Here is a 44,497-nt window from a genome sequence, read left to right on the forward strand (position 1 = left end):
GATGCCGGCGTGCACCTTCGGGTGCAGGGTCTTGACCCGGCCGTCCAGGCACTCGGGGAAGCCGGTCAGCTCCTCGACCTTGGTGACGGGGACGCCGGCGGCGGCGATGCGGCCGGCCGTGGAGCCGGTGGAGACCAGCTCGACACCGGCCTCGTGCAGTCCGCGCGCCAGCTCCTCCAGCCCGGTCTTGTCGTAGACGCTGACGAGCGCCCGGCGAATCGGCCGCTTGTTGCTCTCGGCGGTCACTGGATAACTACCTTTCGTCCCTCGATGCGATAGCCGTTGCGGGCGAGCCGCCCCACGACCTCGACGAGCAGCCTTCGCTCGACTTCCTTGATGCGCTCGTGCAGCGCGCTCTCGTCGTCCTCGTCCCGGACCTCCACCACGCCCTGCGCGATGATCGGGCCGGTGTCGACGCCGTCGTCGACGAAGTGGACGGTGCAGCCGGTGACCCGGGCGCCGTACGCGAGCGCGTCGCGGACGCCGTGGGCACCGGGAAAACTCGGGAGCAGGGCGGGATGCGTGTTGACGAACCGCCCGCCGAAGCGGGCCAGGAACTCCTTGCCCACGATCTTCATGAACCCGGCGGAGACGACGAGATCGGGCTCGTGGGCGGCGACGGCCTCGGCGAGCGCGGTGTCCCACTCCTCGCGGCTGCCGTGGTCCTTGACCCGGCACACGAAGGTGGGCAGTCCGGCGCGCTCGGCCCGCGCGAGCCCCTCGATGCCGTCGCGGTCGGCGCCGACGGCCACCACCTCGGCGCCGTAGGCCTGCGCACCGGCCTCGCCGATGTGGTCCAGCAGCGCCTGAAGGTTGGTGCCGGATCCGGAGACCAGCACGACGAGGCGCTTGACGCGCTTGACCTCGGGCTTGGCGGCCACGGTGGGGGCCCTTTCTCGAGGGGGAGCGTCGGTACGGCCGGCCCAGCACGACGCCGGGTCTGTACGTTCGCACGAATGCTTCGGGTCCCCGGATACGGGGAAGCCTACGAAGCAGCCGACCGCCAGCAACGATACCGGCACACCGGACGGGCCCCGTGGGACGGGTGCGTGGCCGGAAGGTAGCGTCTGGGAGAAGCGGGATCGGGAACGCCGCCCGGGGGCGACGCGTTCTCCTCACGACAGCTCTGCACGACAGCCGTATCCATCAACACGACAGCCGTATCCATCAAGGGGAAGACGCTCATCTGATGCCGGACCGCAGCCTGCGACTCCTCACGCTCCCCCCGTACACGGCGCGGGGAGAAACGCGCGGCGCCCTGCTGCTGCGGGAGCGGCCCTCATCCCCGCCCGACACCCCCTCCGGCCCGCCGCAGGGCGGCGACGGCCAGGACGACAACCCCTTCGCCCCGCCCCCCGAGGGCACGCCGGACCGCCCGTGGCAGCCGCGCCCCGCGGCGGGCGGGCACGGCCGTTCCGGCGGGCAGCGAGGGCACGGAGAGCCGGGAGGAGAGGACGGCAGCGGCGGAAGCCAGGGCGACCACGGCGGCCGGAAGGGCAACCCGTGGGGCCCGGGGTGGAGCGACCGGCAGCCGGGCAGCCAGCCCGGCGGTTTCGGCGACCGGCCCGGCAGCCGCCCCGAGGGCCCCTCCGGCGACGGCCCGGGCCCGGGCCCCGGCCCCGGCATGCGCTGGGACCCCACGGACCCGGTGCAGCGCCGCGCCCGGTACGCGCTGATCGGCGGCATGTGGGCCTTCATGCTCGCGCTCTTCGGGTGGTCCTACGTGTCCCTGCTGCTCGGTGCGCTGGCCCTGTACTGGGGCATCAGCGCGCTGCGCGGCAAGCCCCGCACCGATCCCGGCCGCCAGTCCGCCGGCGCGGGCGCGCGCCCCCAGACGACCGCCGCGGTCAGCGGCCTGGTCACCGCCTCCCTCGCCCTCGCCCTGGTGGGTGCCGGGTTCACGGCCCAGCTCGTCTACCGCGACTACTACACCTGCACCAAGGACGCCCTGACCGACGAGGCCAAGCAGTCCTGCACGGATCTGCTGCCCAAGGAGCTGCGCGGGCTGCTGGGTACCGCCGAGTAACCGGCGGCCGCTCCTCCCGCGCCCTGCCGGGGTGTCCGACGCGGGACTGCGCGCCGACCGCTCCACGGCCGGGAGCGGGTCGGTGCGCGCGACCGACGGGTCGCACCGCGCGTCCGGTGGATCCCCGTGCGGGTCCGGACGATCTCAGTGGGCTTCCGGAGGGTCCAGGGGCAGGAAGTCGTAGGGCTCGACGTCCTCGTCGAACGCCTCGGGCAGCACGGCCTGCCGGGGCAACGCGTCCTTGTGGGTCGCCGTGTCCCCTCGGGGTGCCCCGTCCTGCTGCGGCAACGCCGCCTCCGGCGCGGCCGCCTCCCCGGCGGGGGCCCCGGCATCCCGCCGCCGCCAGGCCCGGGCCCCCAGGGCCACCGGTACCGCAACGCCCGCCGTCCAGGCCGCGGCCGCCCCGCCGACCTGCCACCACACCGGACCGAACCGGGCCAGCGCGGCCACCCCGAGCGGTCCGCCCGCCAGCGCCGCACACCCCGCCAGCACGAGCGCGCAGGCCACGGCCGCCAGCACGGTGACGCCGGCGGTGTGCCGCCACGTCCCCGGCCGTGCCCCGCCCCGGCCCTCCTCCTCCTCCGCCCGTGCCGCCTCCCGCGCCTCCGCGCGCGCCACGAACCAGCCCACGGTCGCCCCGGCCACCAGCGGCACCGCTCCCGCCGCCCAGTTCCACGGCGTCCCCGGGCCGGCGTCCGGCACCGCCGCCAGCAGCGGGAACGGCGGGAGCAGGGGCGCGGGGTCGGAGGCGAGGGGCCCGGCCGTGTGCCCCGCGGCGAGGGCGAAGCCGGGGCCGAGGGCATAGGCGGCACCCCACACCGCCGCGTTCGGCACCAGCGCGAGGCAGAGCAGGAGCACGGCGAACCGCCCCGACCAGCCCTCCGTCAGCCGGAGGAAGGACCCGCTCGCCGCCCCGCCGTGCCACAGCATCGAGACCGCCACCAGCAAGGCCCCGCCCCCGATCAGGACCGCCGCCCCGGCCGCCGCGGCCCGCCCGGCGGTCTCGATCCGCTCGCCCGCCCGCGGGCCGAGAACCAGGCGCCGCAGCGGGCCCGGCAGCACCACCAGCAGGCTGTCGAGGGGCTCGCGCGGGCGGCCGTACGCCGTCCAGACCCCCGCGCCGGCGGCCGCGACGGCGACGAAGGGCAGCCCGGCCGCGCCGGCTCCGTGCCAGGCGGGACGCAGAGTGCCACTGGAGGAGTACAGCGCGACGGCGGCGCCGACGGCGAGGTAGCCGAGGGCGGCGCCCGTCCACGCCGTGCGGGCGGAGGCGCGCTGCTCGCCGTCGTCGCCGTGGACCGCGTCCCGGGAGGCCCGGTGCAGCAGCCAGGCGGGCACCGCGAGCAGCAGCAGCGGGGTGAGGCCGACGGGAGCCGGGGTGCCGGAGAGGGTGTCGGTGCGGACCAGTTCCACGCCGTGCGCGAGCAGCCACAGCGCCGCGGCGACGTGCAGGGCGCCACCCGGCCCGCCGTCGGGGTACGGCGAGCTGATCCACAGCACCGTCACGAGCACGGCGAACGCGCCGAGCCCGAGGCCCGCGGCGACCGCGCCACCCAGGAGGCTGGCGGCCAGTCCGGGGGATCGGTCGCGCATCCGGGTGAGCAGAGGCGACAACGTCGGTCGGCGGTCGGTCTTCAGGATCACGCCCGCCATGCTCCCAACGACACGCGCTTTCCCGTCGTAACGGGCGAACTTCCGCTGTGTCGCTCAATATACGTTTATGTACTTTTTCGTACGAAGGGGCGCCCTGTGACGCAGAGCCCTGCCACTCCCCTCCCTCCCCCCAAGGAGCGCCGACGCCTGCGCGAGGCCGCCTCACTGACGCAGGATCAGCTCGCGGCGCGCGTGGGGGTCACCCGGAAGACGGTGCGCTCGTGGGAGTCCGGCCGTACGACGCCGCGGGGCGGCAAGCGGGAGGCGTACGCGGAACTGCTCGCCTCGCTCGGACGGCCGACCGGGGTGACGGTTCCTCAGACCTCCGCGGGGAAAACGACCGTGCCCCCCGACGCGGAGCGGACCGGACGTTCGGAGCGGACCGCACGGGCCGCGGAGCCCGGCGCAGGGGCCGCGCCCCTCCCACCGGAGCCGGAGCTGACCGCAGGAACCGAAACCCTCGTCCGTGCGGCGGGCCGCGACGGCGGAGCCGAGCCTCTCGCGCCGGCGGCGGGGCGGACCGGCGGCACCGGAATCCCCGCACCCGAGGAGACGGAAGGCTCCAGCCTGACGCCCGCTCAGGCGTTCGACGCCCTCTACGGCTTCTGCTCCCCCGCCCTGGTCCGGCAGGCCTACCTGCTGACCGGGCGGCGCGAGCTGGCCCGGGAGTCCGTGGAGCGCGCCTTCCAGCTCGCCTGGCAGCGCTGGCCGGAGGTGGCCCGCGACCGCGACCCGGCCGGCTGGGTGCGGGCGGCGGCGTACGAGTACGCGCTCTCCCCCTGGCACCGGTTCCGCCCCCGCTACCGGCACCCCGAGCCGCCGCCGGCCGCCCCCGCCGACCGCACACTGCTGGCGGCCCTCCTCGCCCTGCCGCCGTCGTACCGGCGCACGCTGCTGCTGCACGACGGTGTCGGCCTCGGCCTGCCCGACACGGCGGCGGAGACGGAGGCCAGCAGCCGGGCGGCGGCCCACCGCCTCCTGCACGCCCGCGAGGCCGTCGCCGCGTGCCTGCCGGAGCTGGCCGACCCCGCCGAGATCCACCGGCGGCTCACGGCGCTGGCCTCCGCGGAGCGGCTGCGCGCGGCCGAACCGCCGGCCGTCCGCACCGACGGCGAACGCCGGGCCCGCTTCTGGACCCGGACGGCGATCGCCTTCACCGTCACGGTCATCAGCGCCACCGCTCTGACCCTGCACACGGCCCCCACCCGTTACGTGCCGCCGGTGCCGCCCGGGGAAGCCGTCCGGGGGGTGCCCCCCAGATCGGCGCCGGGACCGCTGTCGGCGGAGGAGCGGTCCCTGCGGTCCAAGCTCAGGGGGGAGCCGGCCAGCGGCCCCCAGCGCCTGGTCCCCGAGACGCGCTAGTGCCTGTTGCGGCACTGGTGTGCCGGGCGTCCTGCCAACCGCGTGCGGGGAGAGCAGCCACGGGACCGCGCCGCCGCCCGGCGAGCCGTCCCGCCGTGGTGTGCGGGGACCCTCTCCCGCCGCCTGCCGCCTGGGCCCCGCCGCCTGACGGCCCGCGCTCGCGAGAACGCCGGTGGGCCCGTTCCCACTGCGGGGAACGGGCCCACCGGCGGTTGCCGGGACGTCGTCAGCGACGTCAGCCGGCCAGGATCTCGCGCGCCAGCTTCGCCGTCTCGGTCGGGGTCTTGCCCACCTTGACGCCGGCGGCCTCCAGGGCCTCCTTCTTCGCCTGCGCGGTTCCGGACGAGCCGGACACGATCGCACCGGCGTGACCCATGGTCTTGCCCTCCGGCGCGGTGAAGCCCGCGACGTAGCCGACGACCGGCTTGGTCACGTTCTCCTTGACGAAGGCCGCGGCCCGCTCCTCGGCGTCGCCGCCGATCTCGCCGATCATGACGATCAGGTCGGTGTCGGGGTCGTCCTGGAACGCCTTCAGCGCGTCGATGTGGGTGGTGCCGATGATCGGGTCACCACCGATGCCGACGCAGGTGGAGAAGCCGATGTCACGCAGCTCGTACATCATCTGGTACGTCAGCGTGCCGGACTTCGAGACCAGGCCGATGCGGCCCGGCTTGGTGATGTCGGCCGGGATGATGCCGGCGTTCGACTGACCCGGGGTGATCAGGCCGGGGCAGTTCGGGCCGACGATGCGCGTCTTGTTGCCCTTCTTGCCGGCGTAGGCCCAGAAGTACGCCGTGTCGTGCACCGCGATGCCCTCGGTGATCACGACGGCCAGCGGGATCTCGGCGTCGATGGCCTCGACGACCGCGTCCTTGGTGAACTTCTCCGGGACGAAGATGACCGAGACGTCGGCGCCGGTCTTCTCGATGGCCTCGGCGACGGTGCCGAAGACCGGTACCTCGTTGCCGTCGAAGTCGACCGTCTGACCCGCCTTGCGCGGGTTCACGCCACCGACGATGTTGGTGCCGGACGCCAGCATGCGGCGGGTGTGCTTCTGACCCTCCGAGCCGGTCATGCCCTGGACGATGACCTTGGATCCCTTGGTGAGGAAGATAGCCATGGTTGTGTGTGACCTCGTCCCTTACTTCGCGGCAGCAGCCAGCTCGGCGGCCTTGTCGGCCGCGCCGTCCATGGTGTCCACACGCTGCACCAGCGGGTGGTTGCGGTCGTCGAGGATCTTGCGGCCCAGCTCGGCGTTGTTGCCGTCGAGACGGACGACCAGCGGCTTGGTGACCTCTTCGCCCTTGCTCTCCAGGAGCTCCAGGGCCTGCACGATGCCGTTGGCGACGGCGTCGCAGGCGGTGATGCCGCCGAAGACGTTGACGAAGACGGACTTGACGTCCGGGTCGCCCAGGATGATCTCCAGGCCGTTCGCCATGACCTCGGCGGAGGCACCGCCGCCGATGTCGAGGAAGTTGGCGGGCTTGACGCCCTTGTGGTTCTCACCGGCGTAGGCGACGACGTCCAGGGTCGACATGACCAGGCCGGCGCCGTTGCCGATGATGCCGACCTCGCCGTCGAGCTTCACGTAGTTCAGGCCCTTGGCCTTGGCGGCCGCCTCGAGCGGGTTGGCGGCGGCCTTGTCGTGCAGCTCCTCGAACTCCGGGTGGCGGAACTCGGCGTTGTCGTCGAGGGACACCTTGCCGTCGAGGGCGATGACGTCACCGGAGGCGACCTTGGCCAGCGGGTTCACCTCGACCAGGAGGGCGTCCTCCTTGATGAAGGTGTCCCACAGCCGGACCAGGACGTTGACGACCTTGTCGGCGACCTCGGCCGGGAACCGGGCGGCGGCGACGATCTCGCGGGCCTTGGCCTCGTCCACGCCGTCGATCGGGTCGATGGGGGTCTTGGCGACGGCCTCCGGACGGGTGGCGGCCACCTCCTCGATCTCCACGCCGCCCTCGACGGAGGCGATGGAGAGGAAGGTGCGGTTGGCGCGGTCGAGGAGGAAGGAGACGTAGTACTCCTCGACGATCTCCGGAGCGGTCTCGGCGATCATGACCTTGTGGACCGTGTGGCCCTTGATGTCCATGCCGAGGATGTCCGTCGCCCGCGCGACGGCCTCGTCCGGGGTGGCGGCCAGCTTCACGCCGCCCGCCTTGCCACGACCACCGACCTTCACCTGCGCCTTGACGACGGACTTGCCGCCCAGACGCTCCGTGATCTCGCGCGCCGCCTCAGGCGTGTCGATGACTTCACCGGCCAGCACCGGTACATCGTGCTTGGCGAAGAGGTCCCTCGCCTGGTACTCGAACAGGTCCACGCGCTTCCGTCCCTATCAGTGATCTCGCGGTTCGTTGGATGCGTGGGCGTGCCGCGAAGGGCAACGTGACGTCCGCTCTGTGTCACAAGGGAAGCGCACACGGTGTCCGAGCGCGCGGCATGTCCGTCCCGCAGGTTATCGCCGCCGGGCTGACGTCTCTAAATCGCAGCTCACACGTGAGCGGTGATACCTGTCACATGATGCCGTGAACGGCGCGTCGACGCGACACCACGTGCCGGCTGAGCAGGGCCTCACCGGGTTGAGGCGCACCCGGTGAGGCCTTCGCGCACGGCCCGGGACGGCCGTGTGCCGACGAGGACCCGGGCAGGGCGGGTCCCCACCCCGACGGGGACCGGGCGGCCCCGACGTCGCCGACGCCGGGGCCCCCGACGAACCGGTACGACGGGCCGCGGGTCCGGTCCCGGAGCCCCGGGGCGGCAGGGCGGCGGGTCTCCGGTCGTCACTCGTCGCCCACGGCTTGTCGCCGGTCGCTCGTCACTCGTGGGCCGTCGGCCGCCCGGTCGGCTCTCCTGTCACAGGCTGTCCGGGACCGGCAGCGGGCGCTTCTCGATCGCCGCCGCCATCACCTCCGGGAACAGGTCGGGTGTGCAGGCGAACGCCGGTACGCCCAGGGCTGCGAGCGCGGCGGCGTGCTCCCGGTCGTAGGCCGGTGCGCCCTCGTCCGACAGCGCGAGCAGCGCCACGAACTGCACTCCCGACGTCTTCATCGCCGCGACCCGCTTGAGCGTCTCGTCCCGGACACCTCCCTCGTAGAGGTCGCTGATCAGCACGACCACCGTCTCCGCGGGCCGGGTGATCTGCGCCTGGCAGTAGGCGAGGGCGCGGTTGATGTCGGTGCCGCCGCCGAGCCGGGTACCGAAGAGCACGTCCACCGGGTCGTCGAGCTGGTCGGTGAGATCGACGACGGCCGTGTCGAAGACGACGAGGCGCGTGCTGACCGACCGCATCGAGGCCAGCACCGCCCCGAAGACCGAGGCGTGGACGACGGACGCCGCCATCGAACCGGACTGGTCGACGCAGAGCACGATGTCCTTCTTCGCCGACCGGGCGGCCCGCCCGTACCCGATGAGCCGCTCCGGAACGACCGTGCGGTGCTCGGGCAGATAGTGCTTGAGATTGGCCGCGACGGTGCGGTTCCAGTCGATGTCGCGATGGCGCGGACGGCTGACGCGGGCGCTGCGGTCGAGGGCGCCGGTGAGGGTGGCCCGGGTGCCGGTGGCGAGCCGCTTCTCCAGATCCTCGACGACCCTGCGCACGACGGCCCGTGCGGTCTGCCTCGTCGTCTCCGGCATCGCCTTGTTCAGCGACAGCAAGGTGCCGACCAGGTGCACGTCCGCCTCCACCGCCTGGAGCATCTCCGGTTCCAGCAGCAGTGCCGACAGCCCGAGCCGGTCGATGGCGTCACGCTGCATGACCTGCACCACGGAGGAGGGGAAGTACGTGCGGATGTCCCCGAGCCAACGGGCCGCGGACGGTGCCGAGGCGCCGAGCCCGGCGGAACGGTCCCCGCCCGTCCGGGGGCCGTCCCCGTTGCCGTAGAGAGCGGCCAGTGTGCCGTCCAGAGCCCTGTCCCCGCCGGACAGGGCGTGTCCGGTGCCGTCCGCCGTGTCACCGCCGAGCACCAGCCGCCAGCGCCGCAGGCGCTCCTGCGCCGCGTCGGTCGTCCCGGTCGTCACGTCCCCACCCCCACCAGGCCGGTGTCTCGGCCGTCCCGGTCCCCGTGCACGGCACCGTCCAGTCCCAGCAGCAGCCGGGCCACCGGCACCACGGCATCCGCGCGCCCGTCGTCGAGGCCGGCCGCGAAGCCCGGCAGTCCGGCCCGGACGGCGCGCACCGTGCCGGGCCGTCGCTCCGGTCCGCGCCGGGCCAGTTCGCCGAGGGTGCGGCGCACACCCGGTGCGTACGCCGCGAACGTCCTCCGCAGCAGCGGCAGTACGTCGGTGAACGCCTGCGCCGGCACCCCGGTGAGCCAGCCGTCCACCAGGGCGAGCAGCCGCTCGTCGTGCACGAGGAGCATCCCGCTGCCCCCGCCGCCGACGAACCCCTCGATCCAGGCGGCGGCGTCCTGCGGTGGCGTCCCGGGCGACAGCGCGAGCCCCATCAGCCGCGCCGCCTCGTCCTGCTCCATGAGCCCGTCGTCCAGCAGCAGCCGCGCGGCGCGCCCCCGGACCTGGCCGGGCACCGCGTCCCGCGTGGACAGCACCCGCAGCACCGCCTGCCAGCGGGGCCGCAGACCGTCGCCGGGCCGTGCCGCCCGGCCGGCGGGGGCGTCCGTGGCGTCCGCGAGCAGCCCCACCGCCCCGTGCACCGCGTCCATCCGGCGCCGCATCCCGTCGGCGGCGTCCGGGGCGAGGGCGGCGCAGGCGGGGGGCAGGCCGACGAAGACCCGGTCGGCCAGGCCCACCGCGACCTCGGCGAGCGCTCCGGTGTCGGTGCCGCGCACGTCGCCGTAGCGCAGGGAACGGACCAGGGCGGGCAGGGCCTGGGTGAGGCGGCCGACGTCCGCCTCGAGCGCGGCCCGGTCGGCCAGTGCCCGCATCACCGCGGGCAGCGCGTCCGTCAGGCCGGCCAGCAGGCAGTGCTCGGCCAGCGCGGTGACCTCCGCCAGGACCTGGGCGGCCGTCGCGTCCGCCTCCGCCTTGCCGGTCGCGGCGGCGATCACGGTCGTCCCCCACACCCCCGCCTCGGCGACTCGGACCGACAGCTCCGGCTGCCAGCGCAGCCGCCAGGTCTCCCGGAACGTGCCGGTGCCGACGCGTGAGGCGGCCGGCTCGCCCCAGTCGACGCCCAGCAGCCGAAGCCGGTGCAGCAGCCTGCTGCGCTCGGCGTCGGTGTCCTTGCGCAGGTCGAGTTCCAGCTCCCGGTCCGCGGCCTCGGGTCTGAGCCGCAGCCGCCGTTGCAGCCGGTCGAGGTCCCGCTGGAGCGGCACGGCCGGGGCCGCCCGCGGCACCTCGCCCAGGTCCTCGCCGACCACGAGCCGGTCGTGCACCAGGGCGAGCGGGACGTCCGAGCCGTCGCACATCACCGCCCGCGCGGCGTCGGTCGTCTCGCGCAGCCCGGGCAGGGGCCGCCCGCGCAGCGCGGCGAGGGTGTCCGCCAGCCGCACCGCCTCGATCACGTGCGCGGGCGAGACGATCCGGTCCTCCTCCCGCAGCAGCCCCGCCACCCTGGTCAGCCATCGCTCGACCGGCCGGTCGGGGGCGGCGAAGAGGTGTCCGTACCAGCCGGGCGCGTCGACGCCCGCGCCGTACCCGCCGGTCCGGGCCAGTCTGCGGTGCGTCCACGGCACCCAGGTGAGGTCCGCCCTGACCTTGGGCAGCCCCTTGAGCAGCGCCCGGTCGGCGGCGACGGCCGACGGCCGCCGCAGGGCGGGGACGTGCCAGGCCCCGCAGACCACGGCCACGTCGTCGCCGGTCTCGCGCCGGGCGGCGCGCAGCCGGAGGCGCATGTGCGCCTCCCGCACGAGGTCCCGGTCGGGTCCGCCGCCGTACGCCTCCCGCAGCGTGGTCATGGCCTCCTCCAGGGCCGCGAACGGGGCGAAAGCGTCGTCCCCGTCCGCGCCCCGGTGCTCGACGGCGTCCTCCCACCAGCGCTCGGGGTCGTCGTACCCGGCCGTGTCGGCGAGGACGGCGAGCGGATCGACCCGCACGTCGGCGGAGGCAGGCTGCTCCTGCGTGTCCTGCCCCGCCGCTCTGCCGGCCGCCGCGTCACCGGCGTCGCCGCGCGGGCCGGTGGTGGCAGTGGTGGCGGTGGTGGCGCGCTCCCAGGCAAGGGTGTGCGCGGCCGGGAGGTCGATGAAGTGGACCGGGACCTCGTGCTCCAGGGCCCAGCGAAGGGCGACCCACTCCGGGGAGAACGCGGCCAGCGGCCAGAACGCCGGGCGGCCGGGCTCGTCCACGGCATGGGCGAGCAGGGCGACCGGCGGACGCATGTCCGCGTCCGCAGCCAGCGGGATAAGCGGGTCCGCCTCGGGCGGACCCTCGATCAGCACGACCCGCGGCCGGGCCGCCTCCAGCGCCGCGCGGACCGCGCGGGCCGACCCGGGCCCGTGGTGCCGCACCCCGAGCAGCCACGGCCCGCCCCCTCCCGCGGTCGCCGCGTCCCCCGTCATTCCGTCCCCCTCCGCTTCCGGGGCCAGGCGGTGTCGTCGTCGCCCGGCGTCGCCGTCGGCGCTTCGGGCCGCCCCGCCCCCACCCGGCTGCCCGCGGCCGCCCGGCCCGGTTTGCCCCCGGTCTGCAACGGCTCCCGGCCCCCGCGCCCGGCGGTCACGCGCCCACCTCCCGGCACGCGCGGTAGAAATCGCTCCAGCCGTCGCGCTCGCGGACAACTGACTCCAGATACTCCCGCCACACCACCCGGTCGGAGGCCGGATCGCGGACCACGGCGCCGAGGATGCCCGCGGCGACGTCCGACGGCCGCAGGACGCCGTCGCCGAAGTGCGCGGCCAGCGCGAGCCCACCGGTGACGACGGAGATCGCCTCCGCGGTGGACAGCGTGCCGCTGGGCGACTTCACCTTGGTCCGGCCGTCGGTGGTGATCCCGTCACGCAGCTCGCGGAAGACGGTGACGACACGGCGGATCTCGTCGATGCCGTCGGGCACGGACGGCAGGTCGAGCGACCGGCCGATCTGGTCGACGCGCCGCGAGACGATGTCGACCTCCGACTCGACGCTCGCCGGCAGCGGCAGCACCACCGTGTTGAAGCGGCGGCGCAGGGCGCTGGACAGGTCGTTGACGCCCCGGTCGCGGTCGTTGGCCGTGGCGATGAGGTTGAAGCCGCGCACGGCCTGGACCTCCTGCCCCAGCTCCGGGATCGGCAGGGTCTTCTCCGACAGGATCGTGATGAGGGTGTCCTGCACGTCGGCCGGGATGCGGGTCAGTTCCTCGACACGCGCGGTCGTGCCCTCGGCCATGGCCCGCATGACGGGGCTGGGCACGAGCGCGTCGCGGCTGGGGCCGTGGGCGAGCAACTGCGCGTAGTTCCAGCCGTAGCGGATCGCCTCCTCCGGCGTGCCGGCCGTGCCCTGCACGAGCAGCGTGGAGTCGCCGCTGACCGCGGCGGCCAGGTGCTCCGACACCCAGGTCTTCGCGGTGCCGGGCACGCCGAGCAGCAGGAGGGCGCGGTCGGTGGCGAGCGTCGTGACGGCGACCTCGACGACGCGGCGCGGGCCCACGTACTTCGGTGTGATCACCGTGCCGTCGGGCAGCGTTCCGCCGAGCAGGTAGGTCGCCACCGCCCACGGCGACAGCTGCCAGCGGGCCGGGCGCGGACGGTCGTCCTGCGCGGCCAGCGCGGCGAGTTCGTGGGCGAAGGCCGTCTCGGCGTGTGGCCGCAGGGCCTGCGCGGTCGGCGCGGGCCCTGTCCCGCCCGGCGCGGTGGCCGTCGTCTCCACGGACACAGACATGGCGAAGTCCCCCTCCGGCTCGTCCGGTTCGAATCTGCCTCCACCGTGCACCACACCACTGACAATCGGCTCCGACCTGTGGGAACGCCCTCCCGGTGAGGCTTGCGGACCGGCGCCGGGGGCCCGTTGGGCAGGGCCACGTCCGGTCTCGATGTCAGTGGGGGGACCTACCGTCGGGTTCATGACTGAGCAGGGGGTGCGCCGGAGCGTGGACCAGGTGCTGGCACTGGCATCTGACGCCGCGTCGAGGAGGGCCGGGAGCAGGCTCGGCGTGGCGGGACCGTGGTCCGGGGCAGGCTGTTCCGGCGAGGGCGCGGTGTGGGGGCTGTGCCAGGGCGGCGGCAGCACGCCGTACCGGACGGTCGCCGACCTCGGGGACGCGGCCGGACCCGCGTACAGGTGCAGTTGCCCGAGCCGCGCGTTCCCGTGCGAGCACGCGCTCGGCCTGCTGCTGCTCTGGGCGGAGGAGGACGGTGCGGTGCCACGGGGGGAACCGCCGCGGTGGGCCGCGCGGTGGTTGGGGGACAGCGCGGAGGGGAGAGGACGGCGGGCGGAACGAGGCGTCACGGCGGGCGCGGGCGGTTCGTCGTCCGCGCCCGCCGACCCGCAGGCGGCGCGGCGCCGGGCGGAGCGCCGGGCGGAGCGGATCACCGCGGGCGCCACGGAACTGGAGCAGCGCCTCGCGGACCTGCTGCGCGGCGGTCTCGCCGGGGCCGAGCAGGCGGACCCCGGGCTGTGGGAGGAGACGGCGGCGCGCATGGTGGACGCCCAGGCGCCGGGCCTGGCCGCCCGGGTCCGGGACCTGGCCGGGATCGCCTCCTCGGGCCCGGGCTGGCCGGTGCGCCTGCTGGAGGAGTGCGCCCTGCTCCATCTTCTGGACCAGGGCTGGCTGCACCGTGAGCGGCTGCCGCGGGAGCTGGCGGCGACGGTCCGGTCACGGGTCGGTCTGGCCCGGACGGCGGACGGCCCGCCGCTGCGCGACCGGTGGCTGGTCCTCGCCCGGTACGACGTGGCGGACGCGAGCCTGACGACACGTCGGACCTGGTTGTACGGCACCGCCACCCGGCACACGGCCCTGCTGCTGTCGTACGGCGCCGCCGGCCGCGCCCCGGAACCGGCGCTGCCGGTCGGGCTGGCGCTGGACGCCGAGGTGTCGGCCCATCCGGGCGGTCAGCGGCGGGTGGCCCTGCGCGAGCGGTACGGCGCCCCCGCCCCGACACGGGCCCGGCCCGACGGGGTGACGGCGGCTCGGGCGGCGGCCCACTACGGCGAGGCGCTGCGCGCCGATCCCTGGCTGGACTCCGTCCCGGTGACCCTGGAGCGGGCCGTACCGGTTCGGGACGGGGACAGGTGGCAGCTCGCGGACGCCGACGAGGACGCCGCGCTGCCGCTGACCGCCGCCTCCGCGAGCCGGCCGGGCCTGTGGCGGCTGGTCGCGCTCTCGGGCGGTGCCCCGGTCAAGGTCTTCGGCGAGTTCGGCCACCGCGGTCTCACCCCGCTCGCGGCCTGGCCGCGGGCGACGGGCGAGGTGGTGCCGCTGCACTGAGCCGCGGACCCCGTCCCACGGGACACCGGCGCGGACACCCCGCCGCTGCCGCAGGACCCGGTTTCGGTGCCCCCGGCCGTGGCGAGGGGGCCACGGACGCGAGGGAACGGACGGGAAGAGAAAGAGGAAGGCAGAGGAAGGAAGGGGAAGGACACGTATGAACCGCAGCACCGCTCCGGCGGCACCGTCCTCGGCGGACGCCTGGGAGGAACTGGTCACCGCAGCGCTGCTGGGCACGGACCGGCGCACACCGCCCGGTGTCGCCCCCGGCCGCCCGGCCCCCGTCGCGCTGCTGGACGCGGCAGCCGTGGCGACCGTACGGCGGCGGGCCGGGATACGGCCCGCGTCCGCGGCGCCCCGTCCGGCACCGGCTCCCGACGACCCGCGCCCCGCGCTGCCCGCGGCGGCGGCCCGCAGGCTCGGCACGCTCCTGGCGGACCGCACCGGCGGAGGCGCGGGACGCCGGGGCTCGGCACCGGACCTGATGGAGCTGCTCCCCCAGTGGCTGGCGGCGGCGAACGCCCACGGCTACGCCGCTCCCGCGCACACCCTGCCGGCGCTGCTGGACGCGGCGCGCGGGCGCACGGACCTCAGACCGGCGGCGCTGGAGTTCGCGGGGCCACGAGCACTGTGGCTGGCCCGGCTGAACCCGGACTGGCGGTTCGCGCTGCGGACGATGTCCGGCGGCGGGGCCGCGCCGCCCGGGGAGGACGATCCCGGGCGCGTCGACCGGCTGTGGCGGGAGGGGTTGTTCGCGGAGCGGGTCGCACTGCTGTCCGCGCTGCGCGCGCGTGATCCCGCCGCCGGCCGGGAACTGCTGGCGTCGACATGGACGGCGGAGCGGGCCGAGGACCGGCTGATGTTCCTCGACTCGCTGCGTGCGGGTCTGGGCCCGGACGACGAACCGTTCCTGGAGGCGGCACTGAGGGACCGGAGCCGCACGGTGCGATCGACCGCGGCCGAGCTGCTGTCGGCGCTGCCCGGCTCGGCGCTCGCGACGCGCATGGCGGTGCGGGCCGCGGCGTGCGTGGCGGTCGACCGCGCACCGGGCCCGCCGACGCTCGTGGTGGAGGCACCGCACGAGTGCGACGCCGGCATGGAGCGCGACGGCGTCGTGGCCAAGGCGCCGCCCGGCCGGGGCGAGCGGTCGTGGTGGCTGGGACAACTGGTGGAGGCGGCACCGCTCGGGACGTGGTCCGGACGTTTGGGCGGGCGGACGGCGCGGGAGATCGTGTCGCTGCCGGTCGCGGACGACTGGCAGGGCGAACTGCACGCCGCATGGTGCCGGGCCGCGGTGCGGCAGCGGGACCCGCGGTGGGCGCACGCGCTGCTGGGGGCGCCGTCCGCGCCCGAGGCCGGTGGGCCGGGCGCCCTCTCGCTGGCCGAGCGGGCCAGGCTGCTCGCGACCCTGGAGGCGGATGAGCGGGCTCAGTGGGTGGCCGGGTTCATCGCCGTACACGGACTGTCCGAGGCGTTCCAGCTGCTCGGGGTGTGCGCCGTGCCGTGGGCGGCGCCGCTCGGGCGGGCGGTCGTCGACGCGCTCAACATCGCACGGGACGCGGGAAGTTACCCATGGAGTTTCAGTGGGGTGATGGGACTGGCCGAGCGCTGTCTGGACCCGGCGCACACGGCCCGCCTGGACGGCCTGCTGGCCGTGCCGGACGAGGCGGAGGGCGCCTCCCCGGGAGCCGGCGGATACTGGGCGGAGGCCTTCCAGCGCCTGGTCACGACGCTGCGGCTGCGCGCGGCGATGGCGGAGGAACTCAGCCCTGCGTGCTGAGCGGCGGCACCGTCACCGGAGACCGCCGCACCGCCCCGGACCACCGGGGCGACGGCCCCCGGGACGGCCGCACCGCCCCCGGGGGCCGCAGCACCGCCCGGGGGAACGGCCGCGCCGTCCCCTTCGGTCGACCTGGCCGGGACTCAGGCGTCCGCGGGCTGACGCACGTTCGCCCGGACCCAGTCCACGATGGACTGCGTCGTCGCCCCCGGCGTGAAGATCTCCGCGACGCCCTTCTCCTTGAGCGGGGGGATGTCCGCCTCGGGGATGATGCCGCCGCCGAAGACCAGGATGTCCTCGGCGTCCCGCTCCTTCAGCAGCGCGATGACGGCCGCGAAGAGCGTGTTGTGCGCACCGGAGAGGATGGACAGCCCGATCGCGTCGGCGTCCTCCTGGATCGCGGTGTCGACGATCTGCTCGGGGGTCTGGTGGAGTCCGGTGTAGATGACCTCCATCCCCCCGTCGCGCAGCGCCCGCGCGATGACCTTGGCCCCGCGATCGTGGCCGTCGAGCCCCGGCTTGGCCACCACCACGCGGATCGGACCGGCTGCCACACCCATCACTGCCTCCATGAAGCGACTGCATTCGTCCCTGTCGGCGGGTGCCGCGGCACCCGCACCGGCCAGGGAAGTGAACGAACGTTATCGCCAGCATCCCGCACCCGGCCGTTTCGCGGTGGGGAGGGAGGGGGAAATCACACGCAGGGACACACCAGCAGCGCACCGTTCCAAGTCGCGCAACGGGAGCCGCAGCGAGGTCGTCGCACCGCCGCGCCGCAGGCCGCGCGCCGCGTCGGTGCGACACCTCGGCGATGGCACGCAGGGCACGTAGGGCAGACACGGCACGACAGCGGGGAACTCGCCGCCGCATCGGCGGCAGGTCTCTCCACGTCATCGGCGCACCACGGGCACCACGGGCCGCCGGCCGCGCTCACCCCACCGTCCCCGCTCCGGCATCGCCGACCACCTCCGCCACGGCTCCCCGGGAGTGCACACGGGGGACAAGGCCGTCCTCCAGCGTGCCGACAGGAGGCCGGCCATGAAGGTCACCAGAGTTCTGCAGCCCGCTCTCGCGCCCTTCTCAGCCTTGCCAGCCTTGCCGATCTTGTCGGCTTTGTCGGGTTTGTCGGCCTTCTCCCTCCTGTCGCCGTCCTCCTTGCCGCCGTCCTCCTTGCCGCCGTCCTCCCTGCCGTCTCTTCTACCGCTGTGCCGGCGGATGCTGCCGACGAGACTGGCGGGGCTGTCCGTGGCGCTGCTGAAGGCGACCGCCCTGGAGTGCGCGATCCTCGCGGGACACCTCCTGCTCTATCCCTCCGGCATCACCCAGGAACGGCGGACCCCCGCCGGTCGGCCGCTCGCGACCGACACCCCGGACCCCGCCCGGCTCCCGGCCCCAAAACAGCCTCCGGTGGTCCTGCTGCACGGCTTCATCGACAACCGCTCCGTGTTCGTCCTGCTGCGCCGCAGCCTTGCCCAACACGGCCGGCAGCGCATCGAGTCGCTCAACTACTCGCCGCTGACCTGCGACATCCGTACCGCGGCCGACCTGCTCGGCCGGCACATAGAGGAGATCTGCGAGCGCACCGGCAGTGAGCGGGTCGACGTCGTCGGACACAGCCTCGGCGGGCTGATCGCGCGCTACTACGTGCAGCGCCTGGGCGGGGACCACCGCGTGCGCACCCTGGTCACGCTGGGCACGCCGCACTCGGGCACGCGGGTCGCCCCGCTGGCCAACGCGCACCCGATCGTCCGCCAGATGCGCCCCGGCTCGCCGGTCCTGGAGGAGCTGTCCCGGCCTGCGCCCGGCTGCCGCACCCGCTTCGTCGGCTTCTGGAGCGATCTGGACCACCTGATGGACCCGCTGGACACCGCCTGCATCGACCACCCCGACCTGACCGTGCAGAACGTCCAGGTCAGCGGGGTCGGACATCTGGCGCTGCCGGTGCACCCGGCCGTTGCGGCGGGGATACGCCAGGCCCTCGACGCGGAGCTGCCGGGCGCGGAGACCGCCGAGCAGGCAGGGGGACTGACGGTGGCGTGACGCCTCCGGGCCACCCCGCCCCCCTCGGATCGAACAACCTTCGAACGCAACGCCAAGGGTGCGTCCGCAGTTCGACGAAACACGGCCGAATGCCCGTTTCCTGCGGGCGGGAAACCTGACGAAGATTGTCGCGCCCGCGTACCGCCGGGTACAGTCGCCGCACTGCTCTGGCAGCCCCTGTTGTCGAGGCGAAAGAGAAGTTGGTGAACGACCGTCACCCGTCGGGGACCGTGTCCACCCCGGCTCCGGCTTCCTCCGATGCCGCCTCGGCGCCCCACGCGCCCTACGGCACCCAGGAAGCCCCGTACGACGGCTTCACCACGTACGGCGGTTACGGCACGGGCGACGGTTCGCTCGGCGGCCACGGCACGACGGCCTACGCCACCGATCCCCTCTTCGGCAGCCTCCCGGCCGACGCCACCGGCACGTACGACGGCGGTCAGTGGTCCACCGGCGCCCAGCACGTCTTCCAGCAGCACCCGTACACGGCGCATCAGTACGCCGGCTACGACAGCGGCGCCTACCACACGACCGCCTGGACGGCGGACCAGCAGCAACTGCCGACGGTTCCCGCGCAGTACGCCGCCCCGGACGTCTCCGGCCAGTGGGACGCCTCGGCCTGGCTGCAGCCCGACCAGACGGTCACCGCCGACCCCACCCAGCAGTGGCAGTGGGGCACGCAGGTCCACGACACCGGTGCGTACGACGCCACGCGGTGGAACGGCGACGGCACCGCGCAGCACACCGGCCCGGAGTCGTACGAGCAGCACGCCGGTGCGGAACCGTACGAGCAGCACCCGGACGTCTTCGACCAGCAGGCCACCGCGACCTTCGAGACCGTCCCGGACGCGGGGGCGGGCCCCGCCCACGAGCAGTCCGGCCACGACGGCGCCCCGTCGGACGGCACCGGCGCGTCGCCCGCCGCGGACGAGGACGGCACGCCGCTCCTCGACGACCAGGAGGAGGTCACCGCCTCCCCCTCCCCACGCGCCGCCTCGCGCGGCGCACGCGGTCGCCGCCGTACGCCCACCAAGCGCTCCGCGTTGCTGACCGTCGCCGTGCCCTCGGTCTGTGTGCTGGGCGTCGCCGGGATCGCCGCCGCCTCCGTCGGCACCTTCACCGGCGGCAGCACGGACACCGCCGCCGCGCCGGAAGCGCAGGCGGTGAAACCATCCGCCGCCAACAACAAGCTGGACTCCCAGCTGCAGAGCCTGTCCGCGGACGCCGACGCCTTCGCCGCCCGGGCCAGCCGCACGCAGCAGCGCATCGACCTCAAGGAGCAGCGGGAGGCCGAGCGGAAGAAGGCGGCCGAGGAGGCCGCCCGCAAGGAGCGGCTACGGCCCAAGTTCGCTCTGCCCGTCGCCCGGCACGGGCTCAGCGCCTACTTCGGTCAGGCCGGCATCAACTGGATGTCCGTGCACACCGGCATCGACTTCCCCGTCGCCTACGGCACCACCGTGATGGCCGCGACGGACGGCGTCGTGTCGACCAAGTGGAACAGCGCCTACGGCAACATGATGATCGTGACGGCGAAGGACGGCACGCAGACCTGGTACTGCCACCTCTCCCACTACCGCGTCGCCCCGGGCACGACGGTGAAGGCCGGCGACCCGATCGCCTACTCCGGCAACTCCGGCAACTCCACCGGCCCGCACCTGCACTTCGAGGTCCGGCCCTACGGCGGATCGGCCGTCGACCCGCTGCCGTGGCTGCGCAGCCACGACCTCGACCCGACGTGAGCACCGGCCCCCACCGCCCGGTGGGGGCACACTTCCCATCCGGCCGCTACAACCTCTCCACCGGCGCGTAGCGCAGCAGGAGCCGCTTCGGTTTTCCGTCGCCGAAGTCGATCGTCGCCTCGGCCTTGTCGTCCACGCCCTTGACCGCGACGACGGTGCCGAGCCCGAACTGGTCGTGCGTGACCCGGTCCCCGACCGCCAGCGAGACCACCGGCTTGCCGCCGGCGCGCCGCGTGGCGAACCCGGAGGCGCCCGAGGCCGACGACCGCGAGCGGGACGAGGACAGGGAGGACGCGATGCCCGAGGACGGCCCGGAGGAGACCGGCGAGGAGGCCCCCGTGCGCTTCCAGTCCACGTGGTGCGGCGGGATCTCCTCCAGGAAACGCGAGGGCGGGTTGTACGACGGCTGCCCCCACGCGCTGCGCATCGCCGACCGCGTCAGGTACAGCCGCTCCCGGGCGCGCGTGATGCCGACGTAGGCCAGGCGGCGCTCCTCCTCCAGCTCCTTGGTCTGGCCGAGGGCGCGCATGTGCGGGAAGACGCCGTCCTCCATACCGGTGAGGAACACGACCGGGAACTCCAGGCCCTTGGCCGTGTGCAGCGTCATCAGCGTGATGACACCGTCGCCGTCCTCCTCGTCGGGGATCTGGTCGGAGTCGGCGACCAGGGCGACCTGCTCCAGGAAGTCGGCGAGCGTTCCGGCCTCGCCCTCGCCGCGCTCCTGCTCGAACTCCAGGGCGACGGCCGCGAGTTCCTGGAGGTTCTCGATGCGGGTCTCGTCCTGGGGATCGGTGGAGGCCTGCAACTCGGCGAGGTAGCCGGTGCGTTCGAGGACGGCCTCCACCACGGTCGCCGGGCCCGCACCGGACTCGACGATCGTGCGGAGGTCCTCCATCAGCGTGTTGAACCGCTTCACGGCGTTGGTCGACCGGGCGGCCATGCCGTACGCCTCGTCGACCCGCCTGAGGGCCTGAGCGAAGCTGATCCTCTCCCGCTGGGCGAGGGCGTCGACCATCGCCTCGGCACGCTCGCCGATGCCGCGCTTGGGCACGTTCAGGATGCGGCGCATCGGGACGGAGTCCTCCGGGTTGGCCAGCACCCGCAGGTAGGCCAGGACGTCCCGGACCTCCTTGCGCTCGTAGAACCGGACGCCGCCGACCACCTTGTAGGGCAGGCCGACGCGGATGAAGATCTCCTCGAAGACACGGGACTGGGCGTTGGTGCGGTAGAAGACGGCGACGTCGCCGGCCTTCGCCTCGCCCGCGTCGACCAGGCGGTCTATCTCGTCGGCGACGAACTGGGCCTCGTCGTGCTCGGTGTCGGCCACGTAGCCGGTGATGCGCGCGCCCGTGCCCGCGTTGGTCCACAGGTTCTTCGGACGGCGGGACTCGTTGCGTTCGATGACCGCGTTGGCAGCGGACAGGATGGTCTGGGTGGAGCGGTAGTTCTGCTCCAGCAGGATGGTCGTCGCGTCCGGGTAGTCCTCCTCGAACTGGAGGATGTTGCGGATGGTCGCGCCGCGGAAGGCGTAGATCGACTGGTCGGCGTCGCCCACGACGCACAGTTCGGCGGGCGGGAGGTCGTACTCGCCGGGCGGGACGTCGGCGTCCTCGGTGGCGTGCTTGCCGGTGCCGACCAGCTCGCGCACCAGTGCGTACTGCGCGTGGTTGGTGTCCTGGTACTCGTCCACGAGGACGTGCCGGAAGCGGCGGCGGTAGTGCTCGGCGACGTCCGGGAAGGCGCGCAGCAGGTTGACCGTCGTCATGATCAGGTCGTCGAAGTCGAGGGCGTTCGCCTCACGCAGCCGTGACTGGTAGAGGGCGTAGGCCTGGGCGAGGGTCTTCTCGAAGCCGTCGGTGGCCCGTGCCGCGAAGTCCTCCTCGTCGATCAACTCGTTCTTCAGGTTGCTGATCTTGGCGCTGAACGACTTGGGCGGGAAGCGCTTGGGGTCGAGGTCCAGGTCGCGGCAGACCAGGGCCATCAGGCGCTTGGAGTCGGCGGCGTCGTAGATCGAGAAGGACGAGGTGAAGCCGAGCTTCTTCGACTCGCGCCGCAGGATGCGCACGCACGCGCTGTGGAAGGTCATGACCCACATGGCGTTGGCACGCGGGCCGACGAGTTGCTCGACGCGCTCCTTCATCTCGCCCGCGGCCTTGTTGGTGAAGGTGATCGCGAGGATCTGGCCGGGATGCGCGCCCCGCTCGGCGAGCAGGTGGGCGATGCGGTGGGTGAGCACGCGGGTCTTGCCGGAGCCTGCGCCGGCCACGATGAGCAGCGGGGAACCGGCGTGGACGACGGCGGCGCGCTGGTTGTCGTTGAGGCCCTCCAGCAGGGCGGCGGGGTCCACCGGGGGCCGGTGGGCGCCGTCGCGGTAGTAGGCGTCCCGGTCCGGCGGCACGTCGAACTTCCCGCCGAACAGATCGTCCGGAACCGGCTCCGGAGCGTGATCGTCCTCGGGCGGTGGCGGAGGTTCCTCCCCATGGGCCCGGGGGGCCTGGAGATCCGCCAGGAAGCTGTCGTCAAAGAGGCTGCTCATCGCTCTCCGAGTCTAGGGCCTGCCCGACGGCCGGGTCCGGGGGTCGCGGGACCCCGTCCCGCCGGCCGGGCACCGGCCCGGAACACGCACCGGGGGCCGTGGAACGGAGCCTAGTGCCGCAACAGGTGACGTCCGCCCCGTCGCGGCGCCCGGCACGCACTCCCGCCGCACCGGCCGAAAGCCCGAGTACGCCCAGTACGAGGACTTCCGGCCGGCACGCCGGGAGCACGCACCGGACGCCGCTCCCTGACGCGCGAACCTTGCCTGCCGCGGCACTAGGACGACCCACTGACAACTCGCCGCCGCCCCGGGAGGGCCACCTCGTCCCGGACCCGGGTCCCGTCGGCCCGGACCACCACCGGTGCGGCGGGGATGCCCGCAACCCCGCGCGCACCCTTCCGGACCGGCCCCCGATGGGGCGTCCCGGCGCCAGGTCACGAAAACGTATCGGGCATATCACTCACCAGCCTTCACAGGCACCGCACGCGTTGGCTACGGTGCGGGCGGGCCGCAGGGCACTCACCGGCGAACGTCGCCGGGCCGAGCGGCCTCCGCCGAACCGGCGCGCCGTCACGGTGCCCGGAGCCGGGGACCCCGCCGGGGCCCGGGTGGGCCGGCCTCTCTCCGCCACGGCGAGGGGCCCTGGGGCCCGCCCCTCCGGAAGCCCCCGGCCCCTCGCCCGAACCCGAACCCGGCGACACCCGGTCGTCCCCGCCACCGACCGGCAGGCGGACCACGGAAGGAGTCCTCTCCTTGGCGTCGCACCGCAAGCCGCGGGCCGCGGGCACCCTCGCCGCCGGTCTGCGCACCCCCGCCCTCGCCACGGCCGCCCTCACCTCCGTCGTCCTGCTCTCCCAGAGCGCGAACGCCGCCCCGGCGGCGGACGACCGGCCCAGCCTGGAGGAGGTCGAGAAGAAGGTCGACGACCTCTACCGGCAGGCCGAGTCGGCGACCGAGAAGTACAACGGGGCCAAGGAGAGGACCGCCGAGCAGCGTCGGCGCGTCGACAGCCTCCTCGACGACGTCGCCCGTCGCACCCAGAAGCTCAACGAGGCGCGGGAGCAGCTGGGTTCCTTCGCCGCGGCCCAGTACCGCACCGGCGCCGCCGCCCCCGGAACGGCGACCTTCCTGCTCGCCGGGAACCCGCAGGACTACTTCGACCAGGCCCAGTTGATGAGCCGGCTGACCGGCCGCCAGAAGGACGCGGTCGACGAGTTCATAGCGCAGCGGTCGGAGACGTTGGAGCAGCGCCGGGAGGCCACCGAGAGCCTCCGAACGCTCACCGCGTCGCAGAACGACCTGAAGACCGCCAAGGCGACCGTGCAGAAGAAGCTCGCCGACGCACGGGAGTTGCTGTCCGAGCTGACGGCGCAGGAGAAGGCGCGGCTGGCCGCGATCGAGAAGCGGAAACAGGGGGAGGCCGCCCGCAGGGCCGCCGAGCTGGCCCGGCAGCAGGAGCAGCAGCGGCAGGCGGAGGCCGCCGCCCAGCAGCAACAGCAGGAGACACGGACCGGCACCTCTGACTCGGACACCTCTGACTCGGGCGCCCCGGACTCGGGCGCCTCCGGCACGGGCACGTCGGGCACGGACACGTCCACCCCGTCGGGCTCCTCCACCACCCGGGCCGACAAGGCCCTCGCCTTCGCCCGCGCGCAGATCGGCAAGCCGTACGTCTGGGGTGCCACCGGCCCCGGCTCCTACGACTGCTCCGGACTCACCCGGGCCTCCTGGAAAGCCGCCGGGATCGACCTGCCGCGCACCACCTACGACCAGGTGAACGCCGGCACGACCGTCCCGCTCTCCCGGGCCCGGCCCGGCGACCTGGTCTTCTTCTACGGCGACGTCAGCCATGTCGGCATCTACATCGGCGACGGCATGATGGTCCACGCCCCGAAGCCGGGGGCGTACGTGCGCGAGGAATCCATCTACTACGACGGCGAGTCGTCGATCCACAGCGTGGTACGCCCGGCCTGAAACCCGTTGAGGCCGCCGTACGGACCGCTTGCCGGATCTTCCGTGCCGGGCGCGGTCCGCCCGCCGGGAGCGCCGTCCGGCGCCGGTCTCCCGGTGGGCCCGCCGCGGTCCCCGTACAGCGGGGCCGTACCCGGACTTCGGGCCGGTGCGGTGAGAGCGCGTGCCGGGCGTCGCGACGCGACGAAAGCCGCCTAGCATCGGCCGCATGCCCGGCTCCCCCTCCTTCCCGCGCGCCTGGCGGGCGCGACGGTCGCCGGCGGCCGGGGCCGCCGTCATGGCGACCGCCACCCTCTCGGTCGGCCTGGACCTGGTGGGGCGCGATGTGCTGTCACGCGTCGCCCTCGCCGTGGCCGCCGTCGCCTGGCTCGCCCTGGCGGGTGACTGCGTCGTACGGCTGCTGCGGAACCCAGGCCGGTGGGAGAGGGGGACCGCGGTGCCGGCGGCGCTGACGGGCGTCGCGGCGACCACCGTGCTGGGCACGCGGATCGCGGCGCTGGAGTGGACCTCGGCCGCCGAAGCGCTGCTGGCGCTGTCGACGGTGCTCTGGGCAGGACTGCTCCCGTCGGTCTTCCGGCACCTGCCGCGGGGTATGCCGGGGTCGGTGTTCCTCGGCAGCGTGGCCACGCAGGGGCTCGCCGTGCTCGGCGCGACCGTCGCCGCGTCGGAGACGGCGGGCTGGCTCGCGCGCGCGGCGCTGGTGCTGTTCTGGATCGGGATCGTGCTCTACGGGATCGCACTCACCCGGTTCGATCTGCGGCAGGTCGCCGAGGGCGCCGGAGACCAGTGGGTGGCGACCGGCGCCCTCGCGATCTCCGCGTTCGCCGGGGCGAGGCTGCTCGACGCGAGCGGGCCGCGGTTGTACCTGTGGAACGACGACGACCGCGGCGTCCTGCGCACGGTGACGGTGGCCCTGCTGGTGCTCGGCCTGTGCTGGTACTCCGTGCTCCTCGCCGCCGAAGTGGCGCGGCCCCGGCTGAACCACGACGCGCGCCGCTGGGCCACCGTCCATCCGATGGGCATGACGGCGGTGGCGGCGCTGTCCGGCGCCGGGGCCGTCGGCCTGCCGTCCCTCGAACCCCTGGGAAGGGCGCTGCTGTGGGTGGCGGTCGTGGCGTGCCTGGCGGTCGCCACGGAGGCCGGGCGGTCCGCTGTCGCCGCCGTCAGGTCCACAGCACGGCGATGAAGACGTTCGCGGTGGTGAGCAGGCCCACGAGGCCGAACAGGCGCTTGTCCACCGTCTCCTCGTCGCGCTTCACGTAGACCAGTGCGAGGATCACGATCAGCAGGGCCAGCTTCACGCCGATCTTGATGTTGTCGACCGAGCGCCCGTCAGCCTGGTGGAGGCCGACCAGGACGACGCCGGTGACCAGCATCGTCAGCGCCCCGTGCAGCATCGCGGGGACGAAGCGGGCGGTGCCCCGGCCCATCGCCTTCATCTGCGTGAGGAAGCCGCCCAGGAGCGCGGCGATGCCGATGATGTGCAGGGCGACGAAGAGATGGATGAGTACGTCCATGAGGCCGGAGCCTAATTGCACGGTCCTCCTCGCTCGGATGCACCCCTTCCCGTCTGCTCGTGATCACGACCGATCCCCCATGGTCACCGGTGCGTCACTTCCGCACATTGCGTTACCGGACCGACACCAAGGGGCCTAGCGTCCTCCTCCAGGTGACCGGCTCCCCATAGCCGCCCGCCCAGGGGCGGCAGTCGGCCACCACCGCCGAGAAGTCCGGTGGCGGCCCGCTCCCCCGTACGGGCCGCCACCGGGCACGAGGCCGACCCCGGCGGTCGTACGCCGCCCCCGCTCACCGGCGGACGTACGTGTCGTACCGAAAGGACGTGCAGTCCACGTGGCAGAGCACCGCAAACCCCGCCGGCGCTCCCTCGGCGGCACCACGGTCCGTACCGCCGCGACGCTCGCGCTGGCGGGCGCGGCGACCGCGACCGCCTTCGAGGGCACCGGCAACGCCGAGCCGAACCCGACACCGGCACAGGTCAGGGCCCGGGTCGACAAGCTGTACCAGGAGGCCGAGGCGGCCACCGAGAAGTACAACGGAGCCAAGGAGGACGCCGAGGCCGCGCAACGGCACCTGAGGACACTGCGCGACGAGGCGGCGCGCAAGGAGGACCGGCTCAACGCGGCACGGGACGCGCTCGGTTCGATCGCCGCCGCGCAGTACCGTCGCGGCGGCCTGGCCCCGGCGGCACAACTCGCCCTCTCCGACGATCCCCGCCAGTACCTCGACAGCGCCGCCTTCGCCGAACGCGCGGGTGACCGGCAGGCGGTCGCCGTCGCCGGGGTGCGCAAGCAGGTGCGGGAGATCGAGCAACTGCGCGCGACCGCCCGCGGGGAACTGTCCACGCTCCGGTCCCGGCAGAAGGAGCTGCAGCGCCAGAAGAAGACCATCGACGGCAAGCTGGACGCCGCCCGCAGCCTGCTGGACCGGCTGAGCACCGAGGAGCGCGCCCGCTTCGGCCAGGGCTCCAGCGGACAGGGCCGCGCCTCACGCGCCGGCTCCGCGGAGCGCGGGGACCTGACGGCACCCGGGGCAGGTGGCACCGCGGCCCCCAGCTCCCGCGCCGCCGCGTCGGTCTCCTACGCGTACAGCAAGCTCGGCAGTCCGTACGTATGGGGTGCGACCGGGCCGAACGCCTTCGACTGCTCGGGCCTGGTCCAGGCGGCCTACCGGTCGGCCGGGGTGTCGCTGCCGCGGACGACCTACGCGCAGATCGACGCCGGACGGCGCGTCGCGCGCTCCGAACTCCGCCCCGGTGACCTGGTGTTCTTCTACTCGGGCATCAGCCACGTCGGCCTGTACATCGGCAACGGGCAGATGATCCACGCCCCCAACCCGTCCGCGCCGGTACGGGTCGCACCGATCGACCAGATGCCGTTCGCGGGGGCGACACGGGTGGTGTGACGGGGGCGTCCTCCCCCGCGCGGGGCGGGGCTGGGCCGTGGCATGAGCACGGCGGCGCGGTAGCGTTCGACGCCGAAGTGCCGTCTCAGCCCCGAACCTTCCGCGCTCCCGAGGTCCCGATGCCCCGCTCGCCGCTGCCGCCGCCCCCGCCGCCGCCCCACTTCCGGACGTGGCAGAACAGGGCCGCGCTGCTGGCCGACCGGTACCGTGCCCTGGAGGAACTGCGACGGCACCGCCTCGGCGTGCACCGGATCCTGCTGCTCTGGCTGCTCGCGCTCACGGCGATCATCGGCTGGGCCCTGCTCATGGTGCCGCTGGAGCAGTTCGAGGAGCACGATCCGCTCGGCTTCGTCCTCGCTCCCCTCTTCGCCCTCCTCGGTCTGGCCGCGCTCGCGCCGCCCGTCGTCGCCGTCGTCCTGGCCGTCCGCCGCGACCGGGAGGTACGCCGCCTCCTCGACGCCTGGCTCGCCCTCGACAGCCATCCCGGCACCGATGCCCGGCTCCGCTCCCCCGGCCTCAGTCTGGGCTGGCTGCTGTCCTCGCTCGGCGTCTGCGCCGCCGGCCTGTGGGCGGCCTTCGGCACTGCGGCGGGCGCCGAACCGGGCCGCACGGCCTACGCCGACGTCGCCCTCGGCATGGGTGCCGGGACGATCCTGTGGCTGACCGGACTGCTCGGCGCGGCGAACGCCGTACGGCACTACCGGTGGGCGCTGCGCGCCCTGGGGGCGACGCCGGTGCCGGAGCACCGCTAGGGACGCGACGGGGCCCGTCGGCCACTGCGCCCGCGAGCGCGCCGCGGTCGGCCGGAGCTTGAGGCGGCCGGACCACTGTCGCCCGGACCCGGAGGCGGCCGGACCGCGGGCGGCCGGACCACCAGTGGTCACTTCACCGGCGGCCGTCCGCCCCACCCGCGCTCAGACCAGGCGCCGCGCCGTCGCCCACCGGGTCAGCTCGTGCCGGTTGGACAGCTGGAGCTTCCTCAGGACCGCCGACACATGGGACTCGACGGTCTTCACGGAGATGAACAGCTGCTTGGCGATCTCCTTGTAGGCGTAACCGCGGGCGATGAGCCGCAGCACCTCGCGTTCGCGCTGCGTGAGACGGTCCAGGTCCTCGTCGACCGGCGGGGCGTCGGTCGAGGCGAAGGCGTCCAGGACGAACCCGGCCAGACGCGGGGAGAAGACGGCGTCGCCCTCCTGGACCCGGAAGATCGAGTCGACGAGGTCCGAACCCGTGATCGTCTTCGTCACGTACCCCCGCGCACCACCGCGGATCACACCGATCACGTCCTCCGCGGCGTCCGAGACCGACAGCGCGAGGAAACGCACGGGCCGCTCGGCGTCGGCCGTCAACGCGGCACAGCGACGCAGCACTTCAACACCACCGCCGCCCGGCAGATGAACATCGAGGAGGACGACCTCGGGCCGGGTCGCGGTGATGACCGTGACCGCCTGGTCGACGTCGGCCGCCTCTCCGACGACCTCCACCCCGGTCTCCTCGGTCCGGCCGATCTCGGCCTGGACGCCCGTGCGGAACATACGGTGGTCGTCGACGAGCACCACACGCACGCGCCGGCCGCCTCCCGTCGGCTCCGCGGACCGGGCCGCCTCCGCCGCGCCGTTGCCCTCGGTCGGGTCGCTCATGACGTCTTCTCCGCCCTCTCCATCTCCAGCTCGACCTCCGTGCCGCCTCCCGGCACCGAGCGCAGCCGCGCCGTGCCGCCGTTGCGCTCCATACGGCCGATGATCGATTCTCTGACACCCATGCGGTCGGCGGGTATCGAATCGAGGTCGAAGCCGGGACCGCGGTCCCGGACCGACACGAAGACGGTTCTCCCCTCGACCTCCGCGTACACCTGCACGGCGCCGCCCTCGCCACCGTACTTGGCGGCGTTCACCATCGCCTCGCGCGCGGCCTGCATCTGCGCGCCGGTCCGCTCGTCGAGCGGGCAGTCCCCGACGACCACGACCTCGATGGGCACACCGTGCTTGTCCTCGACCTCGGCGGCGTTGCGCCGGACCGCATCGGCCAGCGTGTCCGGCTCCTCGGTCTCGTCCTCGCCTGTGCCCTCCGGTTTGTAGAGCCAGGTACGCAGGTCGCGCTCCTGGGCACGGGCGAGGCGGCGCACCTCGCCGGGGTTGTCGGCGTTGCGCTGGATCAGCGTCAGCGTGTGCAGGACCGAGTCGTGGACGTGCGCCGCGACCTCCGCCCGCTCCTGGGCGCGGATGCGCATCAGGCGTTCCTCGGACAGGTCCTGCGTCATCCGGACCAGGTACGGTCCGGCGAGCAGCGTGATCCCGACCAGGACAGCCAGCGCCGCCTGGAGGACCGAACCGAGGTGGGCGGCGGATCCCTGGAGGACGAACATGCCGGAGACGCCCGCCGTGACGAGCAGGACGCCCGCGCCGGTGCGCAGCAGCGTGAGCGTACGGCGTCTGCGGCCGACCTCCACCCAGCGGGCCCGCCGGGCGTTGTCCGCCTGCCGCCAGACCAGGGCGACGCCCGCGGCCACGAGGACGGCGGGCAGCAGGTACGCACGGGCCCCACTGCCGATGTTCACGCTCCCGACGAAGATCATCGCCACGACGACCATGAGGAGCAGTGCGACGATCTGACCCTTGTCCGGCTTGCGCGCGACGAGCCGGCGCCGGCCGTCGGCGGAGGTCTCGGTGCCGACCGGGGACGACGGCCGGTGCGCCCCGACACCGCCGACGCCGAGCGGTACGAAGAACCAGAACGCCGCGTACAGCAGCGCGCCCAGGCCGTCGGCCATGAACAGGCCCACGAAGACCAGGCGTACCCAGATCACGGGCAGCCCGAGATGCCCGGCGAGCCCCCGCGCCACGCCACCGAGCCAGCGTCCGTCACTGCTGCGGTAGAGCTTGCGCGGAGGCCGAGGCTGGGTGAGGGGCGCTGCTACGGCTTCCGGCATGCCATCGATGGTCACACGGCGGTCGGGCGGGGGCATCAGGGTCCGCCCCCGAGACTCCCCTGATCTTCGGCCCGGGGGCCCGTCACCCGCCGCCCCCGGCCCGGGGTCAGGGGCCGATATCAGGGTCCGGCCAGGGTCATCCCGACTGCCGTCGCGGCGGCTCGCCCGTCACCATGGACCCATGACTGATCACCAGCACGCCGCGGACGCGGAGCCCTCCGAGGGCGCCGCACCGGACGAGGGCACCCGGCCCTCTCCGCAGGAGCCGCGCGCGCACGCGGAACCGGGCGGTACGCCCGGAGCGGTGGGAGGAAGGGGCGGCCGTCCCGGCCCGCCGGGCGCGGAGGACCCGGAGCAGCCCGGCTCCCCGCGCCCCTTCCGCCGGGACCGGGAGCACAAGATGCTGTCCGGAGTGTGCGCGGGCCTGGGCCGACACAGCGACGTGGACCCGGTGATCTTCCGGATCACGCTGGCGGTCCTCGCCGCGGCGGGCGGCATCGGCCTGATCTTCTACGGCTTCGCCTGGCTCTTCGTCCCCTACGACGACGAGGAGGAGAACGAGGTCCGCAAGCTGCTCACCGGCCGCGTCGACGGCCAGGCCCTGGCGGCCGTGCTGTTCGCGCTCGTGGGATGCGGGGTGTTCCTGTCGATGCTGAACAACGGCAGCGTGCTCACCTTCGGCGTCGTGCTCTCCCTCCTCCTCGCGGGCGCCGGCTACTGGTCGCAGCGGCGACGCGACCCCGGCCCCGACCCGATAGCCGCCCAGGCCGTGGCCGATGCCCCGCCGGAGGCCCAGGCACCGCCGGCGCCCATCTCCTACTCGTGGTGGCGCGACCCGATCGTCAAGGACGGCACGCACGTCGGCGGCACCGGCTATCTGTGGGGTCCGGGCGACGCCCGGAAGCCGGACATCACCTCGCTGATCAGCGTCGACCTCATCGGGCACGGCGGAGCCGGCGAGGGGACCCGTGAGACCCGCGCCCCGCACGCCGAGCGGCCCGGGCAGCGCGGTCCGCGCCGGGTCGGCGGCTGGGTCTTCCTGCTGGCCCTGCTCGCGGCAGCGCTCGGCACAGGCCTGACCTGGGACACGCAGCCGCTCGGCACCAGCCTGCAGACGGGGCTGGCCTGCGCGCTCCTCGTGTTCGGCGCGGGCATCGCGCTCAGCGCGTTCCTGGGGCGGACGGGCGCCGGGTCGATCGTGCTGGCGGCCATCACGGCGGGGCTGCTCGCCGGTGCGGCGGCCGTGCCCAAGGACATCGGGACGCAGTGGACACGCACCACCTGGCGGCCCGCCACGGCGGCGGACGTCCGGCCGGCGTACGACCTGGGGGCCGGCGTCGGCACCCTGGACCTGTCCGGGCTCGACCTGGCCGCGGGGAAGACGGTGTCGACCGCGGCGGACGTGGCAGTGGGCCGGGTACGGGTGATCGTGCCTGCGGACATGACGGTGAAGGCGGACATCGAGGTGGGCGTGGGGGACATCCGGTTGCCGGGCGAGGACAGCAGGGACGTGGACGTGCAACCGGGCAAGCACCGCCGGGTCACCCTGGCCCCCGCCGGGGGCACCGCGAGTTCTGGGACGCTCGATCTGGATCTGCATGTGGGACTGGGACAGGCGGAGGTGACCCGTGCTGCGTCATGAGTTCCAGCCCGGCCGGTTCGTCGCCGGTGCCTTCCTCACCGCCGCGGGCGTGCTCTACGCCGGCGACGCGGGAGGGGCGTGGGAGATTCCCTGGTTCACGCTGATCCCCCTCGTCGTCGGCGGGCTCTGCCTGGCCGGAGCGGTGGGCGCCACCGGACGGGCGGCACGAAGACGCCGCCTCGGCGACCGGACAGGCCACGGAGGCGGAACCCGGACCGGCCCGGCCGGCTGACCGGGCCGCCGCCGGGCACCCCGGGCGGAGGTCACCGCGCCCAGGACGGCCCCGGTCCGCTGTGGCTCCCGCCTCGCCGACGGGCCCGCAGCATCGCGTCCGCGGAGAGGACGGGCGCGCCGGCGAGGACCAGCGGGAGCCAGGCCATGAGGTAGATGAGATCGTTGCCGTAGTAGTAGGGCTCGGTCGCCCAGCTCACCGTCAGCCACAGGCTGAGGGAGATGAGTGCACCACCGAGTGCCGCGACCCGGGTGAGCAGACCGATCAGGGTGCCCAGGCCGACGGCGAGTTCACCGAGGGCGATGGCGTAGCCGAACCCCGTGGGGCTCTTCAGCGCCAGGTCGACCAGGGCCGGGATGGCCGAGGAGTCGCGGACGGACCGCATCGTGTCCCCGATGGAGCCGGCGCCGGAGGCCTGCATGAACGCACTGTCGGTGAGCTTGTCCAGGCCGGCGTAGACGAAGGTCACACCGAGGAAGACGCGGAGGGGGAGCAACGCGTAGCGGGACGCGGCGTCCCGCCAGTCGCCGCGCTCGTCGAGACGGAGGGTGTGCGTGCCCGTTCGCATGCCGTGACCCATCGCTCCCAGCCGCCTCTCGCCCGCAGTGAGGTCTCCGATACCTGACGATACGTACGAAAAGCGAGACGTGTTCAGTCGGGGACACGACCAGGACCTCCGCCACGAGCGACGGGCGCTGGGGCAGGGGCCCACGGGCGGGTGGCCGCGGATAGGGATCCGGTCAGCGGTGCCCCGGGACGGGGCACCGCGTCGCGGCCCGGCGGCCTATGGCCCATGGCCCAGGACCGGGCCGCCCGGGTGGCCGGTGGCCCAGGGGCGGGGCTGGTAGCCGAAGGACACGGGCCCGGCGACCCGTGACCGGTCGGCGATGCCCCAGAGCGAGGGCCAGGACGTGGAGGGCGGTGCTCCGGTCACTCCGTCACGTCGATCGTGTACCGGTTGGTCTCCACCCCGGCCGCTGTCACGACCTGCACCTCCATCCGGCCGGGCTCCACGTCGGCGGGGACGGGCACGGTGAGGAGGCTGTCGGTGGGATTGCGGAAACCGCCGGCAACCGGGACCAGGGGGACATGGACGTGGACGGGCCCGATGCGAACCGCCATCCGCGACAGCCGGTCGGCGCCGTCCGCACCCGGCGGGACGAAACCGGCGCCGCGGATCTCGATGTCGTCGCCGGTGCGGATCGGCGCATCGAGGTCACCGGCCTCGCGGGCCCGGAGGACGGAGAGGATCACCGGCCGGCCGCCCTCCGCGTACTTGCCGGCGAGGTAGGTCGCCGCCGAGATCAGCACCACCACCGCCGGCCCCCACGGCAGGTCGGGCAACTGGTCCGGGCGGCGGGCCAGGCGCACCGCGGCGAAGACCAGCACCACCGCGCTGATCACGACGTACTGGATGTCGGCGAAGGTGCCGCGACCGGCGTCGTCCGTCAGCAGGTCGGCCGCCCTGGGCCGGTCGGCGTGGACCTTCTGCAGGCGCTGCGCCGACACGCGCAACCCCACGACGCGCCGCACCAGCACCGCGATCCCGCACACGACGGCGAGCACGGTCACCACCCCTGCGCCACGGGCGAGTGCGAGTCCGGAGATCAGCGCGTCCCGGTCACCGGGCGCGGAGGCGGCCGCGAGGCGGCCGACGAGGACGAGCACCGCGTAGGCGAGGAAGAGGACCCAGGCGGCGGCCACCGCACGGGACGTCGACAGGCGGTTGTCCTCGCCGATGACGGGCGCGAGGGCGCCACCCCGCGCCCGGTGGAACCAGGCGGCGGCGGTCAGCACGCCGGCGGCCACGAGCGCCGCGGCGAGTCCTGCGGTGCGGGCGGCGGTCCAGCCGGCGCCGATCGCCGTGAGCGCCTGCCCCAGCAGGAGCAGGACGACACCCGACCACACCACGGCCGCGGTTCGGCGCCACAGCCGGATCAGCCATGCCTCGCCCTCGGCACGACTGCGTTCGGCGACGGCCTGCGCGGACTGGGCCAGTTCCTCGGAGACCCACTGGCGGGAGGCGGAGGCCGAGTGGGCCACCGCCGCCGGAAGGCCCTTGCCTGCGGCGAACTCGTCTCGCTTGAGGAGGAATTCGGCCACCGCCCGGCGGTGTCCCTCCCGCGCCCCGTGCGGGCATCCCCCACAGGTGCAGCCACCCGTGTGGGCACCCGCCGCCCCCACGGCCCCTCTCGCCTCCTGCACCGCCACGCCGACGCCCGCCCTTCCCCACGATCCTCACGGCCCTCACGGCCGATCCACGGTCCGGCGGTCGTGCCGCCGGTCCACGCCCTGCGCCGCCGGCGGTCCGCGTCCCGGTCCGGCCGGGCAGGCGCGGACCGCCGGCGGGCCGCCCGGCAACTCCCCAATGACAGAAGCGAATTGTGCCCTACCCGACACGCACCGTGTCCGGCAGGTCCGTCAGGCGGGAGTGAAGAGCGGTCCGCCGTGTTGACCCGGCTGCGAGAATTTCCGTATGGCCGAGATCATCCAGCGCGACGGGACCTGGGCCTTCGACGGCACAACGGTCAGGATCACGCCGGGACTCCACCGTTCCGTACCGCTGTTCCGGCAGACGTTCGGGGAGATCGCCGTCCCGCTGAACGCCGTCGCGGGCGTCGTCTACGAGCCGGAACGCAAGCGGGGGCGCCTGCGGATGAGTCTGCGGGAGGGCGCCGACCCGCTCCTGCAGGCGACCGGTGGCAGACTGCCGTACGCGGCGGATCCGTACCGGTTGGCCGTGGACACCGACCGGTCGGGGGTCGCCGAGTACGTCGCCGAGGAGATCCGCCGCGCACTGCTGCTCGACCGGATCCCGAAGGAACCGGCGAAGGCCTATCTGCTGCCCGGCCCTCCGGTGCCGGTGTCGGTGCGCTCCTCCGACGGCACGGTCTCCTTCGACGGCGGCCAGGTCCGCATCGACTGGGCCGACACTTCCGACCGCGTCAAACGGGCGACCGGACCGAGGATCATCGCCATCGGCGATCTGGTGCAGGTCGAGTGGCTGCCCAACTCCGGCTACGAGGAGGGCTTCCTGCGGTTCGTGACACGGGAGACGGTGTTCTCCAAGCTGCCGCCCGAGAAGGACCCCTACGCCCTGGATCTGTGGGGCAGCACACGCCGTGACCTGCTGACCGCGCTGGTCGCGACGGCGGTCACGGCGCGGTTGCCGCACCCGTCCACCCGCACCGGCGGGGAGTGGGCCACACGGGGCCGGTCGCCGGACGCGCCCACCGTGCCGCCCCCCTCCGACCACCACGACGTACTGCTGCGCCGGCTGCGCGAGTTGGGCGAGCTGCACCGGGACGGCGTGCTCACGGACGAGGAGTTCGCGAGGACGAAGGCCGCGGTGCTCCGCAGCTTCGCCTGAGCCGCCCAGGGTGCCGCCCCGCTCCGCCCCGTTCCCCCGGCCGCCCCGCATCCGCGCCGCCCCGCTCCGCCGGTCCAAGGGCACCGCTCCTCCGGCACCCGGCTCGGTTGCGGTGCGGGCCGGAAGGTGCCGCCGGTCAGTCGCCGGAGAACGGGCCCTGCCGAAACACGACGGAGGATGTCGGGTTTCGGGGTGACACTCGACCCATGGAAACGACTCGCCCCACGGCAGTGAACTGGGAGACCTTCGCGACCGCCGAGCCCGGCCTGGCCGGGACCGTCGAAGAGCGCTTCGGCGCCTTCACCCACCATGTCCTGGCCACCGTCCGCAGGGACGGCTCGCCCCGTACCTCGGGCCTGGAGGTCCGGTTCCTGGCCGGAGAGCTGTGGCTCGGGATGATGCCGGACTCGCTCAAGGCACTCGACCTGCGGCGCGACGCGCGCTTCGCGCTCCAGGCGAACCCGGGTTCCGGCACCGGCATGGGCGGCGGGGACGTGCGCGTCGCGGGCCGGGCGATCGAGGTGATGGACCCGGACGCGAAGAGGGCGTACGGGAAAGCGTACGGGAAAGAGGCGGAACCGCCGAAGCCGTTCCACCTCTTCCGCACCGAGCTGACAGAGGTCGTGCGGACCTACGTCGAGGACGACCGCTTCCTGGTCGTCGAGGTCTGGAAGCCCGGAGAGCCGGTGCGGACCTTCAAGCGGACCTGACCCTCACGTGCCGCGGGATCACTCCCACTCGATGGTGCCCGGGGGCTTGGAGGTGACGTCGAGGACGACGCGGTTGACGTCCTTCACCTCGTTGGTGATCCGGGTGGAGATGCGGGCGAGGACGTCGTACGGCAGCCGCGACCAGTCGGCGGTCATGGCGTCCTCGGACGACACGGGCCGCAGGACGATCGGGTGGCCGTAGGTACGGCCGTCGCCCTGGACGCCCACGGAGCGGACGTCGGCCAGCAGGACCACCGGGCACTGCCAGATGTCACGGTCGAGGCCCGCCGCGGTCAGCTCCTCGCGGGCGACGGCGTCGGCGTCACGGAGCAGGTCGAGCCGCTCCTTGGTGACCTCGCCGACGATGCGGATGCCCAGGCCCGGCCCGGGGAAGGGCTGGCGCTGGACGATCTCCTCCGGCAGGCCCAGCTCCTGGCCGACCATGCGGACCTCGTCCTTGAACAGCTTGCGCAGCGGCTCGATCAGCCGGAACTCAAGGTCCTCCGGCAGGCCGCCCACGTTGTGGTGGGACTTGATGTTGGCGGTGCCCGTGCCGCCGCCGGACTCGACGACGTCCGGGTAGAGCGTGCCCTGCACCAGGAACTCGACCGCCGGACCCTCGTCGGCGATGATCTCGGCCTGCGCCTGCTCGAAGACGCGGATGAACTCCCGGCCGATGATCTTCCGCTTCTCCTCGGGGTCGGTGACCCCCTTGAGGGCGTCGAGGAAGCGCTGCTCCGCGTCCACGACCTTCAGCTGCACGCCGGTGGCGGCGACGAAGTCCTTCTCGACCTGCTCGGTCTCGCCCTTGCGCATCAGGCCGTGGTCGACGTACACGCACGTCAGCTGGGAGCCGATGGCCTTCTGGACGAGCGCGGCGGCCACGGCGGAGTCGACGCCGCCGGAGAGGCCGCAGATGGCGCGCTTGTCGCCGACGAGGCCGCGGATCGCCTCGACCTGCTCCTCGATGACGTTGCCGGTGGTCCAGTCCGGCTTCAGTCCGGCGCCGCGGTAGAGGAAGTGCTCCAGCACCTGCTGACCGTGCGTGGAGTGCATGACCTCGGGGTGGTGCTGGACGCCGTACAGCCTCTTGTCGTCGTTCTCGAAGGCGGCGACCGGGACGACGTCCGTGGAGGCCGTCACGGTGAAGCCCTCGGGCGCGGCGGAGCAGGCGTCCCCGTGCGACATCCACACGGCCTGCTCGGCCGGGGTGCCCTCGAAGAGGGTCGAGGACGACCTGGACACGTGCAGGTCCGTACGGCCGTACTCGCGCGCACCGGTGTTGTCCACGGTGCCGCCGAGGGCCTGCGCCATCAGCTGGAAGCCGTAGCACATGCCGAAGACGGGGACGCCCGCCTCGAAGAGGCGGCGGTCGAGGCGGGGAGCACCCTCCTCGTACACGGACGAGGGCCCGCCGGACAGGATGATCGCCGCCGGGTTCCTGGCGAGCATCTCGGCCACCGGCATGGTGCTGGGGACGATCTCGCTGTAGACCCGGGCCTCACGGACGCGACGGGCGATGAGCTGGGCATACTGCGCGCCGAAGTCGACGACCAGGACGGTGTCGGGGGCGGCGGCAGCGGGGGTCGCTGATGACACGGGAGCCTTCCGGCGGTGGGGCGGGGTCGTACGTGCTGGCCAATTCTACCGAGGCGGCCGGGGGACACGGCCCCTGCCGCCGGGCGAGCGGGCCGACGGGCGCGCGTCTCATCATCCGAACCGGGTTGGACACCCCGTGGCGGCGCGGCATACTGGCGGCATGCTCCAGCACGTGACGTACGTCTTTACCTATGGCACCCGGCCCGCCGGCTGCCGTGGTCGTGCTGCTTGAGCAACTGATCGAGCGACTTCCCAGGCGCCCCGGGCCGAACAGGTCCGGGGCGCCTGGCGTGCGCGGACCTTGCCGCTCCGGGGCACCTCCTTCGGACGAGGAGCCCAGAGATGACCGCCACCGCCGCGGAGAAGACCGGCGCCACCGAGCGCCCCAAGCCCCACAAGCCCCATGAGTGCACGGACGACACGCAGGGGACCGGCACCCCCGAGAGGGCCGGCACCGGGGAGAAGACGGGCACCGTGGAGAAGACGGGCGCGCGTACGGCCGAGGGCGCCGGCGTGATCACCGGTGCGCGTGAACGCATCGACGCGCTCGACGACCGGATCATCGGCCTGATCCAGGAGCGGACGGCCGTGTCCGCGGTGATCCAGGAGGCGCGGATCGCCTCCGGCGGCCGGCGGGTGAACCTCTCCCGCGAGATGGAGGTCCTCGCCCGCTACCGCGAGGCCCTGGGCAAGCCGGGTACGGCCCTGGCGATGACGCTGCTCGAACTGTGCCGGGGTCGCATCTGAGTTCGCATCCCCTCTCACCCGTACGGCGCGTGACCGCCTCCGGGCGCCTTCGTTGGTACCGATGTCCGTGCCATCCAGGGGCGGGCCCGAAAGAACCACGCGTGGCTCACTGGAGCGGTGAGGCGTACGGATCGTGCTGTGCGTCGTGGGACCTCGCTCCAGCAAGTGACCGGACGGCAGGGGACAGCAGCCCGGTCACCCAAGAGAACGGTCGGCTCCGGGGACGCCCGGGGCCGATCGGCGGGAACGTGCACATATGCATGAAGTCCGGGTCGAACGGTTGCGGAGGCCGCCTTCGTCCCGCACGATACCCGGCAGGCCCAAGTCCCCTCGTACACAACTTCATTGCCTGGTGGGCCCGGTCTCCGCGACCCGGCTGCCCGAGATCGGGACCGTCGGAGCGGACCCCAGGCACGGCCACCCAGCGGCGCAACCCCCCGGCGCCGCTTCCCCGGCACCGGCGCTGCCCTGACGCCGGTGCTGACGAAAGAAGGGCCCCGCGGCGAGCTCCCGCGGGGCCCTTCGCATGCCGCCCCGACGGCCGCCGCCCGCAGGACGCCTCCGCCCTCCATCCTCCACCCTCCGCCCTGCGCCCCGCGCCGCCCGTACCCGGCGCACCGCGAGCCGTGTGCCGTGAGCCGCCGCCCGGAGGCGAGAACGGGCCGGAACACCGGCCGCGCAAGAGTGGCGTGGATCACATAAAGATCGTGTGAGCCTCGCACAACCCTTCATCGGCGCCACGAATCAAACCCCCTGAATCCAGGGACTCTTCAGCGCCGCCACGCCGGTCCCTCCACCTGCCGGACCACACCCGGACCACACTGGACTGCTTGAGGTCTTCATGAAGCTTCGCCGTGCCATGGCCCTTGCGGCCGCGACGGCTGTGATCTCCCCGGTCGCGCTGCTGGCGGCGCCCACCGCCTTCGCCACTCAGGGCAGCGCGTCCTCCTCGCCGAGCGCCACCGCCTCCAGGAGCGCGGACGCGTCCGCCTCGGCGACCACCCCGGAGAACGAGAGCACCGCCTCCGCCTCCGCCTCGGCCCCCGACTCGGACGCGTACGCCGAGTCCTCGTCCGCGGCCTCCGCGTCGTCCTCGCCGTCGGCGTCCCCCTCGACCTCTGCCTCTGCCTCCACCTCGACCTCCGCATCGGCCTCGGCCTCCGCCTCGCCGACCGGGTCCGCCGCCGACGGCGACGCGGCCTTCGATCCGTACTCCGACTGCGAGACCTTCGATCTCGACGAGAAGCTCACCGCCACGATCTCCGGGCTGCCGAACAAGATCGTCGCCGGTTCGGGCTGGCACGCGTTCCGGTTCGTCGTCGAGAACGACTCGGACCGGGACCTGGAGAACGTGTGGATCAACGCGTTCACCGAGTACAGCGACGATCTGGATGCCTCCCTCTACACCGACCTGGCCCGCATCCAGGTCAGGGAGGACGGCAAGTGGACCGACGCCTACCAGGAGACCCTCGGGGGTGGGGGCGACGGCACGGTGAACTTCTCCGGTTCCTTCGTCGCCCTGCTCGACTCCCTTGAGAAGGGCAGCTCCGCCACGCTCGACCTCCGGATCCAGGTCAGCTCCAAGGCCCCGGCGGGCTCCGCGGTCGCGCTGAGCGAGGCCGTCTACGCCGGCAAGGGCTCCTCCTGCTACGGCAACGGCGACTCGTACGACGTCACGGTGCTCTCCGCCGGCAGCCAGGCGGGCGACGTCGACGACGCCGAGCCGAGCGGCGAGAAGCCCACCACCCCCGCGCAGGACGTGAAGCCGCAGGGCGCGGCCAGGCCGATCACCGGCAACCTCGCCGAGACCGGCTCCAGTTCGGCCCTGCCCGTGATCGGTCTCGTCGGCGGCGCCGCCGTCGCCGCCGGAGCGGGTGCGCTCTTCCTGGTACGCCGCCGCAGGTCCGGCGCCCGGGCGTGAGCACGGCCGTCCGGGGGCTCGGTGAGCTTCCGTACGGCCGTCCGTGGAGGTGAAGGGACCTGCGCTCGGAGGGGGGCGCGGGTCCCTTTGCCGTTCCGGACGCGCGGGGCCCCCGGACCCCGGCCCGCGCTAGTCGTGCTGCTGCTTCGGCGGTACGGCCGGGATGCCCAGGAAAGGCAGCCGGAGCGCGCCGAAGGCGTCCTGGGGCACCGCCGGATGCCTCGGCTCCACCGGGTCCAGGCGGGCGTAGGCCGCCGTCTGCGACGGACGCGGGTCCTCTTCGCCCTTGTTCGGCCAGAACGACATCGCCCGCTCCGCCTGGGCGGTGATCGTCAGAGAGGGGTTCACGCCCAGGTTCGCCGACACGGCCGCGCCGTCCACCACCGAGATGCCGGGGTGGCCGTACAGGCGGTGGTACGGGTCGATCACACCGGTCTCCGAGGACGCCCCGATCGGGCAGCCGCCCAGGAAGTGGGCCGTCAGAGGGGTGCCCATCAGCTCACCCACGTTCGAGCCGGCGAAGCCGTCGATCTCGGCCGCGAGGGCGGCGGCACCGTCGGACGCGGCCTTGATCTGCTTGGGGTTGGGCGCGCCGTGCCCCTGACGCGCCGTCAGCAGGCCCTTGCCGACCCCGTCGGGCTTCAGGTAGGTGGTCAGGGAGTTGTCCAGGGACTGCATCACCAGACCGATGATGGTCCGCTCCGACCAGCGGCGGTTGGAGAGGGACCGCAGGACCAGCAGGGGATGCCTCGCCGCGTTGCCCAGCCAGGCCCGGACGCGTGAGCCGCCCGGCGCGTACGGGACCTGGAGGATGGACAGGCCGCCCATCGAGTTGGACCCCTTGCCGTAGCGGACCGGCTCGATGTGGGTGTTCTCGTCGGGGTGGACGGAGGACGTGATGGCCACGCCCCGGGTGAAGTCCGCTCTCGGCTCGCCCGTCGCCCTGCGGTAGCGGCGGTTGTCCGTCTGTGCTCCGACCAGGGCCTCCGAGTTGGTGCGGGTCAGCTCGCCCAGCCGCGACGACAGGTACGGCAGCTGGCCACCCGCCTTCATCCGGTGCAGCAGGGTCTGGGTGCCGTAGGTGCCCGCCGCCAGGACGACCCTGCGGGCCGTGAACGTCCGGCCCCGCGTCGTGCGGCGGTTGTCCGTCGGGAGGGTCGCCACGGCGTAGCCTCCGCGCGAGTTGGTCGTCACCGACACGACCGTCGTCATGGGGTGCACGACCGCGCCCGCCTTCTCGGCGAGGTAGAGGTAGTTCTCGTTCAGGGTGTTCTTCGCGCCGTGGCGGCAGCCCGTCATGCACTCGCCGCACTCGGTGCACGCCCGGCGGGCGGGGCCCGCACCGCCGAAGTACGGGTCGGGCACCTGCTCGCCCGGCCCGGCCGTCGCCGCACCGTCCGCGTCCCGGCCGTCGCCGAAGAAGACCCCGACCGGCGCCATGTGGAAGGTGTCGCCGACGCCCATCCTCTGCGCCGCCGCCTTCAGGTGGACGTCGGAGGGGGTCATGGTGGGGTTCAGGCGTACGCCGAGCATGCGGCGGGCCTGGTCGTAGTAGGGCCGGAGCTCCTCCTGCCAGTCGGTGATCTCCCGCCACTGGGGGTCGTCGAAGAAGGCCTTCGGCGGCACGTAGAGGGTGTTCGCGTAGTTCAGCGAGCCGCCGCCGACCCCGGCACCGGCCAGGACCATGACGTTGCCCAGCAGGTGGATGCGCTGGATGCCGTACATGCCGAGCCGGGGCGCCCAGAGGTAGTTCCTCAGGTCCCAGGAGTTGCGCGGGAGCGACTCGCGGGTGAAGCGGCGGCCGGCCTCCAGGACGCCCACCCGGTAGCCCTTCTCCGTCAGGCGGAGGGCGGACACCGAACCGCCGAACCCCGACCCGACGACGAGGACGTCGTAGTCGTAGCCGTCCTCGCACCCGTCCTCGTCCCGGTGGTCGTGCGCCTGCTCGTGCTCGGTGGGGACGGACTTCTCCTGCGCCACGTGCTCTCCTCGTCGGGAACGGTCGGGGGCTAGCGGAACCGGAACGCCTTCATCAGGCGCAGGCTCCGGCTCATGAACGCCGCGTACTTCTCGTCGTCCATCCCGAGGGACGGCGCCATCGGCAGCAGTCGCTGGTGCGCCACCGTCTGCGCCTCCGTGTACTTGAGGATGCCCTCGGAGCCGTGCCGGCGACCGAGGCCGGAGTCCTTCATGCCGCCCATGGGGGACTGGGCACTGCCGTAGGCGGGGGCGTAGCCCTCGTTGACGTTGACCGTGCCGGTGCGCAGGCGGGCCGCGACCTCCCGGCCGCGGCGGGCGTCCTTCGTCCAGACCGAGGCGTTCAGGCCGTACGGCGTGGCGTTGGCCCGGGTGATCGCCTCCTCCTCCGTCGTGAAGCGGTAGACCGACACGACCGGCCCGAAGGTCTCCTCGGTGCACACCGCCATCGGCTCGGTGACACCGTCGAGGATCGTCGGCTCGAAGAAGTACGGGCCGGCGTCCGGGCGCGCCACTCCGCCGGCCACCACCGTGGCGCCCTTGGCCACGGCCTCCTCCACGTGCCGCTTCACCGTCTCCAGCTGGCGCTCTCCGACCAGGGACCCCATGTCGGCGCCGTAGGCGAGGGAGGCACCGAGCCGCATGGCCCGCGTGCGGGCGGCGAAGCGGTCGAGGAAGGCGTCCGCGACGGACTCGTGGACGAACAGCCGCTCGATGGAGATGCACAGCTGCCCGGCGGAGGAGAAGCAGGCGCGCACCGCGCCCGCGGCGGCCTTGTCGACGTCCGCGTCCTCCAGCACCAACATGGCGTTCTTACCGCCGAGTTCGAGGGAGACGCCGACCAGGCGGGCGGCGGCGCGCTCGGCGACCTCGCGGCCGGTGCGGGTGGAGCCGGTGAAGGAGACGTAGTCGGCGTGCCGGACGATCTCGGGGCCGACGACGGGGCCGTCGCCGATGACGACCTGGAAGACCCCGGCCGGCAGGCCCGCCTCGATCAGCAGGTCCCGCGCCCACAGCGCGGTCAGGCAGGTCTCGGTGTCGGGCTTCATCACGACCGCGTTGCCCGCGGCGAACGCGGGGAGCGCGTCGCCCACCGACAGCTCCAGCGGGTAGTTCCAGGGGGCGATCTCGCCGACGACGCCGCGCGGGTGGCGCAGCTCGGTGACCTTCGTCAGCGCGGGGACGGCACCGGTGTGCCGCTTCGGCCTCAGGTAGGCGGGGGCCCGGCGGCCGTAGTGGCGGGCCGCGACGGCGACGGCCTGGACCTCCTCGTGCGCGTGCAGGCGGGCCTTGCCGGTCTCCAGCTGGATCAGGTCCAGGATCTCGGCCTGCCGTTCGAGCACCAGGTCGTGGAAGCGGAGGAGGACCGCGGCGCGCCGGCGCACCGGCGTCTGCGCCCACAGGGCCTGCGCGGAGCGGGCGGCCTCGAAGGCCCGGGCCACGTCCTCGGGGGTGGACTCGGGCAGGTCGGCGAGCTTCTCGCCGGTGAACGGGGTGTGGTTGGCGGTCCGGCCGGAGCCGACGACGTCCTTGGTGAGCTGGGCCACCAGCTGGGGGGTCACCACGTCGGCAGCGGTACGGGCGCCCGCCGGGGAGGGGGCGAGAGGGTTGGTGCCGGTCGTCTCGGCAACACCGAGGCCGGACTTCTCCGGGGCCTGCGAGTCCGTCATGAGCGGCAGCGTATGCCCGAGCGACGGCTTTGTGTACCCGCCGGTAATCCAGATTCACCCGGCACCCACATCACGCCAGCAGTCACTGGCAACAAATACGCTGATCAGGCCCTTGTTCGACGGTGATCACGAGTAGTTCGATCCGCACCTATCCTTTCGCCCACCCCAGGGCGGCGCGCAGTGCCGTCATCGGGGCGAGCCGGCGCCTTTCACCGGATTCCGGGCCCGTCGCACTCGGGGACCGGGGGTCCGAGTGCGCAGCCGGCGGACCCGCCTCCGACGGCCCACCCACCGCGGCCGACCCCGCCGCGGCGGCCGACCGGACCGACGGCGGCGTCACGCGGGTGGGGGCCGACCGGCCCGCCGCCGGCGC

Annotated in this window: 34 protein-coding genes (1 of these 34 running past the window's edge); 16 read left to right on the top strand and 18 right to left on the bottom strand. The window is 73.8% G+C overall.

Translation table 11 applies throughout. From position 1 onward, the window contains the following. Together purH and purN are read right to left on the bottom strand one after the other, a co-directional pair. A protein-coding gene (gene purH / locus I3F54_RS12235; protein ID WP_240118717.1) for a bifunctional phosphoribosylaminoimidazolecarboxamide formyltransferase/IMP cyclohydrolase crosses the window boundary here: on the bottom strand, positions 1-246 show its 5' portion. 1,317 nt of this gene lie to the left of the window's left edge; the window shows 246 of its 1,563 coding nt (coding positions 1-246); the start codon lies at positions 244-246; its stop codon lies beyond the left edge, outside the window. Beyond that, positions 243-881 carry a phosphoribosylglycinamide formyltransferase gene (gene purN / locus I3F54_RS12240; RefSeq protein ID WP_240118718.1) on the bottom strand — a complete coding sequence of 213 codons (639 nt, stop codon included), beginning with the start codon at positions 879-881 and terminating at the stop codon, positions 243-245. The genes purH and purN overlap by 4 nt, the downstream gene beginning before the upstream one ends. A 308-nt stretch (positions 882-1,189) precedes the next feature. Here purN and I3F54_RS12245 point away from each other — a divergent pair, with 308 nt between their 5' ends. Then, positions 1,190-2,026, top strand: coding sequence for a hypothetical protein (locus tag I3F54_RS12245; RefSeq protein WP_240118719.1), 837 nt, complete (start codon positions 1,190-1,192; stop codon positions 2,024-2,026). 144 nt (positions 2,027-2,170) lie between these two features. Here the strand turns inward: I3F54_RS12245 and I3F54_RS12250 are convergent, their stop codons facing one another. Next, positions 2,171-3,679, bottom strand: a complete 1,509-nt coding sequence (locus I3F54_RS12250; RefSeq protein ID WP_240118720.1) for a DUF6350 family protein — start codon at positions 3,677-3,679, stop codon at positions 2,171-2,173. Positions 3,680-3,775: 96 nt separating this feature from the next. On the opposite strand from I3F54_RS12250, the gene I3F54_RS12255 reads away from it, so the two are divergent. Next, the gene (locus I3F54_RS12255) at positions 3,776-5,041 is read left to right on the top strand and encodes a helix-turn-helix domain-containing protein (RefSeq protein WP_240118721.1); all 1,266 of its coding nucleotides are present in this window, start codon (positions 3,776-3,778) and stop codon (positions 5,039-5,041) included. Between the two features lie 235 nt (positions 5,042-5,276). Here I3F54_RS12255 and sucD read toward each other — a convergent pair whose 3' ends face one another. The 5 genes from sucD to I3F54_RS12280 form a co-directional block, all read right to left on the bottom strand. Continuing rightward, positions 5,277-6,161, bottom strand: a complete 885-nt coding sequence (sucD, locus tag I3F54_RS12260) for a succinate--CoA ligase subunit alpha (protein ID WP_240118722.1) — start codon at positions 6,159-6,161, stop codon at positions 5,277-5,279. 21 nt (positions 6,162-6,182) lie between these two features. Then, on the bottom strand, positions 6,183-7,364 hold the full coding sequence (sucC, locus tag I3F54_RS12265) for an ADP-forming succinate--CoA ligase subunit beta (protein WP_240118723.1): 1,182 nt from the start codon (positions 7,362-7,364) through the stop codon (positions 6,183-6,185). Positions 7,365-7,897: 533 nt separating this feature from the next. Further along, positions 7,898-9,061, bottom strand: a complete 1,164-nt coding sequence (locus I3F54_RS12270; protein WP_240118724.1) for a VWA domain-containing protein — start codon at positions 9,059-9,061, stop codon at positions 7,898-7,900. Further along, a complete protein-coding gene (locus I3F54_RS12275; protein ID WP_240118725.1) occupies positions 9,058-11,496 on the bottom strand; it encodes a DUF5682 family protein in 2,439 nt (812 codons plus the stop codon). Before I3F54_RS12275 ends, I3F54_RS12270 begins: the two co-directional genes overlap by 4 nt. Positions 11,497-11,650: 154 nt before the next feature. After that, positions 11,651-12,790 carry an AAA family ATPase gene (locus I3F54_RS12280; protein ID WP_240118726.1) on the bottom strand — a complete coding sequence of 380 codons (1,140 nt, stop codon included), beginning with the start codon at positions 12,788-12,790 and terminating at the stop codon, positions 11,651-11,653. A gap of 181 nt (positions 12,791-12,971) precedes the next feature. Here I3F54_RS12280 and I3F54_RS12285 point away from each other — a divergent pair, with 181 nt between their 5' ends. Beyond that, positions 12,972-14,336, top strand: a complete 1,365-nt coding sequence (locus I3F54_RS12285; protein WP_240118727.1) for an SWIM zinc finger family protein — start codon at positions 12,972-12,974, stop codon at positions 14,334-14,336. 157 nt (positions 14,337-14,493) lie between these two features. Further along, positions 14,494-16,116 (top strand): DUF5691 domain-containing protein, encoded by a 1,623-nt coding sequence (locus I3F54_RS12290; protein ID WP_240118728.1) that lies wholly within the window; start codon positions 14,494-14,496, stop codon positions 16,114-16,116. Between the two features lie 143 nt (positions 16,117-16,259). On the opposite strand, the gene I3F54_RS12295 is transcribed toward I3F54_RS12290, so the two are convergent. Next, positions 16,260-16,676, bottom strand: a complete 417-nt coding sequence (locus I3F54_RS12295; protein ID WP_240118729.1) for a cobalamin B12-binding domain-containing protein — start codon at positions 16,674-16,676, stop codon at positions 16,260-16,262. 655 nt (positions 16,677-17,331) lie between these two features. Here I3F54_RS12295 and I3F54_RS12300 point away from each other — a divergent pair. Next, entirely contained in the window at positions 17,332-18,156 is an 825-nt protein-coding gene (locus I3F54_RS12300) for a triacylglycerol lipase (RefSeq protein ID WP_240118730.1), read from the top strand. Between the two features lie 203 nt (positions 18,157-18,359). Continuing rightward, entirely contained in the window at positions 18,360-19,895 is a 1,536-nt protein-coding gene (locus tag I3F54_RS12305) for a M23 family metallopeptidase (protein ID WP_240118731.1), read from the top strand. Positions 19,896-19,941: 46 nt separating this feature from the next. Here the strand turns inward: I3F54_RS12305 and pcrA are convergent, their stop codons facing one another. Then, positions 19,942-22,431, bottom strand: a complete 2,490-nt coding sequence (pcrA, locus tag I3F54_RS12310; RefSeq protein ID WP_240118732.1) for a DNA helicase PcrA — start codon at positions 22,429-22,431, stop codon at positions 19,942-19,944. Between the two features lie 753 nt (positions 22,432-23,184). On the opposite strand from pcrA, the gene I3F54_RS12315 reads away from it, so the two are divergent. Together I3F54_RS12315 and I3F54_RS12320 are read left to right on the top strand one after the other, a co-directional pair. Next, complete coding sequence (locus I3F54_RS12315) at positions 23,185-24,405, top strand: C40 family peptidase (protein ID WP_240118733.1); 1,221 nt, start codon at positions 23,185-23,187, stop codon at positions 24,403-24,405. Between the two features lie 205 nt (positions 24,406-24,610). After that, a complete protein-coding gene (locus tag I3F54_RS12320) occupies positions 24,611-25,588 on the top strand; it encodes a tellurite resistance/C4-dicarboxylate transporter family protein (protein WP_240118734.1) in 978 nt (325 codons plus the stop codon). Here the strand turns inward: I3F54_RS12320 and I3F54_RS12325 are convergent. Further along, positions 25,566-25,919 carry a hypothetical protein gene (locus I3F54_RS12325; protein WP_240118735.1) on the bottom strand — a complete coding sequence of 118 codons (354 nt, stop codon included), beginning with the start codon at positions 25,917-25,919 and terminating at the stop codon, positions 25,566-25,568. The two genes, I3F54_RS12320 and I3F54_RS12325, sit on opposite strands and share 23 nt — an antisense overlap. Before the next feature lie 334 nt (positions 25,920-26,253). Here I3F54_RS12325 and I3F54_RS12330 point away from each other — a divergent pair, with 334 nt between their 5' ends. Beyond that, on the top strand, positions 26,254-27,324 hold the full coding sequence (locus I3F54_RS12330) for a C40 family peptidase (protein WP_240118736.1): 1,071 nt from the start codon (positions 26,254-26,256) through the stop codon (positions 27,322-27,324). A 119-nt stretch (positions 27,325-27,443) separates the two neighbouring features. After that, positions 27,444-28,076: a hypothetical protein gene (locus tag I3F54_RS12335; RefSeq protein WP_240118737.1), complete on the top strand. Its 633-nt coding sequence runs from the start codon at positions 27,444-27,446 to the stop codon at positions 28,074-28,076. Positions 28,077-28,238: 162 nt separating this feature from the next. On the opposite strand, the gene I3F54_RS12340 is transcribed toward I3F54_RS12335, so the two are convergent. Continuing rightward, positions 28,239-28,967: a response regulator transcription factor gene (locus I3F54_RS12340; RefSeq protein WP_240118738.1), complete on the bottom strand. Its 729-nt coding sequence runs from the start codon at positions 28,965-28,967 to the stop codon at positions 28,239-28,241. Next, on the bottom strand, positions 28,964-30,292 hold the full coding sequence (locus I3F54_RS12345; protein WP_374205913.1) for a PspC domain-containing protein: 1,329 nt from the start codon (positions 30,290-30,292) through the stop codon (positions 28,964-28,966). The genes I3F54_RS12340 and I3F54_RS12345 overlap by 4 nt, the downstream gene beginning before the upstream one ends. Before the next feature lie 145 nt (positions 30,293-30,437). Here I3F54_RS12345 and I3F54_RS12350 point away from each other — a divergent pair, with 145 nt between their 5' ends. Further along, positions 30,438-31,898, top strand: coding sequence for a PspC domain-containing protein (locus tag I3F54_RS12350; RefSeq protein WP_240118740.1), 1,461 nt, complete (start codon positions 30,438-30,440; stop codon positions 31,896-31,898). Beyond that, entirely contained in the window at positions 31,885-32,130 is a 246-nt protein-coding gene (locus tag I3F54_RS12355) for a hypothetical protein (RefSeq protein WP_240118741.1), read from the top strand. The genes I3F54_RS12350 and I3F54_RS12355 overlap by 14 nt, the downstream gene beginning before the upstream one ends. A gap of 31 nt (positions 32,131-32,161) precedes the next feature. Here I3F54_RS12355 and I3F54_RS12360 read toward each other — a convergent pair whose 3' ends face one another. Both I3F54_RS12360 and I3F54_RS12365 read right to left on the bottom strand, forming a co-directional pair. Continuing rightward, complete coding sequence (locus I3F54_RS12360) at positions 32,162-32,698, bottom strand: DoxX family protein (protein WP_374205914.1); 537 nt, start codon at positions 32,696-32,698, stop codon at positions 32,162-32,164. Between the two features lie 362 nt (positions 32,699-33,060). Next, on the bottom strand, positions 33,061-34,341 hold the full coding sequence (locus tag I3F54_RS12365) for a hypothetical protein (RefSeq protein WP_240118743.1): 1,281 nt from the start codon (positions 34,339-34,341) through the stop codon (positions 33,061-33,063). A gap of 265 nt (positions 34,342-34,606) precedes the next feature. Here I3F54_RS12365 and I3F54_RS12370 point away from each other — a divergent pair, with 265 nt between their 5' ends. Then, positions 34,607-35,500: a DUF4429 domain-containing protein gene (locus I3F54_RS12370; protein WP_240118744.1), complete on the top strand. Its 894-nt coding sequence runs from the start codon at positions 34,607-34,609 to the stop codon at positions 35,498-35,500. Between the two features lie 206 nt (positions 35,501-35,706). After that, complete coding sequence (locus I3F54_RS12375) at positions 35,707-36,210, top strand: pyridoxamine 5'-phosphate oxidase family protein (protein ID WP_240118745.1); 504 nt, start codon at positions 35,707-35,709, stop codon at positions 36,208-36,210. Between the two features lie 18 nt (positions 36,211-36,228). On the opposite strand, the gene guaA is transcribed toward I3F54_RS12375, so the two are convergent. Continuing rightward, on the bottom strand, positions 36,229-37,809 hold the full coding sequence (gene guaA / locus I3F54_RS12380) for a glutamine-hydrolyzing GMP synthase (RefSeq protein WP_240118746.1): 1,581 nt from the start codon (positions 37,807-37,809) through the stop codon (positions 36,229-36,231). Between the two features lie 342 nt (positions 37,810-38,151). Between guaA and I3F54_RS12385 the strand changes: the two genes are divergently transcribed. Both I3F54_RS12385 and I3F54_RS12390 read left to right on the top strand, forming a co-directional pair. After that, positions 38,152-38,556, top strand: a complete 405-nt coding sequence (locus tag I3F54_RS12385) for a chorismate mutase (protein WP_240118747.1) — start codon at positions 38,152-38,154, stop codon at positions 38,554-38,556. 841 nt (positions 38,557-39,397) lie between these two features. Next, positions 39,398-40,477 (top strand): LAETG motif-containing sortase-dependent surface protein, encoded by a 1,080-nt coding sequence (locus tag I3F54_RS12390; protein WP_240118748.1) that lies wholly within the window; start codon positions 39,398-39,400, stop codon positions 40,475-40,477. 129 nt (positions 40,478-40,606) lie between these two features. Here I3F54_RS12390 and I3F54_RS12395 read toward each other — a convergent pair whose 3' ends face one another. Then, positions 40,607-42,457, bottom strand: coding sequence for a GMC family oxidoreductase (locus I3F54_RS12395; RefSeq protein WP_308373421.1), 1,851 nt, complete (start codon positions 42,455-42,457; stop codon positions 40,607-40,609). A gap of 29 nt (positions 42,458-42,486) precedes the next feature. After that, the gene (locus tag I3F54_RS12400; RefSeq protein WP_240118749.1) at positions 42,487-44,124 is read right to left on the bottom strand and encodes a succinic semialdehyde dehydrogenase; all 1,638 of its coding nucleotides are present in this window, start codon (positions 44,122-44,124) and stop codon (positions 42,487-42,489) included. Between the last annotated feature and the right edge of the window lie 373 nt (positions 44,125-44,497).

It is taken from the genome of Streptomyces sp. MUM 2J, from assembly GCF_022414535.1.
In the GTDB taxonomy this organism is placed as follows: Bacteria; Actinomycetota; Actinomycetes; order Streptomycetales; family Streptomycetaceae; genus Streptomyces.

What these genes read in the sequence shown, in the direction of transcription:
- I3F54_RS12295 (WP_240118729.1), bottom strand. Translation starts at nt 16,676, where the DNA reads ATGGGTGTGGCAGCCGGTCCGATCCGCGTGGTGGTGGCCAAGCCGGGG.
- I3F54_RS12340 (WP_240118738.1), bottom strand. Translation starts at nt 28,967, where the DNA reads ATGAGCGACCCGACCGAGGGCAACGGCGCGGCGGAGGCGGCCCGGTCC.
- I3F54_RS12400 (WP_240118749.1), bottom strand. Translation starts at nt 44,124, where the DNA reads ATGACGGACTCGCAGGCCCCGGAGAAGTCCGGCCTCGGTGTTGCCGAG.
- I3F54_RS12290 (WP_240118728.1), top strand. Translation starts at nt 14,494, where the DNA reads ATGAACCGCAGCACCGCTCCGGCGGCACCGTCCTCGGCGGACGCCTGG.
- I3F54_RS12275 (WP_240118725.1), bottom strand. Translation starts at nt 11,496, where the DNA reads ATGACGGGGGACGCGGCGACCGCGGGAGGGGGCGGGCCGTGGCTGCTC.
- I3F54_RS12350 (WP_240118740.1), top strand. Translation starts at nt 30,438, where the DNA reads ATGACTGATCACCAGCACGCCGCGGACGCGGAGCCCTCCGAGGGCGCC.
- I3F54_RS12375 (WP_240118745.1), top strand. Translation starts at nt 35,707, where the DNA reads ATGGAAACGACTCGCCCCACGGCAGTGAACTGGGAGACCTTCGCGACC.
- I3F54_RS12345 (WP_374205913.1), bottom strand. Translation starts at nt 30,292, where the DNA reads ATGCCCCCGCCCGACCGCCGTGTGACCATCGATGGCATGCCGGAAGCC.
- I3F54_RS12390 (WP_240118748.1), top strand. Translation starts at nt 39,398, where the DNA reads ATGAAGCTTCGCCGTGCCATGGCCCTTGCGGCCGCGACGGCTGTGATC.
- I3F54_RS12250 (WP_240118720.1), bottom strand. Translation starts at nt 3,679, where the DNA reads ATGGCGGGCGTGATCCTGAAGACCGACCGCCGACCGACGTTGTCGCCT.
- sucD (WP_240118722.1), bottom strand. Translation starts at nt 6,161, where the DNA reads ATGGCTATCTTCCTCACCAAGGGATCCAAGGTCATCGTCCAGGGCATG.
- I3F54_RS12245 (WP_240118719.1), top strand. Translation starts at nt 1,190, where the DNA reads ATGCCGGACCGCAGCCTGCGACTCCTCACGCTCCCCCCGTACACGGCG.
- I3F54_RS12300 (WP_240118730.1), top strand. Translation starts at nt 17,332, where the DNA reads ATGCTGCCGACGAGACTGGCGGGGCTGTCCGTGGCGCTGCTGAAGGCG.
- I3F54_RS12385 (WP_240118747.1), top strand. Translation starts at nt 38,152, where the DNA reads ATGACCGCCACCGCCGCGGAGAAGACCGGCGCCACCGAGCGCCCCAAG.
- I3F54_RS12285 (WP_240118727.1), top strand. Translation starts at nt 12,972, where the DNA reads ATGACTGAGCAGGGGGTGCGCCGGAGCGTGGACCAGGTGCTGGCACTG.
- I3F54_RS12360 (WP_374205914.1), bottom strand. Translation starts at nt 32,698, where the DNA reads ATGCGAACGGGCACGCACACCCTCCGTCTCGACGAGCGCGGCGACTGG.
- I3F54_RS12335 (WP_240118737.1), top strand. Translation starts at nt 27,444, where the DNA reads ATGCCCCGCTCGCCGCTGCCGCCGCCCCCGCCGCCGCCCCACTTCCGG.
- I3F54_RS12280 (WP_240118726.1), bottom strand. Translation starts at nt 12,790, where the DNA reads ATGTCTGTGTCCGTGGAGACGACGGCCACCGCGCCGGGCGGGACAGGG.
- I3F54_RS12320 (WP_240118734.1), top strand. Translation starts at nt 24,611, where the DNA reads ATGCCCGGCTCCCCCTCCTTCCCGCGCGCCTGGCGGGCGCGACGGTCG.
- I3F54_RS12370 (WP_240118744.1), top strand. Translation starts at nt 34,607, where the DNA reads ATGGCCGAGATCATCCAGCGCGACGGGACCTGGGCCTTCGACGGCACA.
- I3F54_RS12325 (WP_240118735.1), bottom strand. Translation starts at nt 25,919, where the DNA reads ATGGACGTACTCATCCATCTCTTCGTCGCCCTGCACATCATCGGCATC.
- pcrA (WP_240118732.1), bottom strand. Translation starts at nt 22,431, where the DNA reads ATGAGCAGCCTCTTTGACGACAGCTTCCTGGCGGATCTCCAGGCCCCC.